This window comes from Deinococcus murrayi DSM 11303 (assembly GCF_000482805.1).
GTDB classification, from domain to species: domain Bacteria; phylum Deinococcota; class Deinococci; order Deinococcales; family Deinococcaceae; genus Deinococcus; species Deinococcus murrayi.
The window spans coordinates 52,501-95,713 of sequence record NZ_KI519505.1 but is presented as its reverse complement, the minus strand read 5'-3'; the positions used below and the strand labels follow the sequence as shown (position 1 = coordinate 95,713).

Sequence of the window (43,213 nt, the reverse complement as noted above, 5' to 3'; positions counted from 1 at the left end):
GTTTCAATCCTCAGCCGTCCCGAAAGACGGCTGCAACGGGTCACCTCCTGAACGCGTCCAGGACGGCTTCCCGGAACCAGTTTGCGCGAACCCCCCCTGGGCTGTCCAGTCGCGGGGCCTCTGCGGGCGGGTCGGTTGTCATGAAACTCGTCCCAGAGGGACTTTTTCTTTTGCGCGAACCCCCCCAGGTTTTGATGGTCACGGGGGGTTCGCGCTGACGGAGTGTCAGAGCGGGTTACAGCTCGGTGGTATCGCCCGGCTTTAGCACCCGCACGTCGATGCCCTGCGCCCGGCCTGCCGCCGCGAAGACCTGCGGGTCGCCCGTGAGGGGCGGGAAGGTGCCGTAGTGCATGGGCACCGCCACGCGGGGGCGCAGCAGCTCCAGGCAGCGCGCGGCTTCCTCTGGCCCCATGGTGTAGTGGTCGCCGACCGGAAGGAGGGCGGCGTCAAGGCCCCGGTCCCCGATGAGGCACATGTCCGAAAAGAGGCAGGTGTCGCCCGCGTGATAGAGGCGCTGACCACCCATCTCGACGACCAGGCCCGTGGGCATTCCGCCGTAGGTGCCGTCGGGAAAGGAGGACGAGTGCCAGGCGGGGGTGAGAGAAACGCTGCCCCATTCGGCGCGGTAGGTGCCGCCGATGTTCATGCCGACGGCGTTGGTGGCTCCGTGCGCCGCCGCGTAGCCGCCGATTTCAGCGGTGCCAATAATGGGCACCCCGGCCCGCCCGAACTCCAGGGCGTCGCCCCAGTGGTCGCCGTGGGCGTGGCTAATCAGGACGGCGCTGAGGTTCCAGCCCAGGGCTTCTTCTAGGCTGACTGGGCACTGCGGGTTGCCTGTGAGGAAAGGGTCAAGGAGGACGCGGTGACCCGCGTGAGAGAGCAAGAAGGTGCTGTGCCCCAGAAAACGCAGTTCCATGCGGCAGTTTACCGCTGCAGCTTCTGGCGGTGGTTCCTGGCCGTAAGCCGCTGCCAGCGACCAGCCACCCGCCGCCCGCCGCAGAGACTCCGGCTCCCCTGGGGCGGCGTATCCCCGCGTATAGTGGGCGGCGTGCCGCAGGTCCCCGTGCGGGGCGGTTCGTTGGAGTGCCGCCCATGTCCCTGATTCCCGGCTCGCTGAGTGTGCGGGACGTGTTGGACGTGCTGCTGGTGGCCTTTTTGGTCTATCAGGGCTACCTGCTGGTGGTGGGTACCCGTGCGGTCAATGTGCTGCGGGGCATTGTGGTGTTTGCGGGGGTGTGGGCCGCCGCCGAGTTGTTGGGGCTGACCACCCTCAGTTACATCCTGGGGCGGGCGGGGACGGTGGGCCTCTTTGCGCTGGTGGTGCTGTTTCAGCCAGAGCTGCGGGCTGCGCTCGAGCGGGTGGGCCGCCCGCGGGGGCGCGAGATGGGGCCGAGCGGGGCCGCGCTGCAAGACCTGGCGCGGGCGCTGGAGCGGCTGGCCGAGCGCAAGACGGGTGCCCTGATTGCCATCGAGCGCCGCACCCCGCTGGGCGAGTATGCCGCGACCGGGGTGCAGCTTGACGCGCTCATCAGCGTGCCCTTTTTGGAGGCCCTCTTTGCCCGCAACGCGCCCCTGCATGACGGCGGGGTCATCGTGCAGGGGTCGCGGGTGGTGGCGGCGGGGTGCCTTTTTCCCCTCCAGTCCAGCGACGGGACCTATCGCCGCTACGGCACCCGGCACCGGGCGGCCATCGGCCTCTCGGAGGTGACGGACGCGGTGGTGTTGGTTGCCAGCGAGGAGCGCGGCAGCATGCGCATCGCGCTCGCGGGGCGGCTGGGGCCAGACCTCAACGGCACCGAGTTGCGCGAGCAGCTCCGGACGCTGCTGTATGACCGCCCCGCGCTGGGAGACTTCCCGTTTCCCCGGCGGGCGGGGGCAACCCCGGACATGCCGCCCCCGCCCGCCCAGCCGCCCGCCGGGGGCCAGGGGGAGGGCAAGAGGCCATGACCGGAAAGGCACCGCGCTGGAGTCCGCTGGGGTTGTGGCGGCGCTCGCTGCATAACCTGCTGCCCAAGCTGCTCGCGCTGGGGGTGGCGCTGACCCTGTGGTTCGTGGCAACCACCGACCGCCGCGCCAATGTCGAGCAAGGCTATGACGTGCCCGTCACCGTCAGCGACACCACCGCCGAGCGCGGGGCGGGCGAGCGGGCGGTGCGCGACCTCAATCCGCCCACCATCCGGGTGTACCTCAGCGGGCGGCCCGAACGCCTGCGCGAGCTGCGCGGCGACAGCATCGAGGCGGTCGTCGACGTCACCGGGGTGCCGGAGGGCAGCTTTACCCGCCCGGTCACCGTGCAGGCTCCCACCGGAACCACCCTTCAGCGGCAGGTGCCCGAACGGGTGCAGGGCTTTGTGGACACCCTGGTGACCCGCACCCTCAGCGTCACCCTCAGCGTGGCGACCCCGCCGGAAAACAGCTTGCCTCGCTATGAGGTGACCCCCACCGAGGCCACCGTCAGCGGGCCGGGCCGGGTGGTCGCGACCGTGCAGCGGGTCGTCAATGCGCCCGTCTCGCCCGGCCCCGGCGAGGCGCGGGAAGCGGCCCTCATCGCCCTGAACGACCGGGGCGAACCCGTCGCGGGCCTCACCCTGACCCCAACGAGCGTCACCGTGCGCCGGGTGGATACGGGCGAGGTCCCGGTCAAGACCCTGCCTGTGGTCCTCGCCGAGCCGCCCGCCGGCCTGCGGGTCACGGCCCTGAGCGTGCAACCCGCCGGGGTGCGGGTGGTGGCCGCGCCGGAGCTGCTGGCGCGCTTGCGGGAGGTGCCGGGAGAGGTGCCCTACCGGGTCGGCACCTACGTGGCCCCGGTCACCCTGCGGCTGCCCGCCGGGGCGCAGGCGCTGGAAGAAGTCCGGGTGCGCCTCAGCGTTCAGGAGGCCGCCCCCACGGGCGAGAGCGGGGCCACGCCCTAACCTCCCCCTGCTGGAATAAGCTTGGATAAAGATACACCCCCCACCGCGACCTTGCTTCCACATGACCGGAGTGGGGGGCGTATACTCCGCCCATGGTGTGGCGTCTGACCCACGCGGCCCTATGATCGCGGAACTCAAGCTTCCCCGGCATCCCCTCGCCGAGCTGGCGGGCTGGGACGAGCGGGTTCGGCTGATGGTGCGGCCCCGGCGCTACGAGCACGTGCTGCGGGTGGCCGAACTCGCCTGCCAGATTGCCTGCGCCAACGGGCTAGACGAGGCGCGGGCCTACGCTGCCGGGCTGCTGCATGACCTGGCCCGTGACCTGCCGGATACCGAACTGCTGCGCCTCGCGCCGCCAGAGTGCGACATTGACCTCGCCCATCCGCTGGCCCTGCACGGACGGGCCGCCCGTACCCTGCTGGAGCGCTGGGGCTACCCTGACCCGGTGGTGCTTGAAGCCGTCGAAGACCACACGACGGGGCCACGGGGTGGCAATCCGGTCTCGGCCTGCGTGTATATCGCTGACGTGTCCGAGCCGGGGCGCGGCGTGAATGCCGACATCCGTGAGCTGGCCCTGTGCGACCTGAACGCGGCCCTCACCCAGGCCATCGTCTCCAAAGTCACCTACCTTCAGGGCCGGGGCATTCAGGTGCATCCGCGCACCCTGCGGGCCTACCACGCGCTGCCGGAGGTCCGCCGCCCCGCCCACGACCTGCCCGGCGTCTCATGACCGAGTCTCCGCTCAGACCCGGCGTGCCGGGCAGCTTTCAGTTCGAGTTCGTGGCCCCAGCACCCGCGCCCCGTTCCCGGCGGGGGGTCCGGGCGGTGCAGTGGGGGGGCCTGACCCTGGCGGCGCTGTCGCTGGGCGGCCTGGCGCTGCTGGGCCAGCCAGGAGACGCCGCCGCCGGGGGGAGCAGCCCCCCGCAGTTCACCCTGCTGGTGGCCGGGCGCGACATCGTGTACTGCGCCCCCCGCACCCCCTGCGCCGACCAGGACCAGCGCACGGGCCTGCTGCAACCCCCCAACACTGACACCCTGATGGTCGTGAAGGTGGACGGCTCGGCGGTCAACGTGCTCAACATCCCCCGCGACACCAACGTTGGCCCCTTCAATCCGGAGCTGCGCTGGGCCGAGCAAAAGGTCAACAGCCGCTACTGGGCGGGAGGTCCAGCGGCGCTGGTGCAGGCCGTGGAGACCATCACGGGCGAGCGGATAGACGCCTACGTCATCGTGCGGACCGATTACGTGGCCCGCGTGATTGACGCGCTGGGCGGGCTGGACGTGACCGTCCCGGCGGGCGGCGTCGAGTGGGTGGACCGGGCGGCGGGCGTCGACCTGCGCCTTCCCCCCGGACCGCACCACCTGAATGGCGAACAAGCCGTGCTGTACCTGCGCGTGCGCAAGGGCGTGGGCGACGACTATGGCCGCATCGACCATCAAAAGCAGGCCCTCACCCAACTCGCCTCGCGCCTGACCTCCGCCCAGGGGCTGGCGGCCCTCCCCACCATCCTGGGCGGCATCGGCAACGGCGTCGAGACGGACGCCGACCCCACGCTCCTGACGACGCTGCTGCCCGAACTGCCAGAGCTGCGGCTGCGCTTTGCCACGCTGCCCACCACCCCGATTCCGGGCACCTCCAACCTCGCGGTGAACCCGGAAGCGCTCGCGCAGGTCTGGGGCGGGAATGCGGCGGCGGGGCGGGCAGCGGCCTCCTCCCCCGGCGACCTCGTGGACGTGACGGTTCGCATTCGGGACGCGAGCGGCGCGGACCTGGGCGGGCGGTTGGCCGGGGCGCTGCGCACGCTGGGTTACGCACGGGTGCAGGTGGAGGTGGTGCCCGCCAGCCGCGAGGCGAGCCAGGTCATCACCGGGCTGGAGGTCGCGGCGGCCTCGCAGCTTGCCGATACGCTGGGGTTGCCCCGACTTCAGGGCGAGCGTTTTCCCGTGGGGCCGGGCGAGGTGGGTATCCTGCTGGGCACGGACGCCCGGCAGAGCCTCGCGGCCCTGGGTGCCCTGCCGCCCGCCCCCGACGCCCCCCCATCCTCCCCGGAGACTCCATGACCCAACCCAACGACACCGACCTCCGCCGTCAACTGCGCGCCATCGTGGACGCGGCCCGCGAGCGCCGCGCCGAGGACGTGGTGGTGCTCGACCTCACCGAGGTCAGCAGCACCCTCGAATACTTCGTCATCTGCACGGCCACGGCGGGCCTCCAGCTCAATGCCGTGCAGGAAAACATCCGCGAAAAAGCGCAGGCTGCCGGGCTGCCGCGTCCCAGCGTGGAAGGCCCCAGCGAGCGCTGGCTGCTGCTCGCCTTTGGCGGCTCGGTCGTGGTGCATGTCATGACCAAAGATGCCCGCGAATACTATGACCTCGAAGGATTGTGGAGCGACGCCCGCGTCCTGTCCTTTCCGGAGGAGGGCGAGGAAGAAGGGCCGCGTACCGGAACAACCGCCTGACGGAGGTGGGCGGGCGGGCAGCCCCTTCCTGACACGCCCCTGACCGGCACTCCCCCACAATGAGGAACGATGAGCCACGTGGTCGTGATCGAGGATGAAAGCACCGTGCGCGACGTGGTGCGCTTTCATCTGGAGCGGGCGGGGCTGCGGGTCAGCGCCTTTGAAACAGTGCTTGCCGCAGAAGACGCCCTGGGCGGAGCTGACCTGCTGGTGCTGGATTGGATGCTGCCCGGTGAAAGCGGCCTGACCTTCCTGCGGCGGCTGCGTGCGGACCCGGCCCGGCGGCGGCTGCCGGTGCTGATGCTGACCGCCCGCGCCGCCGAGGCCGAGCGGGTTGAGGGCCTGGAGACGGGGGCCGACGACTATCTCACCAAGCCCTTTTCGGCAGCCGAGTTGGTGGCGCGGGTGCGGGCGCTGCTGCGGCGCTCGCGGCCCGACCATCCGCCCCAGCTCGCACACGGCCCCCTGGTGCTCGACCTGGCGGCTGCCGAAGCGCGGCTCTCTGGACAGAGCTTGCCCCTCACCCGGCGCGAGTTCGACCTGTTGGCTTTTTTGGCGACCCACACCGGGCGGGTGTACTCGCGGGCTGAGCTGCTCGACCGGGTGTGGGGGCCAGACTTCTTGGGCGGCGAGCGCACGGTTGACCAACATGTCACTCAGCTCCGGGCGCACCTGGGCGACGACCCGGCCCGCCCCCGCTTTCTGGAGACGGTGCGCGGCAAGGGCTACCGCATGCGCCCCTGGGCGGGAGAGGCATGACTGGTACCGCTGCCCCTCCTCTCCCCGACGCCTGGATAGACGCGCTGGGGCAGGCCGTGCTGCTGTTTGAACGGGCAGCGGAGGGCGGCCCCCCCGTCGTCCGGCGGGTGAACGCCGCCGCCGCCCGGCTGTGGGGGGTTCCCCAGGAGCGGGCTGCCGGACGCCCGCTCTTGGAGGTCGTGCGCCGTCACACCCTAGAAACCCTTGCCGAGCGCGGGGGCGAACTCGAACTGGAGATGGCGGGGCGCACCCTGCGCTGCGTGGCCACCCGTGCGGGCGGGGGGACACCGGGAGCGCTTATCGTGGAGGACGTGACCGAGCACCGCCGCCGTGAAGCCGAGCTGCGCGAGGCGGCAGCGGTGCTCTCGCACGAGTTCCGCACGCCGGTCGCCGGGCTACGCGGGGTGCTCGAAGCGCTGGAGTACGACCTCCCGCCCGAACTGGCCCGCAAGTTCGTGAGCCAGGGGTTGCAGGAGGTCGAACGCCTGGGCCGCCTGGTCGAAGACCTCGCCGTCGGCTTTCGGCCCACCCGCGCCCGCACCCTGCCGCTGGCGGAGGCCTTTGCGCGGGCCGGGCGGCTGCTGGCCCCGGAGGTCGCGGCGCGGGGGGCCACCCTCACCTTCGGCGACGATCACCTCGTCCGCGCCGACCCCGACAAGCTCTTGCAAGTGCTGCTCAACCTCGTCGAGAACGCGCTGCGCTACGGCCCGCCCGCCTCGGCGGTCGAGGTTGCCACGGCGGCGCGGGGCACCTGGGTGGAGGTCGCGGTCCTCGACCACGGTGCCCCCCTGGGCGAGACGAGCAGTCTCTTTCGCGCCCACACCCGCGGCCCCGGCGCGGGTGGCCAGGGCAGCGGCATGGGCCTGTATATCGTTCGGTCCATTGTGGAAGGCTGGGGCGGTCAGGTTTGGGCCGAACGCCGGGAGGGACGCAACGCCTTTTGCTTCACCCTGCCGGGCGGGGGGCACCGTGACTAGGTGTAGGCCGACCCCTTCCCGCCACTTTTCTCCCCTTTCCCCTCCAAGGAGTCTCCATGCGTGAAGCCCTCGACAACGACCTCCGCCACGTCCTGAATAGCGCCCTGAACATGCTGGGCACCGTCGAGCGCATGCTCCCCATCGCCGGGGAGGTGCTGCTGCAAGCCCGCCCCGAACGGCTGGAGGAGGTCCGCGCCATTGACCGCGAGGTCGACGCGCTGGAGGCAGAAATCGAAGCCGAGTGCCTGCGGATTATCGCCCTGCACCAGCCCGTCGCCCGTGACCTGCGGCTGGTGGCCCTGATTCTCAAGAGCCTTTCCGACATCGAGCGCATGGGCGACTACGCCGTGCACATCGCCGAGGACGGCGCTGAACTCGCCCAGCAGCCCGCGCTGAAGCGCTACGTCAACCTCGCCCGAATGCTGGAGCGCCTCTCGGAAATGAGCCAGAATCTCCGCACCGCGATTGCCGACCGCGACGTGTCCCGCGCCGAGGCCACCCTGCGGATGGACGATGAGGTCGACGAGCTGTACGAGCAGACCCAGCGCGAACTCGTGACCTATATGCTCGAAGACCCCCGCAATATCTCCAAGGCCCTGACCCTGATGCGGGTGGGCCGCAGCCTGGAGCGCATCGGGGACCACATGGAGAACGTGGCCGAGCGGGTGAGGTACTGGGTGACCGGGCAGCGGGAGGGGTAGAGAGCGGGGCACCTACCCCTTTCCCCCCTCCTCCGCCCACAGCGCCCGCATTTCTGGGCTGCGCGAGAGCAGGTCATCCAGCGTGCCCTCGTCCGTCAGGCGGCCCTCCTCCAGCAGCAGGATGCGGTCGGCCCGCGTCAGGGCGGCGCGGCGGTGCGAGACGACGAGGCAGGTCGCGTCCGTCTCGCGGAAGAGGCCGTCCCACAGCTCGGCTTCGGTGCGGGCGTCAAGCGCACTGGACACGTCGTCGAAGACCAGCAGGTCGGCGGGCGCGGCGAGCATCCGGGCGACCGCCGCCCGCTGCATCTGCCCACCGGAGAGCTTGACCCCGCGTGCTCCGACCGGGGTGTCGAGTCCCTGCGGAAGCTGCGCGAGGTCGGGTTCCAGCACGGCGAGCCGCACGGCGCGGCCTAGGCGTGCGGGGTCGCCCCCACTGAGGACATTCTCGCGCAGGGTGTCCGAAAAGAGGTGGGGAAGCTGCGCCGTATACGCGCTGCGGGGCGGCACAAAGAAGGTGGCGGGGTCGGCGACCTCCTCCCCGTTCCAGAGGACGCGCCCGCCCTGGCTCGGCATCAGCCCCAGCAGCGCCCGCAGCAGGGTGGTCTTGCCGCTGCCGATGCGCCCGGTGACGACCACGAACTCGCCCCGGCGCAGGGTGAAACTCACGTCGGTGACCCCGAAGCTGCCAGGGTGATGGGCGGTGAGGCCTTCTACCCGCAGTTCCTCCAGCGGGCGGGCGGGGGCGGGCAGCTCCGGCGCGGGGGGGTCCTCGCGCAGGTAGACGGGCTGGTGCGCGACCACGGTGTCTTCCGGCGCGTCTTGGAGGAGGCGGGTCATGCGGTCGTAGCTCACCCCGGTGCGGCGGTGCCGGGCGATGGCGTCCCCAAAAAAGCCCATGCTCCCGGTCAGGCGCGGCAACAGGCCGATAAAGAGCACGAAGTCGGCCACGGTCATCGTGCCCCCGCGCACCCCATTGGCCCCCAGCAGCAGCACCAGCCCCACGGCGAGGTTGACCATGTTGACATTGACCCCCCGAATCAGCTCGGTCAGGAGAACGTCGCGCAGGGCCGCGTGCCGCCGCGTCTCGCCCAGCCGGGCAAAGTGGGCAATCATGGGGTCCTCGCGGGCCGCGAGCTTGACCGCCGAGATGGCCCCGAAGGTCTCCCCGATAAAGTCGGTCACGCGAGCGGTCGCCTCGCGCATGCGGCGGCGGTAGGCCCGAATGCGGGGCGAGAGACGGCCCACGAACAGAATCATCAGCGCGAGCGGCGTGCACACCAGCGCCGTCATCACCGGGTCCACCCGTGCCATCAGCACGACCGCGAGCAGGCAGTACAGGGCGATGCCCAGGCTGTCGAGCCAGACTTCGGTGTATCCGGCGACATCTTCCACGTCGTCGCGGAAGCGGCTGACCGCCTCGGCGGGGGTGTCGGGGAGGCGGCGCGAGCCGGGCGCGGTCAGCAGGTACCCCAGCATGTTGCGCCGCACCAGCGCGTCCAGGGTGTACCACAGCTCGATAAACACCCGGAACGCCCCGTAAAACGCTCCGAAGCGCCCCAGCCGGACCAGCGCAAACCCCCCCAACATCGCCCACGCCGCCGCGAGGAGAGAAGCTGACCCCGGTTCTCCGGCCCGGCGCAGGGCGTCGGCATCCTCCAACCGCCCGAAGAGGGCGCTCACCGCCAGCGTGAGCAGGGCGGGTGACACGTGAACCAGACCCCACAGGCACAGGTTCAGGGCAAAGAGGCCAGGTCGGTACGCGAAGAGCCGCCGCGAGAGCGCGAGGGTGCGGGAGGGAGGGGTGGCGGCGGGGGTGCTGGGGGTCATGGGAGGCTCCGGGAAGGGCGCGGGGCTTGTCGCTCGTCGCTTGTGGAGGCAAAAGCAGAGGGCGGAAGCTCTGGCTTATCGACAGGCGACATGCCACCGGCCATCCGCCTCACGCCAGCACCCCCCCGCCCTCCGCGAGCGCCCCCGCCCGCAGGAGCGCCGCGTAGTGGCTCCCCCCATCGGCGGCGAGGAGGGCGCGGGGGCCGTCTTCCACGACCTGGCCCGCGTCCAGCACCACAATCCGGTCGGCGCGGGCCACGGTGTCGAGGCGGTGGGCAATCACGATGGCGGTGCGGCCCGCGAGCAGACGGGTCATGGCGCGGGTGAGCTGGACCTCGGTCGCGGGGTCGAGGCGGCTGCTGGGTTCGTCGAGGATGACGACGGCGGGGTCACGCAGCATCACCCGCGCAAAGGCGAGCAGTTGCGCCTGCCCCGCGCTGAGGCTCCCGGTGGGCAGCGGCGTTCGCACGCCGTCGGGGAGCCGCGAGAGCCACTCGCTCAGCCCGACCTCGCGCAGCGCGGCCTCCACCACCTCGTCGGGCAGGGCGGGGTCAAAGAAAGTCAGGTTGTCGCGCACGCTGGCCTGAAAGAGCTGCACGTCCTGGGTCACGACCGCAACCCGCGAGCGCAAGCTCTCTAGCCGCAGGTCGCGGGTGTCTAAGCCGCCCAGCCGCACCTGTCCCTCGGTGGGGTCGTAGAGGCGCGAGACCAGCCGGGTCAGGGTGGTTTTGCCGCTCCCGGTGCGGCCCAGCAGCCCCAGCGTCTGCCTGGCGGGGAGGTGGAAGGACACGCCCTGCAAGACGGCGGGGGCCGCAGGGTCCTGGGGGTCGTAGCGGAAGGTCACGTTCTCGAAGCGCAGGTCGAGCGGACCGCTCGGCAACTCGCGCTCGCCCTGAGGCAGCCCGGAGCGCAGGGCGAGCAGCTCGGAGATGCGGCCCAGGCTGGCCCCGGCCTTTTGCAGGTCCTGAAGCTGCTGGGTGAGCTGGTCAATGGGTTCTTCGACCATGCTCATGTACTGGTAGAGCAAGAAGGCGGTGCCCAGCGTGATCGCCCCCGCCGCGTAGAGGCCGATGGCCGAGGCCAGGATGCCCACGTAGCCCACCGCGAACAGCACCATGCTCAGCCACCACACCACGCTGCGCCGCTGCCAGGAGTGGGTGGCCCGCCGGAAAAAGTCGCCCTGCACCCGCAGAAAGCCGCGCAGGTGGTGTCCGCCCGCCCCCAGCGAGCGCACGTCCTCCAGCCCGGCGAGGCGCTCTTCGATATAGCCGAACAGCCGGGCGCTGCCCTCGCGCTCCAGCCGGGTGGGTTCCACGCCCAGCTTGCGGACCCGGTTCATCGCCCAGAGGGTGAAGAGCACGAAGGCGGTCACGCCCAGCCCCACCCGCACGTCGGTGAGGTAGAACATCACGACCGCGCCCGTGAGCAGCAGCGCCGCCCCGAACACCCGCACCGCGAACTGCGAGAAGAAGTTGCTCAGGGCCGTGACGTCGCCGTCGATGCGCTCGATCATCTCGCCGGGGGTGCGTTCCTTATGCTCGCGCATGTCGAGCGAGAGCAGGTGCCGCAGCAGGTCGACCCGCAGGCGGTTGGTGGCCGCCCAGCCCACCCGCGCCCCCAGGTAGGTGGCCCCCGCGTTCAGCAGTTGCACCCCCACCGCCAGCGCGAGGTAGAAGCCGGCGAGCCGCAGCAGCCGCCCCACATCGGCGTCTGCGCCCAGCCGCACCGTGTCCACGAAGCGGGCGAGCAGTTGCGGCAGCGCGAGGCTCAGGCCCGTGGCCGACAGCAGCAGCGCCGCCAGCCCCGCCACCTGCCATTTCAGCGGCCCCAGGTAGCCCCGCAGCACGGCGAGCGAGCCGCCGCGCCGGGGGGAGCGAGCAGGAGGGGGAGAGGCGGGCGCGTCCGGCATGGCCTCAGGCTAGGGCGGGCCGGGGGGCCGGGGCATCCGCCGCATGGCGCAGTCACAGAGGTGCAGTGGCGGGAGGGCTGGTGAGGGACGTCCCGGCTCCCCCTGCGCCGCGGTCATTCAGGGCAGTGCTGTCGCCCGGCGGTCGCGTTGAAGACGCAAAAACCCCCCCCCGGTGGACGAGGTGGGGGTGAGCATGGGCGCGGCCCTGGATTACTGAGGTTCAGGCTGTCCCGCCGGGTACTTGGGAATGTGCCCGGCAGCGAGGTCGCGGCGGTACGCGGCCAGCTCGCGACGCACGACCGGGGCGAGCAGGTACAGGCCGATGATGTTGGGAATGCTCATCGCAAAGAGCATGCTGTCACTGAAGTCGATCACCGGGCCGAGGCTCATCGCCGCGCCAATCACGGTAAAGACGAGGAAAAGGAGCCGGAAGCCCAGCTTGAGCCGGGGCGACTCGCCGAAGAGGTAGGTCACCGCCTTGGTGCCGTAGTAGGAGTAGCTCAGCAGGGTGCTGAAGGCGAAGAGAATCACGGCGACGGTGAGGACCCACGGAAACCACGGCAGCGCGGTCGCGAAGGCCGCCGAGGTCAGCGCTGAGCCGCTCTGGCCCGGCAGGGTATAGACGCCCGACACGATGATGACGAGTGCGGTCATCGTGCAGATGACCACGGTGTCGAGGAAGGGTTCAAGCAGGGCGACGAAGCCCTCGGTGACCGGGCGGTCGGTCTTCACGGCGCTGTGGGCGATGGCCGCCGTGCCGATGCCCGCCTCGTTGGAAAAGGTGGCCCGCCGGAACCCCTGGATGAGGGCACCCAGCGCCCCGCCCGCCACCCCTTCCGGCGAAAAGGCTCCGTCCCAGATGGCGGCCAGAGCACCCGGAATCGCCCCCGCGTTGGCCCCCAGCACGACCAGGCTGGCCCCGACGTACACGGCGGCCATCAGCGGCACCAGCCGCGAAGTGACCCGCGCGATGTTGCGGATGCCCCCGATGATGACGGTTCCGGCGAGCACGGCCATCAGCAGCCCGAAGGCCCAGCCGTAGCCGGAGAGTGGACTTTCGGCCCCGCCCGTCACCGCCACAAGCTGCGCGAAGGCCTGGTTGCTCTGGAACATGTTGCCGCCCCCCACCGCCCCGCCCACGCAGCACACGGCGAAGATGCCGGCGAGCACCCGCCCCAGCCCCGGCTGCCCGCGCTCGGCGAGGCCCTGACGGAGGTAGTGCATCGGCCCGCCGGAGACGGTGCCGTCGGGGTTGCGGCGGCGGTACTTCACGCCCAGGGTGCATTCCACGAACTTGGTGGTCATGCCCAGCAGCCCGGCCAGAATCATCCACAGGGTCGCCCCCGGCCCGCCGAGGCTGATGGCGACCGCCACCCCCGCGATGTTGCCCAGCCCCACCGTGCCGCTCACGGCGGTGGCGAGCGCCTGAAAGTGGGTGACCTGCCCATCACTCTCCGGGCGGGTGGACGTGTAGCGCCCACGCACGAGCTGCACCCCGTGCCAGAAGCCGCGCAGGTTGATGAATCCGAAGCGCAGGGTAAAGACTATCCCCGCCGCAATCAGCCACAGCACGATGAGGGGCAGCGACGTCTCCCCCACCGGCACGCTGGTAAAAATGATGCCGCTCACGAAGTCGCTGACGGGCTGCACCGCCGCGCTGATGCGTTCGTCGAGGCTGGGCGGCTCTGGAGCGAGCGGCGCAGCAGCCTGCGCCCCAGCCCAGGCTGCGGTCAGGGCAGCGCCGAGGGCCGCCGCCCACCGGAAGTGAGAGGGTTGCATCTGCTCACCGTACCAGCTCGCCAGAGCACTCGGTTCAACCCGCGCCCAGCTCGCGCAGGCGGGCGAGCACCACTTCGGGCCGCAGGATGTACTCCCCGGTGCCTGCCTCGACGTGCTCGAAGCGCACCACACCTTCCTTGTCAATCAGGAAGACCGCCCGCCCGCTCACCCCGCGCTCGTCTATCGCCACCCCGTACTGCCGGGCCACCTCCAGTGTCATATCCGCGAGGAGGGGCACCTCGATGCCGTACTCGGCGGCCCAGGCCTTGTGGGCATACACGCTGTCACGGTTGACCCCCAGCACCACGGCCCCCGCCTCCGCGAACTCGTCTTGAAGGCCAGAGTATTCGGGCAGTTGCATGGAGCACACCGGACTGAAATCGAGCGGATAGAAGACCAGCACGACGTGCTGCTGCCCCCGGTAGGAACCCAGGGTCACGGCCTGCCCCAACGTCGAGGGCAGGGTGAAGTCGGGCGCGGGCTGACCGACGAGGCTTTGGCGAGAGGTCATGCCCAGAGTGTAGGCGGGTCAGAACCCCCAGCGCTCCAACTGCACCCGGTACACCCCACCCACGTCCTCCCGCCAGGCGAGCACCGCCTTGCCCGACGCATCCAGGGCCAGCGAGGGCGAGCGGGCGTCCCGCCGGGGGTCGCGGTTGAGCGGCCCTCGTATCCGCCAGTCCTGCCCGGTCCACCCCGCCGCGTAGACCCGGCCCACCCCGCCCCCTTCCTCCACCCAGGCCACTACGGGCCGCCCCGCCCGGTCCAGGACCAGCGCCGGGGCTGAGGCCGTGCGGGTGCCCAGCCGCCCGCCCAGCGCTTGCCAGCCCTGACCCGTCCAGCGCGAGACGTACAGGGCGTCCTCGCCGCCCGCGTCCTCCAGCCAGGCGACGACCGGGCGCTCTGCCGAGTCCAGCGCCAACCGGGTGGCGGCGACGTAGCTGCGCGGGCGGCGGTTGAGGCTGCCGCCGAGCGCCTCCCAGCGCTCTCCGGTCCAGCGTTTGACGAACACGTCGCTCGTCAGCACGTCCCCCTGAAGCCAGGCCACCGTCGCCCGCCCCGCGCGGTCGAGGGCCAGGGCGGGGGTACGGGCGAAGACCAGGCCATTGTTGAAGGGTTCGCTGCGGGTCCAGGTTCGCGCCGCCGGGTCCCAGGTCCGCAGGGTCAGGCGGCTGCCGTAGGGGGTGCGCAACGTCTCGCCCCAGGCCAGCACGGGTTCGCCCTCCCATGCGGCGACCGCCCGCGTCCGGGCCGCGTAGGGCAGGTCGTCGCCCAGATAGCGGGTGCGCCAGTCGGTCCAGGTCCCCTCCCGGTAGGCCCGGAAAACCACCACGTCGTTGTCGCCGTAGTTCTCGTTCCAGACCAGCACCGGGGTCCCGGCGGGGTCCAGCGCGAGGTTGAGATCGGAAAGCGGGCGCGGCTGGTCGTAGTTCAGGACGCCGCCCAGCGCCTCCCAGGTGACTCCCTGCCCCCGCCAGACCCGCAGGTGCCGCCCGGTGAAGGTGCCCCGCCCGCTGCTGAAGCGCCCGGCGTCGGTCATCACCGCGAGGACCAGCCGTCCATCCGGGCCAGCGGCGAGGGCCAGTTCGCGCACCGGACCGGACGCAGCCAGGGCGGGGGGTGGGGCCAGGGTGGGCACCGGGGCGGAGGCACCGCCCAGGAGCGTGGCGAGGACGGTCAGGGTCAGAACCATGGGGCCTCCTTCCCACGCCGGGCGAGGGCCGGGACCGGTCGAGGCTCAAGTTAAACCGCGTCCCAGTTCGCCCCTCCGTCAGGTGGGGGACCGTAGCCTAACAGGGTAAGGTCCCCCACCCCTACCCCTCCGGCGGATTGCCGCACGCACGCCGCCTCACAAGGAGTTTTCCCGATGGCCGACATCCTTCCCCCCAACATGCTCAACGAGCGCCCGCGCACCCCAGCAGGGCTGCTCAGCAACCAGGAAAAAGACCGCCTGATTGAGCGCGGCTTTCTGGGCCTCTACCGCTGGTACACCGCCCGCAGCCAGGAGACGCGCAACTGGAACCCCGACCGCTCCTTCGAGTGGCTCAAGCTGCGCCAGGACCTGCCGCCGGAAATCATCACCGTCATCCAGGGCTTCTTCGCGGTCGAGCAGTACGCCCCCGACTTCACCAGCCAGCTCGTGAACCTGGTGCGGCGCTCGCATGGCCGCAGCCATTTCCAACTTAGGTGGGGCAGCGAGGAAGAGAAGCACGCCGACGCTTGGGAAAACGCCGTGCTCTTCAGCGGGCAGCGCAGCCCGGCGTGGATTGCCGAGTACAAGGAGCGCCTGCGCTCGCAGACCTGGGAGCTGCCCTTTCCCGACGCCATCCACAACCTCGTGTACACCGTGTTTCAGGAGCGGGCCACCCAGCTCAACTACCTGAACCTGATGAAAATCGCCCAGGGCAAGAGCGAGAAACCGCAGTACGCGGGCTTTTCCGACCCCGTGCTCGCCAAGGTCGCCCAGACCATCGCGGTCGACGAGGCCGCGCACTACAACTTCTTCCTCGAAGGCGTGCGGATGTACCTCTACTACTACCCCGAACGCACCCTGGACGCCATCAAGAACGTCATCGGGCAGTTTTCCATGCCCGCCTCGGCGCTGGTGCCCGACTGGCAGGAGTTCGCCGAGACGGTTTACCGCGCCGGAATCTACGGCCCGCGCGACTTCCAACGCGACGTGATGCAGGTAGCCTTTCGCAACCTCGGCATCGAGAGCCGCAAGGCGCTGGAAGAAGGCATCAGGAAGACCCGCGAGGTGCCCGATTTCGAGGGCAAGAACGCGAAGACCACCGCTATCTTCGACACCTTCGACTACGGCCAGATTGAGGGCGACGTCCGGCGCTTGCACGTCAAGATTCAGGACTACGAGAAGGAAATCGGCTTCGACCGCTTCGACCCCACCGAATTCGTGGAGAACCCCGAAGTGCCCCAGAAAGAAGGGCAAGCCGCCGACGACTGACCCCCCCACGTAAGCTGACCTCCAGATGCGAGCGCTGGAGGTCTTTCTCGTCTTTCTGCGGCTGGGGCTGACCAGTTTCGGGGGGCCAGTCGCGCACCTGGGCTACTTCCGGGGCGAGGTCGTGGAGCGCCGGGGCTGGCTGACCGAGCGGGCCTACGCCGACCTCGTGGCGCTCGCGCAGTTCCTGCCGGGTCCGGCGAGCAGTCAGGTCGGGATGGCGCTGGGGCTGCTGCGGGCGGGCGGATGGGGCCTGCTCGCGGCGTGGCTGGGCTTCACCCTGCCGAGTGCGGGGCTGATGGTGGCTTTTGCGCTGGGGGCAGCCCGCTTCGGGGGCGAGGCGGAGGCCGGGTGGCTGACCGGGCTGAAGGTCGCGGCGGTGGCGGTCGTCGCGCAAGCCGTCGCGGGGATGTGGGGCAGCCTGGTCGGAGGGGACCGGGGGCGGGCGGCGCTCGCGCTGGGGGTCGCGGCCCTGCTGGTGGTATGGCCCGCCGCCGGGATGCAGGTCGCGGCCCTGGGGGTCTGTGCGCTCGTAGGCTGGCGCTTTCTGCCCGCAGCGGGGGCGGAAGCGGCGTTGCCCCCGGTGCCCGTTTCGCGGCAGGTGGGGGCGGGGCTGCTCGCCCTGTGCGGGGGCTTGCTGCTGGCGCTGCCGCTGCTGGGGGCGCTGGGGCCGGGGTGGGCGCTCTTCGGGACGACCTTCCGGGCGGGAGCGCTCGTGTTTGGGGGCGGGCACGTGGTCCTGCCGCTGCTGGAGGCGGGGTTCGTGCCGGAGTTCGTCACGCCGTCCACCTTCCTCGCCGGGTACGGGGCGGCGAACGCGGTGCCGGGGCCGCTCTTTACCTTCGCCACCTACCTCGGCGCGGCGCAGACGGCCCTGCCCGCGTGGGTGGGAGCCAGCGTCGCCACACTGGGCATCTTCCTGTCGGGCCTGCTGCTACTGGTGGGGACCCTCCCCTTCTGGGCGGCCCTCTCGGCCCGGCCCGCCGCCCGCTCGGCGCTGGCGGGGCTGAACGCGGGCGTGGTGGGCCTGCTGCTCGCCGCCCTGTACCACCCCGTCTTCACGGCGGGCATCGGGGGACCGCGTCATCTCGCCCTCGCGCTGCTCGCCTACGCCGCCCTCACCGCCGGGCGCTGGCCCGCGTGGGCGGTGGTGGGGGCGTGCGCGGCCCTGGGAGCGGGGCTGTTCTAGAGCCGAGCCTCCCCCTCCAGCCCGTAAATCTCCAGGAATCGCCGCACCCGCGCCTCCAGCGTGGGCAGGGGCGCAACCTCCCCGCATACCCAGTCGGGCTGGTAGCCCCGGCACACGGCGGGCCGGGCGGCATACACCGCGCACAGGCAGTCGGGCCGCAGGTGGACGCACGGCACCCCCAGCGGCTTGCGCAGGGCGTGGATATCCGGGGCCGAGCAGCAGGCCCCACACGCCGTGCACTCACGCACGAGGGGCGAGCGCGGGGCGAAATCGGGGGGCGGGGTGAAGGGGTCCATGGGGGAAGCGGTCCCGCCGAGGCTAGCGCGTGCCCTTGCTACGGCGGGGTTTAGCCCGTCATCGAAATACTATGAGTAATATGAGTAATTTAATCATGGTTCGGACGAATCGTGGAGACATGATATGATTTTTCTATGCCTACCGCTCAAGCCCCGCTGTTGTTCAGCGACCTGACGCACCCTGTCGTAAACGTCGCGCAAGTGCCGCAGTACAGCCCATTCCGTTACCCCGGCGGTAAATCGTGGTTCGTTCCCCGACTGCGGCAATGGTTGGCCTCACGGGAACGGCCAGCGGTGTTTGTGGAACCCTTCGCAGGAGGCGGTTCTATTAGCTGCGCCGTCGCTTTGGAGGGATTGGCCGACCGAGTCGTGATGGTGGAACTGGATGACCGGGTTGCGGCTGTCTGGCAGACCATCTTCAGCGAACAGGCGGAAATGCTGGCACAGCGCATCCTTAGCTTCGACATGACTGCTGAGGCAGCAGCGGAGATCTTGGCAAGCGACCCCACCGACCTCTTAGAAGTAGCGTGGCGAACGGTGGTTCAAAACCGCGTCTCACGCGGCGGCATCATTGCCCCCGGTAGCGGCGTGTTGAAACAAGGGGAGAACGGAAAGGGAGTGCTCTCCCGCTGGTATCCCGATACCCTGGCTCGCCGTATTCGCGCCCTCAACGCCGTACGCGAGCGGGTGACGGTGATTTGCGGAGATGGACTGCCTGTTTTGGCTCAGTACATTGGACGACGGGACGTGAGCGCGTTCGTGGACCCGCCCTACACTGCGGGGGGCAAAAGGGCAGGTCGCCGCCTTTACATGCATAGTGTGGTAGACCATCCGCAGCTCTTCCAAATCGCTGCCGCTCTGAATGATGTGGTGATGACCTATGACCTCTCTCCTGAGGTTTTTATTATGGCAAAGCAGAATAGCTTTCAGGTCAAGCCTATTAGGATGAAGAACACCCATCACACAATAGTGCATGAGCTGCTCATCGGCCACGACTTGAGCTGGGAATACTGAGTCAATCTTTACTTTTCTGGGTTTGCCTTGTAGGCTTGGTCTGTCTCGTCATACCGAGGGGTTTAGACTTCTTGGGAGGCGACAACGACTTCCCAGTGGTTTGCCTTATGTATTTTGTCAGAATTGTCTTTCGGAGAATGTGGTCGTATCCGGCGGGCGTCTGAGTTGCTGCCAGAAGTGTTTTCTCAAACTCACTGTAGAGAGTCTGGATATGTCTCAACCGGTAGATGCGCCCCTGGCGTTCTAGATCGGTAATGACCCACGCCATCTCCTGGTATGCAGCGCTGGCGGTATCACTTGTGGTCACGCTGCTCAAGTAAGGCATAGTATCCCAGAAAGCCGCCTGCACACACACGGCAATGGGCTTCATCCAAGCATGGAGGACGCTCCCCTTCCATGCGAGTTGCGGCACGAGGCGTTTCCGGGAGCTGCTGAGCCAGTCCGGACGCGGGGGATTACTGCCGTCCCAAGAGGCCCGGCCCATGTACGCTTCAAAGGGATTCCTGACATTCCCACTGATATAGACTGCTTGGACTTCCAGTGCCGCGTAAGCGTTGACGTGGTAGTCGCTGAGATAGCGACTACCTACAACAGTCGTGTCGATGTGCGCAAGGACATAATCAATATTCCCTGCACTCTTTTCCTGAGAACCGTTCTGCTCGTCCCCTGCGGTTGAACCTTGTGCGCTCTCAGCAAGAGAATCACCATCTGACGACTCATTCTTCGAGATTTCGGACGTCTTTTCATCCAGCGGGAGACCGCTGACGCTCGGAGTACTCCCCTCAGGAGCAAGGGTAGGTATCAGTCGAACTTCGGGAATGGCAACCATGTCTGCGGCGGGTACTCCCAGTACACTTGCAGCCCAAACTGCCGCGGCATCCAGCATCACGCGGCCCTCTCCAAACCTGACGGGACAGGTAATGCAGGGTCTCCCATTCACATAGACACTGCACACGCCAAGGGGGTCGTTCTTCTTACCTTTGGTGCAGAGTCCAAACTGCTGCTCAAAGGGGATTTCGTGGTCGGGTACAGAAAGGTCCCGCCTTGCTTTGGGATGAAGAGGCCGAAAGGGGCAGAGGCGTAGGCTGCGGAAGCGCGTCACATCGGCGTCCCGATTATCCGACGGGAAACCGAACACCTCGGCGACATAGACTTCAGGGGACCGATCCAAACTAGTCATCCCCACCATCTCTCACAGTCCAAGTTTCGGCCATAGAAGTCAGCCTACCGCTCCCTCATCACTCTGTTCCCGCCCTAGAGGTCTGAACAACCGCGCCGCTGCGAGCAGGGCGTCGTTCTCCTCCGGCGTGCCCACCGCCACCCGCAGGCAGCCCGTCAGCCCCGGCAGCGAGTCCTGGCGGCGCACCACGATGCCGTGCGAGAGGAGGTGGCGGTAGGCGGCTTCGGCGTCGGGCGTCCGCAGCAGGTAGAAGTTGGCCTCGCTGGGCAGGGGCTGCCAGACCGGGTGCTCGCGCAGGGCCGCGAAGACGCGCTCCCGCTCGCGGCGGACCTCGGCGGCGCGCTCCTGCACGTAGCCGGGATTCTCCAGGGCGACTTCCAACGCGGCTTCGGCCAGCACGCCGACATTGAAGGCGGGCACGAGCTTGCGCAGTTCGGTCGCCAGGGCCGGGCTGGTCAGGGCGTACCCCAGCCGGATGCCCGCCAACCCCCAGGCCTTGCTGAAAGTCCGCAGGCTGAGGCGGTTCTCGCCCTCCCGCACCAGCGCCCGGTAATCCGTGCCACTGTAGTCGCCGTAAGCCTCGTCGAGCACGACCACCCAGTCCCCCCCGGCGGCCTCCACGACCTCGCGCACGGCCTCCGCGTGGTCCACGTGCCCGGTCGGGGCGTGGGGCTGGGTGAGGTACAGCACGCCGGGGGGCTGTTCGCGCAGGGCGTCCACCAGCCCGGCCACCGGGAGCGAGAAGTCGGGGTTCAGGGGAAGCTGCACCAGCCGCGCCCCCAGCATCTGCGCTTCGAGGGTGTAGACGGCAAAGGTGGGGCTGACCGTCAGCACGGTTTGCCCGATGCCCGCGAGTTCGGTGAGCAGCTTGATGAGCACGTTGCTGCCGGGCGTCAGGACCACGCCCGCCTCGTCCCAGTCTGTGAGCGCGGCGAGGCGGGCGCGAATCCCCTCGGCCCCCAGATCCGGGTAACGGTTCCAGGGACGGGCGAGCATCCGGGCGGTGGCCTCGGCCTTCAGCTCGGCGGGGAAGTCGTAGGCGTTCTCGTTCTGGTCGAGCTTGACCGGCACGTCGAGGGGCGTGAAGGGATAGGCGGGCACCGTCCGCACGGCGGAGCGCACGCCCGCCGGAGCCGCCGCCTGGGGGCGAGAGGGAGCGGAAGTCATACTGTCCGTTCTAGCACCCTGCCTCCCCGCAGCACCGTGCTACCCTGCCCCCACGCCGCCGCGTCCCCCCATGACGGACTCTCCTCCTGCCCCTCCTGCCCCAGAGAAGACGGCCTCTCCCGGTCCGGCGAGGTCGCGCCGCGAGCAGATTCACGAAGTCGCCAGCCGCCTGTTTTCCGAGCGGGGCTACCACGGGGCGAGCATGCGCGACCTCGCCGCCGAGCTGGGGATGCAGGGGGGCAGCCTCTACGCGCACATCAGCAGCAAAGAGGCCCTCTTGATTGAGATTGTGGAGGGAGCCGCTCGGCAGTTTGAAGCGGCCCTCCTCGACCTGGCGAGTGACCCACGCCCCGCCGATACGCGGCTGCGAGAAGCGATGGCCCGGCACCTCACGGTGGTCGCGGACAACCTGGAAAGCGCCACCGTTTTTTTTCATGAGTGGAAGCACCTCTCGCCGGAGGCCTACGCCCGCGTCACCCAGTGGCGCGACACGACCGAGGCCTTTTACCGGGAACTGGTCGCCCAGGGCATCCGCGAGGGGGTCTTCCGCGCTGACCTCGACGTGAAGATGACCGCCAACCTGATTCTCTCGGCGGTGAACTGGGCTTATACCTGGTACCGCCCCGGCGGGCGGCTGAGTCCCCGCGAGGTGGCGAGCCGCTACGCCGACCTGCTGCTCGGCGGCCTGCGCCCACCCCCGCAGGAGGCGACCCCATGAGCCACCCCACCGTCACCGTCCGCATCCGCGACGCGCTGCGCTACGCGCAGGGCCGCGCCCAGAAGCTGGGCCGCACCCAGCAGCTCGAACTGGGCGAGAACCTGTTTATCCGCATTGGCCCCGGCGGGCGCAAGTTCCTGCTGTTTTGCCTGGAGGGAGAACCCGACCCCAGCACCGCCCGCGCCGTCGCGGAAGCGCTCGGCCTGCGTGACCCGCAGTACGGCTGGCACCAGGGAGCAACCCTGCGCTCGCTGACGGTGGTGGAGGCGGGGGCGGAAGGGACTGCGGACGGTCCATCTTCACCGGACGTTTAGCCGCCCCCTACCCCGCGGCGGCCCGGTCCGCTTAGGCTCCGGGCATGCAGCCCATGAACAAGGCGGCCCTGGCCCTCGGCCTTCCCCTCGCGCTGGCGTCTTGCGGGCTGTTGGGGTTTCCCCGCGGCGACGTGACCGGAACGATTCGCGGCAACCAGCCCCAGACGGGCAATGTCCGCATCGCGCTTGTCGGTCTAACGGGCACGGGCTACGAGAACAACGCGGTCGACCAGCTCGACATCGGCACCTTTAACCCCCAGAAGCGGGTGTACTCCATCTCGCTGCCCGACACGGCGGGGGCGGGCGTGTACGAGGTCCTGGCCTACGTGGACCTCAACGGCAACAAGAAGTTCGACGCGAACGAACCCCGCACCCGACGCGCCAACCGCGGCCTGATTTACGCGACCTCGGACACCACCTTCTTCGGCTTCACGGTCAAGCGGGGCTGGAACCGCTTTGAGGGCACGACCGTTTCGCAAACCCGGCCCTTTAGCAACTACGACTTGGAGTGGTAAGCGTAGCGCGTCAGGAAGGGGCGGCCCCCACACTGGGAAGGCCGCCCCCCTCGCTTGAAAGCTCAGTGAACCGGATTCGCACCCTCAAAGGTCTGCTTGAACTTCTGGAGGTCTTCGGCAATCTGCTGGCTGGGTTCCTCGCCGAACAGCTTGGCGACCGCGGCGCCCAGCGCCCCGGCGGGCGGGCGATAGGACAGAGCAACGTGGATGCGGGTGCCGCCGCTGGGGAGACTCTCGAACTGCACGCTGCCCGCGTTATCCACGGTCGCGCCGGGGAGGCTGTGCCAGCCGATGCGCTCGCCAGGCTTGTCGTTGACGATTTCGGCTTCCCACTCGACGTGGGTGCCCAGCGGGGCCTTGGCGACCCAGCGGCTGCGGCGCTCGTCGAGCACGGTCACACTCTCCAGGTGGCTCATGATGTGGGGCAGGTTTTCCAGCTTGCGCCAGTAGTCGTAGACCTGCTGGGGGGGGCGGTCTATCACCACGCTGTGCTCCACAAAGATGGGCTTGGCGGCGTTCGCGTTGCCGCTCAGGCCCGCCGCCGACATCACCGGGTCATTGCCCGTTGCACCCCGGTAGGCGAGGTAACCGCCCGCGCCCGCCATCAGCAGGCCCAGCAGGCCCTTCTTGCGCAGGCCCAGAATCATCAGGGCGGCACCCGCCGCGCTGCTGATGAGGCGGCCCTGGTCCATGCTCTTGCTCGCGCTGTTGTCGTATCCACTCATGGCTGTTCTCCTCCGTACCGAGCAGTCTAGGCCCCCGGTCCTTGAGCTTGGGTTAATCCTCGCCCAACTCACATTTAAGGCGAGCGGGGGTCATTGCGGTCATTTCCGCTCTGGCCGATGATGTCGGCCCCGTCCGCATCCTCGTCACGGGCGGTCAGGCCAGGTTGCAGCATCCCGCTGTTGTCGTTCTGGCGAGTGGGGTCGGGGGTGGCGGCCAGCCCACCCGCAAGACCCCCCTGCGCGTGCTGCTCGGTGACTTCCCCCGCAGCCTCGCGGTCGGCCGCCGTTTGGGGGCCGCCGGGAGCCGACGGGTCAAGGTTGGTATTCGTGTCCGGAGTGCTGTCCGCGCCCATGTAAGACGCGCCGTGGGTGCCGGGGTCAGTCTTGCCGTTGTTGTTGCGGTCGTCCATGCTGAGACCTCCTGGGGTCAGACTTCTCCTGCCCATGCTCACGGCTGGGCAGTGGGGGGCGGATGTGCTCGCCTTGACGGGCCGCTCACGCTCAGGCTGGGGCCGCGCTAGGCTGGCCCGCATGACGACGCGGGCACTCCGAACGGGCCGCTTGGACCCCCTCTCGCTGGGTGCCCTGCTGGTCACGGTCATGTTCTGGGCGTCCGCGTTTGCGGGCATTCGGGCGGGCCTCCAGGCTTTTTCGCCGGGGCACCTCACCCTCTACCGCTTTTTGGTGGCAGCGGCGGCCCTCGCCCTGTACGCCCTGGTCGCGCGGATTCCGCCCCCCCGCCGCGAAGACTTAGGGCCGCTGTTCGGCCTGAGCCTTTTGGGCATCACCCTCTACCACGTCTGCCTGAACTACGGCGAAGTCCACGTGCCCGCCGGGACCGCCAGCCTGATGATTGCGGCGGGACCGGTGTTTACCGCGCTGTTGGCCACCCGATTTGCGGGCGAGCGCCTCAATGCTCTGGGCTGGCTGGGCACTGGGGTGAGCTTCGGCGGGGTGGCCCTCCTCGTGCTGGGACAGGGTGGGGAGGGCGGGGCCGGTGCCCTGGGGGGTGCGGGGCTGATTCTGGCGGCGGCCCTTTTTACCAGCCTGTACTTCGTTTTCCAGAAGCCGCTGCTCTCGCGCATGGGACCCCTTCCCTTCACGGTCTGGAGCATCCTCGCGGGAACACTGCCGCTGCTCGTCTTTCTGCCGGGCTTCGGGGCCGAACTCGTGCGGGCACCGCTGGAAGCGCACCTCGCCGTGCTTTACATCGGCCTCTTTCCGGCGGCACTGGCCTACCTGACCTGGACCTACGCGCTGTCACGGGTGGGAGCAAGCGCGGCGACCTCCTTCCTCTACGTCTCGCCCGTGTTTGCCGTGCTCGTCGCGTGGTTGTGGCTGGGCGAGGTGCCCACGCTGCTCACGCTGCTGGGGGGCGCGGTCGCGCTTGCGGGCGTGGTGCTCGTGAATACGCGGGGGAGGCCCGGCGCGTGAGTCGGCTCGGCGGCACGGAGCCGGAGGTCGGCACGGGCGAGGGTCAACTCGCCATTCGCCTGACCCACGTGACGCTGCGGCTGGGCGGACAGACCGTCCTGGAGGACGTGACGCTGGCGGTGCCCCACGGCGAGTTTCTGGCGATTATCGGGCCGTCGGGGAGCGGCAAGAGCACGCTGCTGCGGGTGCTGGCGGGGCTGCTGCGCCCGCAGGAGGGGCAGGTCAAGGTCGCTTCTGCGCCCGCACTCATGTTTCAGGATGACCGCCTGCTGCCCTGGCGTACCGCGCTGCGGAACGTGGCCCTGCCGCACGACCTCGGCGCAGGCGGGGGGCTGGAGGCGGGCGAGGCGCTGCGGCTCGTCGGGCTGGAGGGCTACGCGGGCTACTACCCGGCGCAGCTTTCGGGGGGGATGCGGGCGCGGGTGGCACTCGCCCGCGCTCTGGCGCAAAGCAGCGACGTGCTGCTCTTGGACGAACCCTTTGCCGCGCTTGACGCCCTGGTCCGCGAGCGCTTTAACGCCGAGCTGCGCCACCTCCACGACAAGACCGGGCGGACCACCGTCCTCGTGACCCACTCCATCCGGGAAGCGGTGTGGCTCGCCGACCGGGTGATTGTGCTGCGGGGCGGGCGAGTGGTGGACGAACTGAGCACGCGGGGCGAAGGCCGGGTGACCGCCTACACCGACGGCCTGGAGGCGCGGCTGCGCAACCTCCTGGGCACGGGTGACTCCACCCGGCTGCGCCCGGACCCCCCGGCGCGGCTGGACCCCGGCCTGCTTGCCCCGCTGGGCGCGGTCCTGGGCGGACTGGCCCTGTGGGAGCTGGCGGCGCGGGCGCTGGGCCAGCCGCTGCTGCTGCCCTCGCCGGGGGGGGTGTGGGCCGAGCTGCGGGCCACGCCGGGGGAGTTCCTGTCGTTTGCGGGGGCGACCGCCGGGGTCACCCTCGCGGGGGCATTGCTGGGGTCGCTGGCGGGTGCCCTGATCGGCTACCCGCTGGGCAAGTCGCGCACGCTCGAACGGCTGCTCAGTCCCTTCGTGGTCGCGGCGCAGAGCACGCCCATCGTGGTGCTGGCCCCGCTGCTGATGACCTGGTTCGGCTTCGGGCGCGTTCCGGCGGTGCTGGTGAGTGCGCTCTCGGCCCTCTACCCGGTCATGGTCGCCACCATCGTCGGGGTGCGCGAGGTCCGGCGCACCGACCACGAACTCTTCTCCACCCTGCGGGCCTCTCCCTGGCAGCGGCTGACCCGGCTGGAGCTGCCCTCGGCCCTCCCGGTCATGCTGGGGGGGCTGCGGCTGGCGCTCTCGCTGGCCTTGATCGGGGCGGTCGTGTGGGAGTTCGTGAGCAACCAGCCGGGGCTGGGCTTCGCGGTCAACCAGGCCCGCGCCTACTACGACACGCCCCGGCAGTTCGCGGCCATCGCTCTGCTCGTCGCGCTGGGGGTGGCGCTGTATCTCGCGGTCACGGCGCTGGAACGCCGGGTGCTGCGCCACCGGCGGGCACAGTAGGGGTCAGCGGTCGGGAGAGGAACGCTCGCCAGGACCGGGGAGGACCCAGCGCCCCCGCAGCAGCTGCAAGAGCGCCCCCGACCCTTCCCAAACCAGCACGAAGAGGCCAGACCCCAGGGCCAGTGCCTGCGTCCGGGCGAGCGCTGCGCCCAGCTCGGCCCCGAATGCGGGCGTCAGCAGCGCCGCCCAGAGGGTGAGGGCCGCCCCCGGCCACACCGCTGCGAGCGCGTACAGGCCCACGCGCCCCAGCAGGGGAAGCTGCCGGACCCCCGCGGCCCGCCCCAGCAGCCAGCTCAGGGAAAAACCGCCCAGCACGCTCAGGACGGGCACCGCGGGCAGCAACCCTGGCCAGCGTCCCCCCAGCGCGGCCAGTCCCAGGGCCAGCGCCAGCGTTCCTCCACCCAGCACCGCGAGCACCCGCCCCAGCGGCGGGGAGGGTTGCCGCCTCAGCCACGCTTCGGCCCAGACCCGCAGCAGGACGAGCAGCGCGAAGCCCAGCAGGAGGGGCCAGTTCCAGGTCATGGGGTCATTTTCCCCCCTGCCCCCGTGCCGGGAGAACCCACACCCGCTCCAGCCACGTCCACAGCAGGGCAATCAGACCAGAGGCGGCTCCCAGCGCGGCCGCCCAGGGCAGCAGCGCCAGGGCCGCCCCCCAAGATGCGGGCCGCAGCAGCGCAGTCCCCACCCTCACTCCCAGCAGCGGCAGCAGCAGGACTGCGCCCAGCACCGTCCAGCGCAGTGGCAGGGCCAGCGCCCGGATGGTTGGCGCCTCTGCCCACCGCGACATCGCCGGAATCCCGATCAGGGCGAAAGCCAGGGGACTGGGCAGGTCGTCCTCACCGCCGAAGATCAGCCATACGGCGGCCAGCGCCACGCCGATGAGCAGGTACAGGCCCAGCAGTTCTGCCAGCAATCGCAGGACAGGTAGGTCGTCGCGCCGCCGCTCGATACGCTCAGCCAGCATCAATCCCAGAACAACCGCCGGGACAAGAATCAGCAGCGAAGGCCAGTCCATCCCTTTGATTCTGCCCCGTCCCCTCCACCCACACCGTACCCTGCTCCCCATGGACAGACCCGTCGTGTGCGTGGGAGCGCTGGTGTGGGGACCGGGAGAGCGGGTGCTGCTGGTCCAGACGACGAAGTGGCGCGGGGCCTGGGGGGTGCCCGGCGGCAAGGTAGACTGGGGCGAGACGCTAGAAGCTGCCCTCCGGCGCGAGTTCCGGGAGGAGACGGGCCTGACCCTCAGCGGGGTGCGCTACGCCCAGACGCAGGAGGCGGTCCTCAGTCCGGAGTTCCATAAGCCCGCCCACCTGCTGCTGGTGGACTTCTTTGCCCGCACGGACTCGCTGACGGTCACGCCCAATGAAGAAATCGTGGACTGGTCGTGGGCCACCCTGGAGGAGGCCCTGAGCCTGCCGCTGAACTCTTACACCCGGACGCTGGTGGAGCTGGCCCAGCGGGAGGCATGGTGAGCGGGCCGGGGCGGCGGGGCACCGCCCTGGTGACGGGCGCGGCGCGGGGCATCGGGCGGGCGCTGGCGGTCGCGCTGGCGGGGGAAGGGTACGCGGTCGCCGTCCACTACCGCTCCAGCGAGGCCGACGCGCAGGAAACCGCGCGGCGCTGCGAAGAACAGGGTGTGCCCGCGACCACCCTGCGGGCCGACCTCACCGACCCCGCGCAGGCGCGGGCGCTGGTCGCGGCGGCCCACGGGGCCTTTGCGGGTCGGGGCCTCGCCGTGCTCGTGAACAACGTGGGCAACTACGTGCATAAGCCGCTGCTGGAGACCACCGACGCGGAATGGGGCGACATGCTGGGCAGCAACCTCACCGCCACCTTCGCCACCTGTCAGGCCGCCGCGCCGCTGATGCGGGAAGCGGGGTTTGGGCGCATCGTCAACCTGGGGTACGCGGGGGCACGGCATCTCGTCGCCCGGCCCGGCATCGTGCCCTATGCCATCGCCAAAGCGGGGGTGCTGCACCTCTCGCACGCGCTGGGGCGGGTGCTGGCGGGCACGGGCGTCAGCGTGAATGTGGTGTCGCCGGGGGTCATCGAGACGTCGGTCAGCCAGCCCCTGCGTGAGATTCCCGCCGGGCGGGTGGGCACGGTGGAAGAACTCGTGGACGCCGCCCTGTACTTCGTGCGGGCCAGTGACTACGTGACCGGGCAGGAGCTGGAAGTGGCAGGGGGCTGGAACCTCTGAGGGTGCACCCGCCTCAGAAGCGTCCCTGCGCGAATACCCCCCGAATCTCCTCCAAGCTCTGCCCCAGGCTGAGGAGCAGCAGGAGCAGCAAGCGGGCCTTGTGGGCGTTCAGGAAGCTCGCGGGAATCGCCCCCGCCGCCACCAGGGTCGCGCCGCCGCCGGGGTAGCCGTAGACGGGCAGAATCGGCCCGGCGTGGGTGCGGGTGGCGAGCACGACGGGCTGCCCGGCCTCGGCACTCGCGGCGACGAGGGGCAGCAGCTCGGCGGGGAGGTTCCCGGTGCCCAGCGCCGCGATGACCAGCCCGTCGGCGCGGGCGGCGGCCTCTGCGTAGCCCTCGCCCCGCCAGCCCGCGTAGGCATAGAGGATTTCCACGCGGGCCGTGAGCCGCTCCGGGGCATAGACGGGCCGCGCTTCGGGCCGGGCAAAAAAGCGCACCTGAGCGGCTTCCCCCACCCGGTCTACCCGCCCGATGGGGCCGGGGTAGCCCCCAAAGGCGTCCACCGCGCTGGTGTGCACCTTGGTGACCGTGCGGGCGTCGAACAGCTCGCCCCCGAAGACAACCAGCGGCCCCCGCCCCCGCGTGTCCGGGTGCAGGGCGACGTGCGCCGCGTCCAGCAGGTTGGCCGGGCCGTCCCAGGAGACCTCCTCGGCGTGGCGCATGGAGCCGGTCAGCAAGACCGGCACAGCAGTCGCCAACACGAGATGCAGGAAAAAGGCCGTCTCCTCCAGCGTGTCGGTGCCGTGGGTGACGACGATGCCGTCCGACTCCGGAGCGAGGCGCTCGATGAGCCGGGCCAGCGCCAGCATGTGCCCCGGCGTGACGTGCGGGCTGGGAAGCTGAAAGGGCTGGTGGGTGCTCACGGTCACCCCCGGCAGGCCCGGCACGGCGGGGGCCGCCTGCGGGGTGAGGCCGGGACCCGCCGGGTCAGGGCGGCTGGCGATGGTGCCGCCCGTGTGGATGACCGCGAGGCGGCGTGCCCCGGCCTCTGCCCGGCTCATTTGCGCCCCCGCACCCGGTCTGAGAGCCGCACCCAGACCGCCGCGAGCACGAACACCGCCAGGGTGAGGGGCAGCTCGGCGCGGGCCGCCGCTTCGAACTCCAAGCCCGCACGGGTGCGCTGCCACACCCCGATGCCGAACCACAGCCCCGCCGCGAGCAGGGCGAGCGCCAGGAGGCGGAGCCAGCCGCGCCAGCGCACGGGGCCAGCCCCTTAGGAGCGGGCCGCGGCGATGAGGTCAGCGGCCCCCTGCGCGAGCATGTCGGCGGCGAGTTCGGCCCCCAGGTCCGCGCACTCGGCGGGGTCGCCGGAACTCGTCGCGCGGATGACCTTCGAGCCGTCTACCGCGCCCACCCAGCCTTCCAGGGTCAGCAGCCCGCCCTGCACGGTCGCGTGTGCCCCCACCGGAGCCATGCAGCCCGCCCCCAGCCCAGCGAGGAACTCGCGCTCAGCGGTGACCCGGTCGTCGGTGAGGTGGTCGTGGATGGCGTAGGCCACCTCGATGGTGAGGTCGTCGTCGGCGCGGGTCTCCAGGGCCAGCGCCCCCTGCCCCGGCGCGGGCAGCAGCACGTCCGGTTCAATAAACTCGTCGATGCGGTGGCGCAGCTCGGTGCGAATCAGGCCCGCCGCCGCGAGCACGATGGCGTCGTACTCGCCCGTGCCCAGCGCGGCGAGGCGGGTGTCGATGTTCCCGCGCAGGTCGACGACCTGAAGGTCGGGGCGGTAGGCCCGCAAAAAGGCCTTGCGGCGAATGCTGCTCGTGCCCACCCTGGCCCCCTGGGGCAGCTCGGCGAGGCGCTTCATGCCTTCCTTACCGACGAGCACGTCGCGGGCGTCCACCCGTTTGGGGATGGAGGCCACCTCCAGGCCCTCCGGCTGCTCGGTGGGCAGGTCCTTGAGGGAATGCACCGCGATGTCGATGCGCCCCGCGAGCAGAGCGTCTTCAATCTCCTTGACCCAAAACCCCTTTTCGCCCTTTTGGGCCATCACCTCCAGGCTGCCGCGGTTGCGGTCACCCTGCGTGCTGATGGTCTGGATGCGGAAATCCGTCTCCGGCCACTCCTCCTTTAGGCGGGCCACCACCCACCGCGTCTGCGCGAGCGCGAGCGTGCTGCCGCGCGTGCCTACCGTCACCGTCCGCATAACCTGCGCAGTATAAAGGCAAGCCCCCCGCGCCGCCGGGACGGAGGGGAGAAAGCCGCGTCAGCCCTGGGCCGGGGCGGGCTGAGGCCGCACGAAGCGCAGGAAATCCAGCCACGGCGGCGTATGCCCCAGCAGGCGAATGAGCAGCGAGACCTGAGCCGCGTGCCGCACCTCGTGGGTCATGACGTGCCACAGCAGGGCGTCCAGGGTGACCGTCTCGCCCTGGGGGTCATCCCGAATGAGCCTGACCCTCGCGGCCAGGTCGGGGCCAGACGCCAAAAAAGCGCGGGTCTGCTCCTGGACCTCGCTGCCGTACTGGAGAATCCACGGGAGGGCGTACTCCTCGGCGCGGGGGCGCACCCAATCGTGGGGGTAGCGGGCCGAGACCCCCTGCCCCCCCCGCGCCACGTCGTGCAGCCAGTGGTCTTCGACGTCGATGACATGAAGCACCAGGTCCTTGATGCAGCGGAAGCGGTCGCCGCCCTCGATCAGGGGGCGGCCTAAGTCGGCTTCCGGCAAGGCCCGCAGAAAGTTCCACAACTCCTCGCGTGCGCCCGACAGGTAGGTGTAGTACTCGCGGACATTCATGGACAGTGCTCAGCATACGCCCTGGCCGGCGTGGGGGCGGGGGGCACTCCCCCCAGCAGGGGCGCGAGCGCCGCTGCCACGTCCGCCACCGTGTCCACCTGCACGAGCGCGTCCCGCAGGTCGGGATGGTCGGGGAGGTAGCGCGGCAGCACCTTGCGCAGCGGGCGCACGCTGGCCACTCCCCGGCGGTCTGGGCCGTAAAAAGCGGCGTGCAGCTCGGCGTGCCGCAGGGCAGTGCAGGCACGCTCGGCGGCGGATGGATTGACGTCTTCGCCCGTCGCCAGCGCCCGGAATATCCAGGGATTACCCACCGCCCCGCGGCCAATCATCACGGCGGCCACCCCGGCCTCCTGCTGCCGGACGCGGGCCTGCGCCGCCGTGAGGATGTCGCCGCTCCCCACCACCGGAATGGGCACCGCCGCCGCGACGCGGGCGATAGCCTCCCAGTCGGCCTCACCCGCATAGCGCTGGGCGCTGGTGCGGCCATGCACGGTGATGAGGCTGGCCCCCGCCGCCGCGAGGCCCTGGGCGATTTCGACGCTGCGGTCTTCGTCCCAGCCCAGGCGAATCTTGGCGCTGACGTCGAGCCGGGTGGCCCCGCGCATCGCGGTGACGAGGCGGTAGGCCACCTCCGGCGTCTGGAGGAGGCAAGCCCCCCCGCGCCCGCGCACCTTGGGCACCGGACAGCCCAGGTTGAGGTCGATGGCGGCGGGCGTAAACCAGCGCTCGGCGCGGCGCACGGCTTCAGCCAGGATGTCCGGCTCGGCCCCGAACAGTTGCACGACCCGCTCCCGCTCGCCGGGATAGGGACGGCCCAGGGGGAGGGTTTCGGACTCTCCGCCCAGCACCAGGCCGCGCGCGCTGATCATCTCACTGACGGTCCACAGTGCCCCCTCCTCGGCAGCGAGCTGACGCAGAGGCGCGTCGCTGTAGCCGGCCATGGGCGCGAGCACCGCGCCGGGGGCCGCGAGGCGCCGGGCATAGAAACCGGGGGTCATCCCGGCAGGGTAGCGCACCCCCTGCCCCCAGCGGGTGAAGCGAGGCTCAAGTAGGCTCTGGGGGGCATTTCACGCTCTGACCAGCGCGCGGGGGCGTATGCTGCGGGCCGTCCGGTCCCCTCCGAACGCTATCCCAAGGCCCCGCCGACCGGACGGGAGGCATGCACCTTGAAGGCAACCCCCCTGGCCCTCCAACACGCGCCGCTGCTGCACGAGCTGTATGCGTCGGCACCCGGCTATTTCGCCCTGCTGGGCACCCGCGTGCCCACCCCCGCCGAAGTCGCGCGAGACGTGGAAATCGCCCTGCTGGACCCTCGCCGCCGCCTGGAGCTGCTGCACGACGAGGCGGGCGAGTGCGTGGGCAGCTTGGATTACAAACTCGACTACCCGGAGCCGGGCGACCTCACCATCAACCTGCTCCTGATTCGCGAAGGCCGCCAGTCGCAGGGGCTGGGCGAAGCCGCCGTGCGCGACCTGGAGGGCCGCGTGCCCCCCGGCACCACCCGCATCCTGGCCAGCGTGCTGGGCGACAACCCCCGCGGCGCGCGCTTCTGGGAACGCTTGGGCTACACCTTTGCCCGCGACGCCCGCCCGGTCATGACCTGGTACGCCAAGCCCGTCGCCGCCCCGCACGGCTCTTCCGCCCGGCGGCCCCTGAGCCTGGCCGGGGACTGAGGGCAGCCAGACGGGCAAAAGCCCCGCTGGGGGCGGGGCTTTTCTCTGGTGGGTCGTGTAGGAATCGAACCTACAACCCGCTGATTAAGAGTCAGCTGCTCTGCCAATTGAGCTAACGACCCAGAGCGGAAAGGAGTCTAGCCGCCCGCTTCACTCCCTGTCAAGCAGACCCCGCACCGTGCCCGCCAGGTAGAGGCTTCCCGCCACGAGCAGCGTGCCGCCGGGGGGCGTCTGCGCGAGGGCGAGGGCGAGGGCCGCCGCCACGTTCGGCACGGCCTCGCCGCCGTAGCGGGCGCTCAGTTCCTCCGGGGGGGCGGCGGGGTCGCCGGGGGACGTGAAGACGCGCCGGGGGGCCAGCCCCAGCAGCGGCTCCAGCGTGGCTGCCGTGTCCTTGCGGGCGAGGCCGCCAAAGAGCAGCACGTCCGCGCCCCCCGGCAGGCTGACGGCGAGGGCGAGGGCCGCGTGGGGGTTGTGCGCCCCGTCCACCCAGACCGCCTTGCCCTCCACCTCGAAGCGCTCCAGCCGGGCGGGGAAGGTGGCGTCCAGGGCCGCCTCCACCCCCTCCGGGTACCCCAGCGTCCGCAGGGTGGCCGCCGCGAGCGCCGCGTTGGAACGCTGGTGGGGGCCTGTCAGACGCGGAGGGTGAGGCAGGGCGAAGAGGTCCGGGTGGGTTTGCGGGGTAAGCAGCGGAGCGCCCACCTCCCCCGTGACCTCGCGCACGACCGCCAGCGCCTCGCCCGTCGCGGTGGTCAGCAGGGGCACGCCGGGCCGCACGGCCCCCGCCTTGTCGCGGGCGATGTCCGCCAGGGTTGGCCCCAGGGTCGCCACGTGGTCGAGGGCCACATTGGTGAGCACGACCGCCCGCACGTCCGCCAGCGCCGCCGTCGCGTCGGAAGCCCCGCCCACTCCGGCCTCCATCACGGCAATCTCGACCCCCTCTTCGGCAAAGACCTGACAGGCGAGCGCGAGGGTGAGGTCAAAGAAGGCAGCCTCCGGCGCGTGCGCCTTCGCCCAGGCGATGAAGGCGGCGGTGCGGGCGGGGTCCAGTTCCTCTCCCCCCACCCGCACCCGTTCCTCGTAGCGCTGGAGGTGCGGGCTGGTAAAGCGGCCCACGCGGACCCCGGCGGCCCGCAGCCCGGCTTCCAGCATCGCGCAGGTGCTGCCCTTGCCGTTGGTGCCCACCACCCGCACACTTCCGAAGGCGGCGTCGGGGCGGCCCAGGCGCGAGAGCAGCGCCCGCGCACCCGCTGGGCCACGTTCCCGGCCCGCGCGGGTGCGGGCGTAGAGCCAATCGTAATCGGGCGAGTCGGGCGTCATGGGGGGAGGGTAGCGCCCACGCCCGTCAGGAAACCCAGCCCGCCTCCAGCAACTCCCGCGTCTCGCGCACCGCCTCCTGCCAGAGGCGCTCCATCTCGGCGTCGGGCCGCCCTGGCACGCCCCCGAAGTTGCCGTCGCCCAGCCGCGCCCGCACCCCCGCCGGGGGAAGCTGGCGCAGCCGAGCGAGGTCCACCAGCGGCTTGCGCTCGGCGGAAGTGCTCACCGTCTCCAGCCGGGTCCAGGGGAAGTTCTCCATCCAACTGGCGTGGCGGGCGAGGGGGTCGGTGGCCTGCACCGCCGCCCAGGTGCGCGGGGCATTCCACCAGTTATGCCACTGCACCCGCGCACCGGGGTGCCCGGCAAGCCACTCGCCCAGCCAGCCCTGGCCGGGGCTGTTGCCACCGTGTCCGTTCACGATGAGGATGCGCCGGAAGCCCTGCGCGTACAGCCCGGAAAGCAGGTCATCCAGCAGGGCGAGGTAAGTCGTGACCCGCAGGCTGAGGGTGCCAGGGTACGCCGTGAAGGTCGGCGTGATGCCGTAGGGCAGCACCGGAAAGACGGGGATGCCGAGGGGCAGGGCGGCTTCCACGCTCACCCGCTCGGCGAGCAAGCTGTCGGTGGCGAGGCTGAGGCGGGCGTGCTGCTCGGTGCAGCCCAGCGGAAGCACGGCGCGGTCGTCGCGGCGGAGGTAGGCTTCTACGCCTTCCCAGTTCAGGTCCTGGACGCGCATGGGGCAGGAGAGGGCGGGGGGCGGGTAGGATGCCTCCCGTGACGGACCTTGCGGCGGAGGGCGGGACGGGGCAGCGGCCCCGCGTGGGCGTGGTGATGGGGTCGCGCAGCGACTTCGGGACGATGGAGGGGGCGCTGACGCTGCTCGCCCGGCTGGAGATTCCCTATGAGGTCCGGGTGCTCTCGGCACACCGCACGCCGGGGCTGCTGGCCTCCTACGCGGCGCGGGCCGAGCGCCTGGGCCTGAGTTGCATCATCGCGGGGGCGGGGGGCGCGGCGCACCTGCCGGGGATGCTGGCAGCCTTTACGCGGGTGCCCGTGCTGGGGGTGCCGGTCCAGAGCCGGGCGCTGTCGGGCCAGGACAGCCTGCTGAGCATCGTGCAGATGCCCGCCGGGATTCCGGTCGCCACCTTCGCCATCGGGGAGGCGGGGGCGAAAAACGCGGCCCTCTTCGCCGCCGGGCTGCTCGCCACCACCGACGCCGGGGTGCGGGCGCGGCTCGACGCCTTCCGCGCCGCGCAGACGCAGGCCGTGCTGGACGACCCCTACTTCGAGGGCCACCCCCAGGCGGGGGCGGAGTGAGCGCCCCAGGCCGGACCCTGGGCATCCTGGGGGGCGGGCAGCTCGCGCAGATGCTGGCCCTCGCCGCGTTGCCCCTCGGCGTGCGCTGCGTGGTGCTGGAACCCGACCCCCAGGCCCCCGCCCGCCTGTGCGCCGAGCACCTGCTGGCCCCCTACACCGACCCCGCCGGGCTGGAGCGGCTGGCGGGTTGCGACGCGGTGACGCTGGAGTTCGAGAACGTGCCGGTGGAGGCCCTCGCCGCGCTGGAAGGCCGGGTCCCGGTGCGGCCCGGTGGTGCCCTGCTCGCCCGCTCGAAACACCGTGCCCGCGAGAAAGAAGCGCTGCGGGCGGCGGGGGTGCCCACCGCGCCCTTCGTGGAGCTGCGGAATGAAGGCGACCTCGCCGGGGCGCTGAAGGCCGTCGGCGGGCGGGGCCTGCTCAAGACCTCCGAACTCGGCTACGACGGCAAGGGCCAGCGCCGGGTGGGAAGCGAGGCCGAGCTGCGGGCGGCCTGGGCGGAGCTGGGGGGCGTGCCCGGCGTGCTGGAGGGGCTGGTGCCCTTCCAGCGCGAGGTCAGCCTCGCGGTGGCCTGCACAGCGGCGGGCGAGGTGGCCTTTGGGCCGCTGGTGGAAAACGTGCACCGGAACGGCATCCTGCGAACGAGCGTGTGGCCCGCCGCCGTGCCCGCCGGGACCGAGGCCGAGGCCCGCGCCCTGGCCGGGGCGGTCGCCCGGTCCTGGGGCTTAGAGGGGCTGCTCACGGTCGAGTTCTTCCTGCTGCCGGGGGGCGAGCTGCTCGCCAACGAGGTCGCCCCCCGCGTGCACAACTCCGGGCACCTCACTCAGGACGGCGGCGGGGTCAGCCAGTTTGAGGCGCAGGTGCGGGCCGTGCTGGGCCTGCCGCTGAGCGACTGGGCACCCCTCCACCCCACCGCGATGGTGAACGTGGTCGGCACCCCCGGCGGCCAGGACCCCGACTGGGCGGCGGTAGACGCGCTGCCGGGCACGCGGGTGCACCTCTACCACAAAGCGGCGCGGCCAGGGCGCAAGCTGGGGCACGTCAACCTCGTCGCGCCGGACCTGGAGACCCTGCGCGGGCGGCTGGGACAGCTGGAGGCGCTGATTCCGTGACGGGTGGGGAGAAGCGGGCTTACACTGGCCCATGCGACGACTCCTGGCCCTGACCGCACTGCTGCCTCCCACCGTTCACGCCGCGCCGACTGTCCGCGCTCCCAACCTGGCCGCACTCAACCAAGGCCAGATTCTGTGCTACGACGCCATCGTCGAGATTGACCGCCGGGAGGACGCCCCCAAGGTGCGGCAGGCCGAGGAACAAATCGCGGCGGCCCTCCGGGGGCTGGGGTTGCGGGCGCAGGAGTTCGACGCCGCCGAGCGCTGCCACCGAGTGCTGGCATTTACCTTCCGCATGAACAACATCGGTGCTCCCATGCTCTACAAGGCGTCCCTGGAGTTGCAGACGCTGATGGCCTACGACGGTGACGTCGACATCAATGTCGCCACCATCTGGGACACCGAGCACTGGGGAGCCGACCGCCAGGAGGTGACCCCGGCCCGCGTGTCAGCCCTCTTCCGAGAAATCCTCACCGAACAACTTCAGACCTTCAAGGACGACTACCGCAGCCTCGCGTCTGCCGGGAGCCGCAGCTAAGCCCGGCTCTCAGGGGGTCAGCCGCGTCCCCGCCTCCCCCCGCGCCGCCGCCGCGAGCACCCCTTCCCGCATTCCGCTGGCGATGACGGCGAAGGGGGCACCGGCCTCCAGCGCGTCCAGGGCCGCCCGCACCTTGGGAATCATGCCGCCCGCAATCCAGCCCTGGGCAATCCCCGCCTCCGCCTCCACGCGGGTGAGGTGGGGCAGCAGGCTCGCCGGGTCGGGGTAATCCCGGTAGAGACCGTCCACGTCGGTCAGAAAGACGATGCCCTCGCCCAGCGCCCCGGCGACCGCGCCCGCCGCCGTGTCCGCGTTGACGTTGAGGGCCTCCCCGTCCGGGCCGACCGCCACGCAGCCCACCACGGGGGTGAGGCCCACCCCCCGCAGGGTCCGCAGCAGACTCGCGTTCACCCCGGTCACCCGGCCCACCCGCCCCAGCGCGGGGTCGAGGACCTCGGCCCGCAGCAACTCCGCGTCGCGCCCGGTGAGGGCCACCGCCCCGCCGAGGTCCTGGCTGAGGCGCTTGCCAAGCTGCGAGAGGGCCATCTCGACAACATCCATCGCCTCCGGCGAGGTCACCCGCAGGCCCCCCCGGAACTCGGAGGGGATGCCCCGCGCCGCCAGCTCGCGCTCGATGGCCGGGCCGCCGCCGTGAACGACGATGACCGGGACCTCCGAGCGCAGGGCGGCCATCTCGCGGGCGACGGCGCGGCGCAGCGCCTCACTCTTCATGGCGTTGCCGCCGTACTTGACAATCACGGGAGGCAGTCTAGCGGGGGCGGGGGGCTGCGCTAGCCTAGACCCCATGACGCCACCACCGCCCGAACACCCCAACTGGGCCGCGCTCGTGCCCGGCGGGGTACAGCCGTGGAAGACGCTTTCGTCGCGGGTGCTCGTCGGCGGCTTCCGCGTGGTCCTCGAAGACCGGGTGCAGACGCCTTCGGGAGCGGAGGTGCGCTACCAGTACCGCCCCAGGGGTCCCCGCGCCGCCTTCGTGCTCCCGGTGACGGGGGCGGGCGAGGCCGTCCTCATCCGGCAGTACCGCTACCCGCTGGGCGCGACCGTCTGGGAGGTCGTCGCCGGAGGGGTCGAGCCGGGCGAGGACCTGCTGGAGGCCGCCGCCCGCGAACTTGCCGAGGAGGTGGGCGGCGTGGCCGGAGAATGGGTCGCGCTGCCCGGCTTCTACCCGCAGCCCAGCATCAGCGGGGTGGTCTTTTATTCGCTGCTGGCGCTGGGCGTCACGCTGGGAAACACCGCCCACGAGGACAGCGAGGTCATCGAGCGGGTGACCCTGCCCCTCCCGGAGGTCTACCGGATGCTGGAAGCAGGCGAAATCCACGACGGCCCCAGCAGCCTGACCCTGTGGCACGCCCGGCGGCACCTGGAGGAGCGCGGCCTGCTGTGACCGAGCTGCCCACCGCCCCCTTCACCACCCTCGCCGAGGGGCACTGCCACAGCGCGGTGATCGAGAACAGCGAGTTCCTGGCCTTTGCGGGGCGGGCCGACACCCCGGAGGAGGCCCTCGCGCAGCTCGCCGCCCTGCGGGAGCGCTATCCGGACGCCACCCACCACTGCTGGGCCTACCGCATCGGCCCCCTGTACCGCTTCAGCGACGACGGCGAGCCGGGCGGGACGGCGGGCGCCCCCATCCTGCGGGCCATCGAGGGGCAGGGCCTCAACCACGTGATGGTGGTTGTCGTGCGCTACTACGGTGGCGTCAAGCTGGGCACGGGGGGGCTGGTCCGTGCCTACGGGGGCACCGCCGCCGAGTGCCTGCGCACCGCGCCCCGGCTGGAGGTCCGGCCCCGGCAGCCCCTCACCGTGCGGGTCCCCTTCGAGCATCTCAGCGTGCTCTATCACCTGCTGGGCACCTTCGACACCGTGCGGGGTGAGGAGGCGTATACGGCCTCCGGCGTCGAGCTGAGGGTCGAGGTCTACCCGGAAGATGCGGCGGCTTTCGCGGCGGCGCTGCGGGACGGGACACGGGGGGCGGGGGAGGCAGCAAGCTGACCGCTGAAAGCTGACGGCTGACCGCTCCCCGCTATCCTCCCCCCATGACCCTTCCCCCTCTTCCCTACCGCATCGGCTACGGCGAGGACGCGCACCGGCTGGAGGAGGGCCGCTCCCTCGTGCTCGGCGGGGTGCCCATCCCGCACGCCCGGCGCGGCGCGGTTGCCCACTCGGACGGCGACGCCGTGCTGCACGCCCTGGCCGACGCCCTGCTCTCTGGCCTCGCGCTGGGGGACATCGGGCACTACTACCCTGACACGGAGGAGGAAAACGCGGGGCTGGACTCGCGGGTTATCTTAGAGCGCTGCCTCGCGCTCGTGCGGGAGTGGGGCTATCGCCCGGCGAACGTCGCATTGGTCGTGACCCTCGACCAGCCCAAGCTGGGGCCGCTGCGCTCAGACATCGCCCGCACGGTCGCGGGGCTGCTCGGCCTCCCCGACACCGAAGTGGGCGTGAGCTTCAAGACCTCCGAAGGGCTGGCTCCCGACCACGTGCAGGTGAGGGTGACCGCGCTGCTGGAGCGGGCGGGCGATGAGTGACCCCCTGCTGCATCTCGTCCTCTTCGAGCCGGAAAAGGCGGGGAACGTGGGCAACGTGGCCCGCACCTGCGCCGTGCTGGGGGCCGAGCTGCACCTGATTCGGCCCTTCGGCTTCCACCTGCACGACCGCGAGTTTCGCCGGGCGGTGATGGACTACCTGGCGGGCGTGACCCTGCACGAGCACGCAAACTGGACCGCGTACCAGGCCAGCCTGCCCGCCGGGGCGCGGGTGTGGGCCTTTTCCGCCCACGCCCAGACGTACCACACGCGGGCGGGCTTTCGCCGGGGCGACCACCTGCTCTTCGGCCCGGAGTCGCGCGGGCTGCCAAGCTGGCTGCGGGAGGGGCTGCCCGCGCTCAAGCTCCCCCAACCCGGCGGGGGCCGCAGCCTGAATCTGGCGGTGGCGGCGGGGGTCGCGGCGTTCGAGGCCGGGCGGCAAATCGAGGGGTGGTAGGGCAGCGGTCAGGGGCGGCGCATGGACCGACTTTCCCCCCCATCCCCGCCGTAGAGTGGCCCCCATGACCCTCTCCTTTGACGACAAGCTGGCCCGCTACGCCGAACTCCTCGTGCGGACGGGCGTGAATCTGCCGCAGGGCGGCAAGCTGCTCGTGCAAGCGCCCATTGAGGCCGCGCCCCTGGTGCGGCTGGTGGCGCGAGCGGCGTACCGGGCCGGGGCCACCGACGTGCGGGTGACCTACAACGACGCGCACCTCGGCCTGGCGCTGTTCGAGGACGGCAGCGACGAGGCGGTGGACTTTCTGCCCGATTGGTACGCGGCGCAGCGGGAGGCGATGGTCGCGGACGGCTACGCTTCCATCGGCATCGTGGGCGAGGACCCCTCGCTGCTCGCGGGGGTGGACCCTGAGCGCGTCGCCCGGCGCTCCAAGCGGGTCGCGCAGGCGATGAAAGCCGTCTCGGAAGCGACGGGGGGCTTTCAGGTGAGCTGGACCGTCGCCGCCATGAGCACCCCTGCCTGGGCCGCCCGCGTCTACCCGGACCTGCCGGAGGCCGAGGCCGTCGCCCGGCTCTGGGACGACATCTTCGCCGTCACGCGGGCCGACCATACGGACCCGGTCGCCGCCTGGGACGCGCACCTGGCGCGGCTGGAGCGCCTGACCGCCTTCCTCAACGGGAAGCAGTACGCGGCGATTCACCTGCGCTCCGAGCTGGGCACCGACCTCACCGTGGGCCTGGCTGAGAACCACATCTGGCAGGGCGGTGCGGAGACGGCGAAAAACGGCATTCGCGGAGTACCCAACCTGCCCACCGACGAGGTGTTCACCGCACCCCACCGCGAGCGGGTGGACGGGGTGGCGGTGGCGAGCAAGCCGCTCGCGGCCCGCGGGCAGCTCATCGAGGGCATCCGGGTGCGCTTTGAGGGGGGAAAGGCGATGGAAGTCAGCGCTGAGAAGGGCGAGGACACCCTGCGCGCTCTGCTCGACACCGACGAGGGCGCGGCCCGGCTGGGCGAGATTGCCCTCGTCCCGGCGAGTGCGCCCGTCTCGCAGCGCGGCACCCTCTTCCTGAACACCCTCTTCGACGAGAACGCGGCCTCGCACCTCGCCTTCGGGCGCTGCTACCCCACCAACGTGCGGGGCGGCGAGAACCCCGAAGCCTTGCGGGCGGCGGGCGGCAACGATTCCCTTATCCACGTGGACTGGATGCTCGGCACCGCGAGCACCGACGTGGACGGCGTGACGGCAGAGGGGCGGCGCGAAGCGCTGATGCGGGGGGGAGAGTGGGTGGTGGGGTAGGCAGCACCCAGCGGCCAGCTTCCAGCCGCCAGCAGGGGCCGCGAACGCTGAAGCACCTGCGATTTTTGCTGGACGCTGGCTGCGGGCCGCTGGCCGCTACAATGCTCCCCATGACCACCGACCAGTACCGCGCCGACGGCTTTACCCCCACTCCAGAGCTGTCGAGCGAGCGCCAGACGCGCTTTGCGGCGGCTCCCGAACTCGGCGAGGGCATCGAGCCGGGCAAGCGCTACCGGGCCGTCTTGGAGACGAGCAAGGGCCGCATCGTCCTCGACCTCTTCGCGGACGACGCGCCCGTCACCGTCAACTCGTTCGCGTACCTGCTGCGGCACCACTACTACGACGGCATCAAGTTCCACCGGGTCATTGACGGCTTTATGGCCCAGGGCGGCGACCCCACCGGCACGGGCACGGGCGGCCCCGGCTACAGGTTCGAGGACGAGTTCGCCGGAAACCCCCACCGTCACGATGGCAAGGGCGTCCTGAGCATGGCGAACGCGGGGCCGGGCACCAACGGCTCGCAGTTTTTCATCACCTTCACGGCCACCCCGCACCTCGATGGGCGGCACACGGTCTTCGGGCGCGTGGTGGAGGGGCTGGACGTCCTCGACCGCCTCACCCGCATCCAGCCGGGGATGCCCGGCACGCCGGACGTGATTGAGCGGGCCTACCTCGTCGAGAAAAGCGCTGGGGCCTAAGCGCCGGGTGCGCCGGGAGCGTGGCCCCGTTGTCCGGGCGGGGCAAGCTCTAGACTGTCCGGATGGACAACCGCACGAACCTCGACGATTACCTCGCCGGGCTGGGCATCGCGGGCGCGGACGAGACGGACGCTCCGCCGCCCGCGCCGGAGCCGGGGGCTGGCCCGGTGGCCGTCCCGGACCCCGCCGCGCAAGACCCCCGCGAGGTCCTGGAGCGCTTTTTGCAGGGCCTCACCGCCCGCATTGACCCCGGCCTCGCGGTGAGCGTGCGCGAGGGCGAGGGCGCTCTGGAGGTGGACATGACGGGCGAGAGCGCCGCCCGGCTCGCGGGCCGCGACGGGCGCACCCTGGGGGCCATCGAGGTGCTGGCCTACACGGTCCTTGCCAAGCAGGCGGGCCGCACCGACCTGCGGGTGCGGGTGGACGTGGGCGGCTTTCGCAAGCGGCAGGCCGATACCCTGCGCAAGCTGGCCGAGCGCCTCGCCGTGCAGGTCGCCAAGAGCGGCGAACCCCACGAACTCCAGCCCATGCCCGCCGCTGACCGCCGGGTGCTGCACCTCGCCCTGCAAGACCATCCCGACGTGACCACCGAGTCGGTGGGCGAGGGCGCGGCGCGGCGGCTCGTCATCAAGCCGCGGCGGTAGGGTGAGGTGGACGCTCTCAGCGGTCAGCTTTCAGCCGTTTTTGCCGCGTCATGCCCACCCTGAGCCGCCTGCTGGCTGAAGCCCGCGAGCGGTTGCGCGGGGCGGGGGTGCCGTCGCCGGAGGTGGACGCCCGCGCCCTCGCAGAGCACACGCTGGGCCTGACCGGGGCCGCGCTGCTCACCCGTGCGGGGGAAGAGGTGCCGGACGAACAGGCCGCGCGGCTGCGGGCGCTGATAGCGCGGCGGGCCGCCCGCATCCCCCTCCAGCACCTGCTGGGCGAGGTGGAGTGGGGCGGCGTGCGGCTGCGGACGGACGGGCGGGCGCTCGTGCCAAGACCCGAAACCGAGTGGC

Annotated in this window: 51 protein-coding genes and 1 tRNA gene (1 of these 52 cut by a window edge); 30 read left to right on the top strand and 22 right to left on the bottom strand. The window is 70.8% G+C overall.

Going from position 1 to position 43,213, the window contains the following annotated elements; genetic code table 11:
- Positions 1-235: 235 nt before the first annotated feature.
- The gene (locus H565_RS0113525; protein ID WP_027461510.1) at positions 236-916 is read right to left on the bottom strand and encodes a metal-dependent hydrolase; all 681 of its coding nucleotides are present in this window, start codon (positions 914-916) and stop codon (positions 236-238) included.
- 176 nt (positions 917-1,092) lie between these two features.
- On the opposite strand from H565_RS0113525, the gene cdaA reads away from it, so the two are divergent.
- The 8 genes from cdaA (at position 1,093) to phoU (ending at position 7,808) form a co-directional block, all read left to right on the top strand.
- Positions 1,093-1,947: a diadenylate cyclase CdaA gene (gene cdaA, locus H565_RS15510; RefSeq protein ID WP_051363633.1), complete on the top strand. Its 855-nt coding sequence runs from the start codon at positions 1,093-1,095 to the stop codon at positions 1,945-1,947.
- Positions 1,944-2,912, top strand: coding sequence for a CdaR family protein (locus H565_RS0113515; protein ID WP_027461509.1), 969 nt, complete (start codon positions 1,944-1,946; stop codon positions 2,910-2,912). The genes cdaA and H565_RS0113515 overlap by 4 nt, the downstream gene beginning before the upstream one ends.
- A gap of 121 nt (positions 2,913-3,033) precedes the next feature.
- Entirely contained in the window at positions 3,034-3,642 is a 609-nt protein-coding gene (gene yqeK / locus H565_RS0113510; RefSeq protein ID WP_027461508.1) for a bis(5'-nucleosyl)-tetraphosphatase (symmetrical) YqeK, read from the top strand.
- Entirely contained in the window at positions 3,639-4,973 is a 1,335-nt protein-coding gene (locus H565_RS0113505) for an LCP family protein (protein WP_034409652.1), read from the top strand. Before yqeK ends, H565_RS0113505 begins: the two co-directional genes overlap by 4 nt.
- On the top strand, positions 4,970-5,371 hold the full coding sequence (gene rsfS / locus H565_RS0113500) for a ribosome silencing factor (RefSeq protein ID WP_027461506.1): 402 nt from the start codon (positions 4,970-4,972) through the stop codon (positions 5,369-5,371). The genes H565_RS0113505 and rsfS overlap by 4 nt, the downstream gene beginning before the upstream one ends.
- Positions 5,372-5,440: 69 nt before the next feature.
- Positions 5,441-6,130 (top strand): winged helix-turn-helix domain-containing protein, encoded by a 690-nt coding sequence (locus tag H565_RS0113495; protein WP_027461505.1) that lies wholly within the window; start codon positions 5,441-5,443, stop codon positions 6,128-6,130.
- The gene (locus H565_RS0113490) at positions 6,127-7,107 is read left to right on the top strand and encodes a sensor histidine kinase (RefSeq protein WP_027461504.1); all 981 of its coding nucleotides are present in this window, start codon (positions 6,127-6,129) and stop codon (positions 7,105-7,107) included. The genes H565_RS0113495 and H565_RS0113490 overlap by 4 nt, the downstream gene beginning before the upstream one ends.
- 56 nt (positions 7,108-7,163) lie before the next feature.
- Positions 7,164-7,808 carry a phosphate signaling complex protein PhoU gene (gene phoU / locus H565_RS0113485; RefSeq protein WP_027461503.1) on the top strand — a complete coding sequence of 215 codons (645 nt, stop codon included), beginning with the start codon at positions 7,164-7,166 and terminating at the stop codon, positions 7,806-7,808.
- Between the two features lie 12 nt (positions 7,809-7,820).
- Here the strand turns inward: phoU and H565_RS0113480 are convergent, their stop codons facing one another.
- From H565_RS0113480 to H565_RS0113460, 5 genes are all read right to left on the bottom strand, one after another.
- A complete protein-coding gene (locus tag H565_RS0113480) occupies positions 7,821-9,635 on the bottom strand; it encodes an ABC transporter ATP-binding protein (RefSeq protein WP_027461502.1) in 1,815 nt (604 codons plus the stop codon).
- Between the two features lie 109 nt (positions 9,636-9,744).
- Positions 9,745-11,544 carry an ABC transporter ATP-binding protein gene (locus H565_RS0113475; RefSeq protein WP_051363632.1) on the bottom strand — a complete coding sequence of 600 codons (1,800 nt, stop codon included), beginning with the start codon at positions 11,542-11,544 and terminating at the stop codon, positions 9,745-9,747.
- A 210-nt stretch (positions 11,545-11,754) separates the two neighbouring features.
- Entirely contained in the window at positions 11,755-13,323 is a 1,569-nt protein-coding gene (locus tag H565_RS15505; protein WP_084542996.1) for an alanine/glycine:cation symporter family protein, read from the bottom strand.
- Positions 13,324-13,357: 34 nt separating this feature from the next.
- Positions 13,358-13,834, bottom strand: a complete 477-nt coding sequence (locus H565_RS0113465) for a peroxiredoxin (protein ID WP_034409648.1) — start codon at positions 13,832-13,834, stop codon at positions 13,358-13,360.
- 18 nt (positions 13,835-13,852) lie between these two features.
- On the bottom strand, positions 13,853-15,016 hold the full coding sequence (locus H565_RS0113460) for a hypothetical protein (protein ID WP_051363631.1): 1,164 nt from the start codon (positions 15,014-15,016) through the stop codon (positions 13,853-13,855).
- A gap of 174 nt (positions 15,017-15,190) precedes the next feature.
- Between H565_RS0113460 and H565_RS0113455 the strand changes: the two genes are divergently transcribed.
- Both H565_RS0113455 and chrA read left to right on the top strand, forming a co-directional pair.
- Positions 15,191-16,285, top strand: a complete 1,095-nt coding sequence (locus H565_RS0113455; protein WP_027461498.1) for an acyl-ACP desaturase — start codon at positions 15,191-15,193, stop codon at positions 16,283-16,285.
- 25 nt (positions 16,286-16,310) lie between these two features.
- Positions 16,311-17,471 carry a chromate efflux transporter gene (gene chrA / locus H565_RS0113450; protein WP_027461497.1) on the top strand — a complete coding sequence of 387 codons (1,161 nt, stop codon included), beginning with the start codon at positions 16,311-16,313 and terminating at the stop codon, positions 17,469-17,471.
- Here chrA and H565_RS0113445 read toward each other — a convergent pair.
- Complete coding sequence (locus H565_RS0113445; protein WP_027461496.1) at positions 17,468-17,767, bottom strand: YkgJ family cysteine cluster protein; 300 nt, start codon at positions 17,765-17,767, stop codon at positions 17,468-17,470. The genes chrA and H565_RS0113445 overlap by 4 nt on opposite strands.
- Positions 17,768-17,902: 135 nt before the next feature.
- Between H565_RS0113445 and H565_RS0113440 the strand changes: the two genes are divergently transcribed.
- Complete coding sequence (locus H565_RS0113440; protein ID WP_027461495.1) at positions 17,903-18,781, top strand: DNA adenine methylase; 879 nt, start codon at positions 17,903-17,905, stop codon at positions 18,779-18,781.
- Position 18,782: 1 nt separating this feature from the next.
- Here H565_RS0113440 and H565_RS16165 read toward each other — a convergent pair whose 3' ends face one another.
- Entirely contained in the window at positions 18,783-19,970 is a 1,188-nt protein-coding gene (locus H565_RS16165; RefSeq protein WP_084542995.1) for a NotI family restriction endonuclease, read from the bottom strand.
- Positions 19,971-20,000: 30 nt separating this feature from the next.
- Complete coding sequence (locus tag H565_RS15500; protein WP_051363630.1) at positions 20,001-21,128, bottom strand: pyridoxal phosphate-dependent aminotransferase; 1,128 nt, start codon at positions 21,126-21,128, stop codon at positions 20,001-20,003.
- A 70-nt stretch (positions 21,129-21,198) separates the two neighbouring features.
- On the opposite strand from H565_RS15500, the gene H565_RS0113430 reads away from it, so the two are divergent.
- From H565_RS0113430 to H565_RS15495, 3 genes are read left to right on the top strand one after another with little or no spacing between them, the layout of a single operon-like run.
- Complete coding sequence (locus tag H565_RS0113430) at positions 21,199-21,846, top strand: TetR/AcrR family transcriptional regulator (protein WP_027461494.1); 648 nt, start codon at positions 21,199-21,201, stop codon at positions 21,844-21,846.
- A complete protein-coding gene (locus tag H565_RS0113425; RefSeq protein ID WP_027461493.1) occupies positions 21,843-22,160 on the top strand; it encodes a hypothetical protein in 318 nt (105 codons plus the stop codon). The genes H565_RS0113430 and H565_RS0113425 overlap by 4 nt, the downstream gene beginning before the upstream one ends.
- A gap of 44 nt (positions 22,161-22,204) precedes the next feature.
- Positions 22,205-22,675 carry a hypothetical protein gene (locus tag H565_RS15495; protein WP_051363629.1) on the top strand — a complete coding sequence of 157 codons (471 nt, stop codon included), beginning with the start codon at positions 22,205-22,207 and terminating at the stop codon, positions 22,673-22,675.
- 62 nt (positions 22,676-22,737) lie between these two features.
- Here the strand turns inward: H565_RS15495 and H565_RS0113415 are convergent, their stop codons facing one another.
- Together H565_RS0113415 and H565_RS0113410 are read right to left on the bottom strand one after the other, a co-directional pair.
- Complete coding sequence (locus H565_RS0113415; RefSeq protein ID WP_027461492.1) at positions 22,738-23,400, bottom strand: SRPBCC family protein; 663 nt, start codon at positions 23,398-23,400, stop codon at positions 22,738-22,740.
- A gap of 74 nt (positions 23,401-23,474) precedes the next feature.
- Positions 23,475-23,810: a hypothetical protein gene (locus tag H565_RS0113410; RefSeq protein ID WP_027461491.1), complete on the bottom strand. Its 336-nt coding sequence runs from the start codon at positions 23,808-23,810 to the stop codon at positions 23,475-23,477.
- Positions 23,811-23,931: 121 nt separating this feature from the next.
- Here H565_RS0113410 and H565_RS0113405 point away from each other — a divergent pair, with 121 nt between their 5' ends.
- Together H565_RS0113405 and H565_RS0113400 are read left to right on the top strand one after the other, a co-directional pair.
- Positions 23,932-24,834 carry a DMT family transporter gene (locus H565_RS0113405; protein WP_027461490.1) on the top strand — a complete coding sequence of 301 codons (903 nt, stop codon included), beginning with the start codon at positions 23,932-23,934 and terminating at the stop codon, positions 24,832-24,834.
- Complete coding sequence (locus H565_RS0113400; protein ID WP_084542994.1) at positions 24,831-26,339, top strand: ABC transporter permease subunit; 1,509 nt, start codon at positions 24,831-24,833, stop codon at positions 26,337-26,339. The genes H565_RS0113405 and H565_RS0113400 overlap by 4 nt, the downstream gene beginning before the upstream one ends.
- Before the next feature lie 3 nt (positions 26,340-26,342).
- Here H565_RS0113400 and H565_RS0113395 read toward each other — a convergent pair whose 3' ends face one another.
- A complete protein-coding gene (locus tag H565_RS0113395; RefSeq protein WP_027461488.1) occupies positions 26,343-26,861 on the bottom strand; it encodes a hypothetical protein in 519 nt (172 codons plus the stop codon).
- A 4-nt stretch (positions 26,862-26,865) separates the two neighbouring features.
- A complete protein-coding gene (locus H565_RS0113390; protein WP_027461487.1) occupies positions 26,866-27,354 on the bottom strand; it encodes a hypothetical protein in 489 nt (162 codons plus the stop codon).
- Positions 27,355-27,403: 49 nt separating this feature from the next.
- On the opposite strand from H565_RS0113390, the gene H565_RS0113385 reads away from it, so the two are divergent.
- Together H565_RS0113385 and tmpR are read left to right on the top strand one after the other, a co-directional pair.
- Entirely contained in the window at positions 27,404-27,811 is a 408-nt protein-coding gene (locus H565_RS0113385; protein ID WP_027461486.1) for an NUDIX domain-containing protein, read from the top strand.
- A complete protein-coding gene (tmpR, locus tag H565_RS0113380; RefSeq protein WP_034409644.1) occupies positions 27,805-28,539 on the top strand; it encodes a bifunctional dihydropteridine reductase/dihydrofolate reductase TmpR in 735 nt (244 codons plus the stop codon). Before H565_RS0113385 ends, tmpR begins: the two co-directional genes overlap by 7 nt.
- A 13-nt stretch (positions 28,540-28,552) precedes the next feature.
- Here the strand turns inward: tmpR and H565_RS0113375 are convergent, their stop codons facing one another.
- The 5 genes from H565_RS0113375 to H565_RS15485 are packed head-to-tail and all read right to left on the bottom strand — an operon-like array spanning position 28,553 to position 32,267.
- Positions 28,553-29,539, bottom strand: a complete 987-nt coding sequence (locus H565_RS0113375; protein WP_027461484.1) for an asparaginase — start codon at positions 29,537-29,539, stop codon at positions 28,553-28,555.
- Positions 29,536-29,739 (bottom strand): hypothetical protein, encoded by a 204-nt coding sequence (locus H565_RS0113370; protein WP_027461483.1) that lies wholly within the window; start codon positions 29,737-29,739, stop codon positions 29,536-29,538. The genes H565_RS0113375 and H565_RS0113370 overlap by 4 nt, the downstream gene beginning before the upstream one ends.
- A gap of 12 nt (positions 29,740-29,751) precedes the next feature.
- Positions 29,752-30,681: a hydroxymethylbilane synthase gene (gene hemC / locus H565_RS0113365; protein ID WP_027461482.1), complete on the bottom strand. Its 930-nt coding sequence runs from the start codon at positions 30,679-30,681 to the stop codon at positions 29,752-29,754.
- Positions 30,682-30,741: 60 nt separating this feature from the next.
- Positions 30,742-31,269 (bottom strand): DinB family protein, encoded by a 528-nt coding sequence (locus tag H565_RS15490; RefSeq protein WP_034409640.1) that lies wholly within the window; start codon positions 31,267-31,269, stop codon positions 30,742-30,744.
- The gene (locus H565_RS15485; protein WP_051363628.1) at positions 31,266-32,267 is read right to left on the bottom strand and encodes a tRNA dihydrouridine synthase; all 1,002 of its coding nucleotides are present in this window, start codon (positions 32,265-32,267) and stop codon (positions 31,266-31,268) included. The genes H565_RS15490 and H565_RS15485 overlap by 4 nt, the downstream gene beginning before the upstream one ends.
- A 168-nt stretch (positions 32,268-32,435) precedes the next feature.
- Here H565_RS15485 and H565_RS0113350 point away from each other — a divergent pair, with 168 nt between their 5' ends.
- Positions 32,436-32,942, top strand: coding sequence for a GNAT family N-acetyltransferase (locus H565_RS0113350; protein ID WP_027461481.1), 507 nt, complete (start codon positions 32,436-32,438; stop codon positions 32,940-32,942).
- A gap of 46 nt (positions 32,943-32,988) precedes the next feature.
- Here the strand turns inward: H565_RS0113350 and H565_RS0113345 are convergent.
- The 3 genes from H565_RS0113345 to H565_RS0113335 all read right to left on the bottom strand — a co-directional run bounded on the left by H565_RS0113345 (position 32,989) and on the right by H565_RS0113335 (position 34,989).
- Positions 32,989-33,064, bottom strand: a tRNA-Lys gene (locus H565_RS0113345).
- Between the two features lie 28 nt (positions 33,065-33,092).
- Positions 33,093-34,259: a glutamate ligase domain-containing protein gene (locus H565_RS15480; protein ID WP_034409638.1), complete on the bottom strand. Its 1,167-nt coding sequence runs from the start codon at positions 34,257-34,259 to the stop codon at positions 33,093-33,095.
- A 25-nt stretch (positions 34,260-34,284) separates the two neighbouring features.
- A complete protein-coding gene (locus H565_RS0113335) occupies positions 34,285-34,989 on the bottom strand; it encodes a creatininase family protein (protein ID WP_027461480.1) in 705 nt (234 codons plus the stop codon).
- Positions 34,990-35,072: 83 nt separating this feature from the next.
- On the opposite strand from H565_RS0113335, the gene purE reads away from it, so the two are divergent.
- The 3 genes from purE to H565_RS0113320 are packed head-to-tail and all read left to right on the top strand — an operon-like array spanning position 35,073 to position 37,217.
- Positions 35,073-35,570, top strand: a complete 498-nt coding sequence (gene purE, locus H565_RS0113330; RefSeq protein ID WP_027461479.1) for a 5-(carboxyamino)imidazole ribonucleotide mutase — start codon at positions 35,073-35,075, stop codon at positions 35,568-35,570.
- Positions 35,571-35,620: 50 nt separating this feature from the next.
- Positions 35,621-36,679: a 5-(carboxyamino)imidazole ribonucleotide synthase gene (gene purK / locus H565_RS0113325; protein ID WP_051363642.1), complete on the top strand. Its 1,059-nt coding sequence runs from the start codon at positions 35,621-35,623 to the stop codon at positions 36,677-36,679.
- Positions 36,680-36,710: 31 nt separating this feature from the next.
- Positions 36,711-37,217: a hypothetical protein gene (locus H565_RS0113320; RefSeq protein WP_027461477.1), complete on the top strand. Its 507-nt coding sequence runs from the start codon at positions 36,711-36,713 to the stop codon at positions 37,215-37,217.
- Between the two features lie 9 nt (positions 37,218-37,226).
- Here the strand turns inward: H565_RS0113320 and argB are convergent, their stop codons facing one another.
- The gene (gene argB, locus H565_RS0113315; RefSeq protein WP_027461476.1) at positions 37,227-37,976 is read right to left on the bottom strand and encodes an acetylglutamate kinase; all 750 of its coding nucleotides are present in this window, start codon (positions 37,974-37,976) and stop codon (positions 37,227-37,229) included.
- A gap of 46 nt (positions 37,977-38,022) precedes the next feature.
- Here argB and H565_RS0113310 point away from each other — a divergent pair, with 46 nt between their 5' ends.
- The 8 genes from H565_RS0113310 to prmC all read left to right on the top strand — a co-directional run.
- Complete coding sequence (locus tag H565_RS0113310; RefSeq protein ID WP_027461475.1) at positions 38,023-38,622, top strand: NUDIX domain-containing protein; 600 nt, start codon at positions 38,023-38,025, stop codon at positions 38,620-38,622.
- Positions 38,619-39,227, top strand: coding sequence for an IMPACT family protein (locus H565_RS0113305; protein ID WP_027461474.1), 609 nt, complete (start codon positions 38,619-38,621; stop codon positions 39,225-39,227). The genes H565_RS0113310 and H565_RS0113305 overlap by 4 nt, the downstream gene beginning before the upstream one ends.
- A gap of 44 nt (positions 39,228-39,271) precedes the next feature.
- Positions 39,272-39,766, top strand: coding sequence for a 2-C-methyl-D-erythritol 2,4-cyclodiphosphate synthase (gene ispF / locus H565_RS0113300; RefSeq protein WP_027461473.1), 495 nt, complete (start codon positions 39,272-39,274; stop codon positions 39,764-39,766).
- The gene (locus H565_RS0113295; protein ID WP_027461472.1) at positions 39,759-40,220 is read left to right on the top strand and encodes a tRNA (cytidine(34)-2'-O)-methyltransferase; all 462 of its coding nucleotides are present in this window, start codon (positions 39,759-39,761) and stop codon (positions 40,218-40,220) included. The genes ispF and H565_RS0113295 overlap by 8 nt, the downstream gene beginning before the upstream one ends.
- A gap of 64 nt (positions 40,221-40,284) precedes the next feature.
- Positions 40,285-41,520, top strand: coding sequence for an aminopeptidase (locus tag H565_RS0113290; RefSeq protein WP_027461471.1), 1,236 nt, complete (start codon positions 40,285-40,287; stop codon positions 41,518-41,520).
- 101 nt (positions 41,521-41,621) lie between these two features.
- Positions 41,622-42,218, top strand: a complete 597-nt coding sequence (locus H565_RS0113285) for a peptidylprolyl isomerase (protein ID WP_157469080.1) — start codon at positions 41,622-41,624, stop codon at positions 42,216-42,218.
- Positions 42,219-42,280: 62 nt separating this feature from the next.
- Positions 42,281-42,862, top strand: coding sequence for a Jag family protein (locus H565_RS0113280; RefSeq protein ID WP_027461469.1), 582 nt, complete (start codon positions 42,281-42,283; stop codon positions 42,860-42,862).
- A gap of 50 nt (positions 42,863-42,912) precedes the next feature.
- Positions 42,913-43,213: the beginning of a peptide chain release factor N(5)-glutamine methyltransferase gene (gene prmC, locus H565_RS0113275; RefSeq protein WP_027461468.1), read on the top strand. 572 nt of this gene lie beyond the right edge of the window; the window shows 301 of its 873 coding nt (coding positions 1-301); it begins with the start codon at positions 42,913-42,915; the stop codon falls past the right edge of the window.

Coding starts and splice junctions, on each gene's coding strand:
- H565_RS15495 (WP_051363629.1), top strand. CDS start 22,205: ATGCAGCCCATGAACAAGGCGGCCCTGGCCCTCGGCCTTCCCCTCGCG.
- rsfS (WP_027461506.1), top strand. CDS start 4,970: ATGACCCAACCCAACGACACCGACCTCCGCCGTCAACTGCGCGCCATC.
- H565_RS0113515 (WP_027461509.1), top strand. CDS start 1,944: ATGACCGGAAAGGCACCGCGCTGGAGTCCGCTGGGGTTGTGGCGGCGC.
- H565_RS0113445 (WP_027461496.1), bottom strand. CDS start 17,767: ATGGACCCCTTCACCCCGCCCCCCGATTTCGCCCCGCGCTCGCCCCTC.
- ispF (WP_027461473.1), top strand. CDS start 39,272: ATGACCCTTCCCCCTCTTCCCTACCGCATCGGCTACGGCGAGGACGCG.
- H565_RS0113395 (WP_027461488.1), bottom strand. CDS start 26,861: ATGACCTGGAACTGGCCCCTCCTGCTGGGCTTCGCGCTGCTCGTCCTG.
- H565_RS0113525 (WP_027461510.1), bottom strand. CDS start 916: ATGGAACTGCGTTTTCTGGGGCACAGCACCTTCTTGCTCTCTCACGCG.
- H565_RS0113465 (WP_034409648.1), bottom strand. CDS start 13,834: ATGACCTCTCGCCAAAGCCTCGTCGGTCAGCCCGCGCCCGACTTCACC.
- H565_RS0113490 (WP_027461504.1), top strand. CDS start 6,127: ATGACTGGTACCGCTGCCCCTCCTCTCCCCGACGCCTGGATAGACGCG.
- H565_RS0113320 (WP_027461477.1), top strand. CDS start 36,711: ATGCGACGACTCCTGGCCCTGACCGCACTGCTGCCTCCCACCGTTCAC.
- H565_RS0113415 (WP_027461492.1), bottom strand. CDS start 23,400: ATGAGTGGATACGACAACAGCGCGAGCAAGAGCATGGACCAGGGCCGC.
- H565_RS0113390 (WP_027461487.1), bottom strand. CDS start 27,354: ATGGACTGGCCTTCGCTGCTGATTCTTGTCCCGGCGGTTGTTCTGGGA.
- H565_RS0113410 (WP_027461491.1), bottom strand. CDS start 23,810: ATGGACGACCGCAACAACAACGGCAAGACTGACCCCGGCACCCACGGC.
- hemC (WP_027461482.1), bottom strand. CDS start 30,681: ATGCGGACGGTGACGGTAGGCACGCGCGGCAGCACGCTCGCGCTCGCG.
- phoU (WP_027461503.1), top strand. CDS start 7,164: ATGCGTGAAGCCCTCGACAACGACCTCCGCCACGTCCTGAATAGCGCC.
- H565_RS0113290 (WP_027461471.1), top strand. CDS start 40,285: ATGACCCTCTCCTTTGACGACAAGCTGGCCCGCTACGCCGAACTCCTC.
- H565_RS0113425 (WP_027461493.1), top strand. CDS start 21,843: ATGAGCCACCCCACCGTCACCGTCCGCATCCGCGACGCGCTGCGCTAC.
- H565_RS0113505 (WP_034409652.1), top strand. CDS start 3,639: ATGACCGAGTCTCCGCTCAGACCCGGCGTGCCGGGCAGCTTTCAGTTC.
- H565_RS15500 (WP_051363630.1), bottom strand. CDS start 21,128: ATGACTTCCGCTCCCTCTCGCCCCCAGGCGGCGGCTCCGGCGGGCGTG.
- cdaA (WP_051363633.1), top strand. CDS start 1,093: ATGTCCCTGATTCCCGGCTCGCTGAGTGTGCGGGACGTGTTGGACGTG.
- H565_RS15505 (WP_084542996.1), bottom strand. CDS start 13,323: ATGCAACCCTCTCACTTCCGGTGGGCGGCGGCCCTCGGCGCTGCCCTG.
- purK (WP_051363642.1), top strand. CDS start 35,621: ATGCTGGCCCTCGCCGCGTTGCCCCTCGGCGTGCGCTGCGTGGTGCTG.
- H565_RS0113295 (WP_027461472.1), top strand. CDS start 39,759: ATGAGTGACCCCCTGCTGCATCTCGTCCTCTTCGAGCCGGAAAAGGCG.
- H565_RS0113430 (WP_027461494.1), top strand. CDS start 21,199: ATGACGGACTCTCCTCCTGCCCCTCCTGCCCCAGAGAAGACGGCCTCT.
- H565_RS0113460 (WP_051363631.1), bottom strand. CDS start 15,016: ATGGTTCTGACCCTGACCGTCCTCGCCACGCTCCTGGGCGGTGCCTCC.
- H565_RS0113475 (WP_051363632.1), bottom strand. CDS start 11,544: ATGCCGGACGCGCCCGCCTCTCCCCCTCCTGCTCGCTCCCCCCGGCGC.
- H565_RS15480 (WP_034409638.1), bottom strand. CDS start 34,259: ATGACGCCCGACTCGCCCGATTACGATTGGCTCTACGCCCGCACCCGC.
- H565_RS0113385 (WP_027461486.1), top strand. CDS start 27,404: ATGGACAGACCCGTCGTGTGCGTGGGAGCGCTGGTGTGGGGACCGGGA.
- H565_RS15490 (WP_034409640.1), bottom strand. CDS start 31,269: ATGAATGTCCGCGAGTACTACACCTACCTGTCGGGCGCACGCGAGGAG.
- H565_RS15485 (WP_051363628.1), bottom strand. CDS start 32,267: ATGACCCCCGGTTTCTATGCCCGGCGCCTCGCGGCCCCCGGCGCGGTG.
- H565_RS0113440 (WP_027461495.1), top strand. CDS start 17,903: ATGCCTACCGCTCAAGCCCCGCTGTTGTTCAGCGACCTGACGCACCCT.
- H565_RS0113375 (WP_027461484.1), bottom strand. CDS start 29,539: ATGAGCCGGGCAGAGGCCGGGGCACGCCGCCTCGCGGTCATCCACACG.
- H565_RS16165 (WP_084542995.1), bottom strand. CDS start 19,970: ATGGTGGGGATGACTAGTTTGGATCGGTCCCCTGAAGTCTATGTCGCC.
- yqeK (WP_027461508.1), top strand. CDS start 3,034: ATGATCGCGGAACTCAAGCTTCCCCGGCATCCCCTCGCCGAGCTGGCG.
- H565_RS0113405 (WP_027461490.1), top strand. CDS start 23,932: ATGACGACGCGGGCACTCCGAACGGGCCGCTTGGACCCCCTCTCGCTG.
- chrA (WP_027461497.1), top strand. CDS start 16,311: ATGCGAGCGCTGGAGGTCTTTCTCGTCTTTCTGCGGCTGGGGCTGACC.
- H565_RS0113285 (WP_157469080.1), top strand. CDS start 41,622: ATGCTCCCCATGACCACCGACCAGTACCGCGCCGACGGCTTTACCCCC.
- tmpR (WP_034409644.1), top strand. CDS start 27,805: ATGGTGAGCGGGCCGGGGCGGCGGGGCACCGCCCTGGTGACGGGCGCG.
- H565_RS0113335 (WP_027461480.1), bottom strand. CDS start 34,989: ATGCGCGTCCAGGACCTGAACTGGGAAGGCGTAGAAGCCTACCTCCGC.
- H565_RS0113480 (WP_027461502.1), bottom strand. CDS start 9,635: ATGACCCCCAGCACCCCCGCCGCCACCCCTCCCTCCCGCACCCTCGCG.
- H565_RS0113455 (WP_027461498.1), top strand. CDS start 15,191: ATGGCCGACATCCTTCCCCCCAACATGCTCAACGAGCGCCCGCGCACC.
- H565_RS0113495 (WP_027461505.1), top strand. CDS start 5,441: ATGAGCCACGTGGTCGTGATCGAGGATGAAAGCACCGTGCGCGACGTG.
- H565_RS0113310 (WP_027461475.1), top strand. CDS start 38,023: ATGACGCCACCACCGCCCGAACACCCCAACTGGGCCGCGCTCGTGCCC.
- H565_RS0113280 (WP_027461469.1), top strand. CDS start 42,281: ATGGACAACCGCACGAACCTCGACGATTACCTCGCCGGGCTGGGCATC.